Source organism: Thalassoglobus neptunius (genome assembly GCF_007859735.1).
In the GTDB taxonomy this organism is placed as follows: Bacteria; Planctomycetota; Planctomycetia; order Planctomycetales; family Planctomycetaceae; genus Thalassoglobus; species Thalassoglobus neptunius.
Window position 1 is genome coordinate 2366920 of sequence record NZ_SIHI01000001.1, and the last position, 57671, is coordinate 2424590.

The 57671-nt window shown below is 53.0% G+C and carries 37 protein-coding genes and 1 tRNA gene (2 of these 38 only partly in view); 12 read left to right on the forward strand and 26 right to left on the reverse strand.

The window, feature by feature from the left end; translation table 11 throughout:
* Both KOR42_RS09355 and KOR42_RS09360 read left to right on the forward strand, forming a co-directional pair.
* A protein-coding gene (locus KOR42_RS09355; RefSeq protein ID WP_146509081.1) for a sugar phosphate isomerase/epimerase family protein crosses the window boundary here: on the forward strand, positions 1-383 show its final stretch. 520 nt of this gene lie to the left of the window's left edge; only the last 383 of its 903 coding nucleotides appear in the window; the start codon falls outside the window, past its left edge; the stop codon is at positions 381-383.
* A gap of 121 nt (positions 384-504) precedes the next feature.
* On the forward strand, positions 505-1593 hold the full coding sequence (locus KOR42_RS09360) for a Gfo/Idh/MocA family protein (RefSeq protein WP_146509083.1): 1089 nt from the start codon (positions 505-507) through the stop codon (positions 1591-1593).
* Between the two features lie 89 nt (positions 1594-1682).
* Here the strand turns inward: KOR42_RS09360 and KOR42_RS09365 are convergent, their stop codons facing one another.
* Positions 1683-2174 carry a hypothetical protein gene (locus KOR42_RS09365; RefSeq protein WP_146509085.1) on the reverse strand — a complete coding sequence of 164 codons (492 nt, stop codon included), beginning with the start codon at positions 2172-2174 and terminating at the stop codon, positions 1683-1685.
* Positions 2175-2462: 288 nt separating this feature from the next.
* On the opposite strand from KOR42_RS09365, the gene KOR42_RS09370 reads away from it, so the two are divergent.
* The 3 genes from KOR42_RS09370 (at position 2463) to KOR42_RS09380 (ending at position 5836) form a co-directional block, all read left to right on the forward strand.
* Positions 2463-3533: a DUF1559 domain-containing protein gene (locus tag KOR42_RS09370; RefSeq protein ID WP_146509087.1), complete on the forward strand. Its 1071-nt coding sequence runs from the start codon at positions 2463-2465 to the stop codon at positions 3531-3533.
* A gap of 341 nt (positions 3534-3874) precedes the next feature.
* Positions 3875-4315, forward strand: a complete 441-nt coding sequence (locus KOR42_RS09375; protein ID WP_146509089.1) for a carboxypeptidase-like regulatory domain-containing protein — start codon at positions 3875-3877, stop codon at positions 4313-4315.
* Positions 4316-4771: 456 nt separating this feature from the next.
* Entirely contained in the window at positions 4772-5836 is a 1065-nt protein-coding gene (locus tag KOR42_RS09380) for a DUF1559 domain-containing protein (protein WP_146509091.1), read from the forward strand.
* Here KOR42_RS09380 and KOR42_RS09385 read toward each other — a convergent pair.
* On the reverse strand, positions 5833-6588 hold the full coding sequence (locus KOR42_RS09385) for a YqjF family protein (protein ID WP_197441009.1): 756 nt from the start codon (positions 6586-6588) through the stop codon (positions 5833-5835). The genes KOR42_RS09380 and KOR42_RS09385 overlap by 4 nt on opposite strands.
* 450 nt (positions 6589-7038) lie before the next feature.
* Between KOR42_RS09385 and KOR42_RS09390 the strand changes: the two genes are divergently transcribed.
* On the forward strand, positions 7039-9225 hold the full coding sequence (locus tag KOR42_RS09390; protein ID WP_146509095.1) for an alpha-amylase/4-alpha-glucanotransferase domain-containing protein: 2187 nt from the start codon (positions 7039-7041) through the stop codon (positions 9223-9225).
* Positions 9226-9262: 37 nt separating this feature from the next.
* Here the strand turns inward: KOR42_RS09390 and KOR42_RS09395 are convergent, their stop codons facing one another.
* The 12 genes from KOR42_RS09395 to KOR42_RS09450 form a co-directional block, all read right to left on the reverse strand.
* Entirely contained in the window at positions 9263-14617 is a 5355-nt protein-coding gene (locus KOR42_RS09395; protein ID WP_146509097.1) for a protein kinase domain-containing protein, read from the reverse strand.
* A 91-nt stretch (positions 14618-14708) separates the two neighbouring features.
* A complete protein-coding gene (locus tag KOR42_RS09400; protein WP_146509099.1) occupies positions 14709-20009 on the reverse strand; it encodes a beta strand repeat-containing protein in 5301 nt (1766 codons plus the stop codon).
* 808 nt (positions 20010-20817) lie between these two features.
* Positions 20818-21705, reverse strand: coding sequence for a hypothetical protein (locus KOR42_RS09405; RefSeq protein WP_146509101.1), 888 nt, complete (start codon positions 21703-21705; stop codon positions 20818-20820).
* Positions 21706-21830: 125 nt separating this feature from the next.
* The gene (rbfA, locus tag KOR42_RS09410) at positions 21831-22280 is read right to left on the reverse strand and encodes a 30S ribosome-binding factor RbfA (protein ID WP_146509103.1); all 450 of its coding nucleotides are present in this window, start codon (positions 22278-22280) and stop codon (positions 21831-21833) included.
* 51 nt (positions 22281-22331) lie between these two features.
* Positions 22332-25307, reverse strand: coding sequence for a translation initiation factor IF-2 (gene infB / locus KOR42_RS09415; RefSeq protein WP_146509105.1), 2976 nt, complete (start codon positions 25305-25307; stop codon positions 22332-22334).
* Positions 25308-25433: 126 nt separating this feature from the next.
* A complete protein-coding gene (nusA, locus tag KOR42_RS09420) occupies positions 25434-26951 on the reverse strand; it encodes a transcription termination factor NusA (protein ID WP_146509107.1) in 1518 nt (505 codons plus the stop codon).
* Positions 26952-27335: 384 nt separating this feature from the next.
* Positions 27336-28691: a YbaY family lipoprotein gene (locus tag KOR42_RS09425; RefSeq protein WP_197441010.1), complete on the reverse strand. Its 1356-nt coding sequence runs from the start codon at positions 28689-28691 to the stop codon at positions 27336-27338.
* A 240-nt stretch (positions 28692-28931) separates the two neighbouring features.
* Positions 28932-29993: a PstS family phosphate ABC transporter substrate-binding protein gene (locus tag KOR42_RS09430; RefSeq protein WP_146509111.1), complete on the reverse strand. Its 1062-nt coding sequence runs from the start codon at positions 29991-29993 to the stop codon at positions 28932-28934.
* Positions 29994-30127: 134 nt separating this feature from the next.
* Positions 30128-30898 carry a class I SAM-dependent methyltransferase gene (locus KOR42_RS09435; protein WP_146509112.1) on the reverse strand — a complete coding sequence of 257 codons (771 nt, stop codon included), beginning with the start codon at positions 30896-30898 and terminating at the stop codon, positions 30128-30130.
* Between the two features lie 46 nt (positions 30899-30944).
* Positions 30945-32141, reverse strand: coding sequence for a DUF3419 family protein (locus KOR42_RS09440; protein ID WP_146509115.1), 1197 nt, complete (start codon positions 32139-32141; stop codon positions 30945-30947).
* A gap of 374 nt (positions 32142-32515) precedes the next feature.
* Positions 32516-33940 carry a sigma 54-interacting transcriptional regulator gene (locus KOR42_RS09445; protein ID WP_146509117.1) on the reverse strand — a complete coding sequence of 475 codons (1425 nt, stop codon included), beginning with the start codon at positions 33938-33940 and terminating at the stop codon, positions 32516-32518.
* A 262-nt stretch (positions 33941-34202) separates the two neighbouring features.
* Positions 34203-36986 carry a PSD1 and planctomycete cytochrome C domain-containing protein gene (locus tag KOR42_RS09450; RefSeq protein WP_146509119.1) on the reverse strand — a complete coding sequence of 928 codons (2784 nt, stop codon included), beginning with the start codon at positions 36984-36986 and terminating at the stop codon, positions 34203-34205.
* A 291-nt stretch (positions 36987-37277) separates the two neighbouring features.
* Here KOR42_RS09450 and KOR42_RS09455 point away from each other — a divergent pair, with 291 nt between their 5' ends.
* Positions 37278-38525 (forward strand): threonine synthase, encoded by a 1248-nt coding sequence (locus KOR42_RS09455; protein WP_197441013.1) that lies wholly within the window; start codon positions 37278-37280, stop codon positions 38523-38525.
* A 53-nt stretch (positions 38526-38578) separates the two neighbouring features.
* Here the strand turns inward: KOR42_RS09455 and KOR42_RS09460 are convergent, their stop codons facing one another.
* The 9 genes from KOR42_RS09460 to KOR42_RS27830 form a co-directional block, all read right to left on the reverse strand.
* A complete protein-coding gene (locus KOR42_RS09460) occupies positions 38579-39514 on the reverse strand; it encodes a beta-propeller domain-containing protein (protein WP_146509123.1) in 936 nt (311 codons plus the stop codon).
* 170 nt (positions 39515-39684) lie between these two features.
* Positions 39685-41067, reverse strand: a complete 1383-nt coding sequence (locus KOR42_RS09465; RefSeq protein ID WP_146510054.1) for a sulfatase family protein — start codon at positions 41065-41067, stop codon at positions 39685-39687.
* Positions 41068-41135: 68 nt separating this feature from the next.
* Positions 41136-42617 carry a sulfatase family protein gene (locus KOR42_RS09470; protein WP_146509125.1) on the reverse strand — a complete coding sequence of 494 codons (1482 nt, stop codon included), beginning with the start codon at positions 42615-42617 and terminating at the stop codon, positions 41136-41138.
* 119 nt (positions 42618-42736) lie between these two features.
* Positions 42737-43993: an outer membrane protein assembly factor BamB family protein gene (locus tag KOR42_RS09475; RefSeq protein WP_146509126.1), complete on the reverse strand. Its 1257-nt coding sequence runs from the start codon at positions 43991-43993 to the stop codon at positions 42737-42739.
* Positions 43994-44058: 65 nt separating this feature from the next.
* Positions 44059-46212, reverse strand: coding sequence for a sulfatase family protein (locus tag KOR42_RS09480; RefSeq protein ID WP_146509128.1), 2154 nt, complete (start codon positions 46210-46212; stop codon positions 44059-44061).
* Positions 46213-46345: 133 nt separating this feature from the next.
* On the reverse strand, positions 46346-47755 hold the full coding sequence (locus KOR42_RS09485) for a sulfatase family protein (RefSeq protein WP_146509130.1): 1410 nt from the start codon (positions 47753-47755) through the stop codon (positions 46346-46348).
* A gap of 79 nt (positions 47756-47834) precedes the next feature.
* Positions 47835-48863 (reverse strand): aldo/keto reductase, encoded by a 1029-nt coding sequence (locus KOR42_RS09490; RefSeq protein WP_146509132.1) that lies wholly within the window; start codon positions 48861-48863, stop codon positions 47835-47837.
* 632 nt (positions 48864-49495) lie between these two features.
* Positions 49496-49572, reverse strand: a tRNA-Arg gene (locus tag KOR42_RS26525).
* A 446-nt stretch (positions 49573-50018) separates the two neighbouring features.
* The gene (locus tag KOR42_RS27830) at positions 50019-50267 is read right to left on the reverse strand and encodes a prepilin-type N-terminal cleavage/methylation domain-containing protein (protein ID WP_390620848.1); all 249 of its coding nucleotides are present in this window, start codon (positions 50265-50267) and stop codon (positions 50019-50021) included.
* A gap of 595 nt (positions 50268-50862) precedes the next feature.
* Between KOR42_RS27830 and KOR42_RS09500 the strand changes: the two genes are divergently transcribed.
* Positions 50863-52290, forward strand: a complete 1428-nt coding sequence (locus tag KOR42_RS09500; RefSeq protein WP_146509133.1) for a DUF1501 domain-containing protein — start codon at positions 50863-50865, stop codon at positions 52288-52290.
* A gap of 75 nt (positions 52291-52365) precedes the next feature.
* Here KOR42_RS09500 and KOR42_RS09505 read toward each other — a convergent pair whose 3' ends face one another.
* Positions 52366-53094 carry a hypothetical protein gene (locus KOR42_RS09505; RefSeq protein WP_146509135.1) on the reverse strand — a complete coding sequence of 243 codons (729 nt, stop codon included), beginning with the start codon at positions 53092-53094 and terminating at the stop codon, positions 52366-52368.
* 397 nt (positions 53095-53491) lie between these two features.
* Here KOR42_RS09505 and lpdA point away from each other — a divergent pair, with 397 nt between their 5' ends.
* Entirely contained in the window at positions 53492-54877 is a 1386-nt protein-coding gene (gene lpdA, locus KOR42_RS09510; RefSeq protein WP_146509137.1) for a dihydrolipoyl dehydrogenase, read from the forward strand.
* A gap of 259 nt (positions 54878-55136) precedes the next feature.
* Here lpdA and KOR42_RS09515 read toward each other — a convergent pair whose 3' ends face one another.
* A complete protein-coding gene (locus KOR42_RS09515) occupies positions 55137-55553 on the reverse strand; it encodes an ATP-binding protein (RefSeq protein WP_146509140.1) in 417 nt (138 codons plus the stop codon).
* 72 nt (positions 55554-55625) lie between these two features.
* Positions 55626-55982, reverse strand: coding sequence for an STAS domain-containing protein (locus KOR42_RS09520; RefSeq protein WP_146509142.1), 357 nt, complete (start codon positions 55980-55982; stop codon positions 55626-55628).
* Between the two features lie 252 nt (positions 55983-56234).
* Between KOR42_RS09520 and KOR42_RS09525 the strand changes: the two genes are divergently transcribed.
* The 3 genes from KOR42_RS09525 to KOR42_RS09535 form a co-directional block, all read left to right on the forward strand.
* Positions 56235-56597, forward strand: a complete 363-nt coding sequence (locus KOR42_RS09525; RefSeq protein ID WP_146509144.1) for a hypothetical protein — start codon at positions 56235-56237, stop codon at positions 56595-56597.
* A gap of 68 nt (positions 56598-56665) precedes the next feature.
* Positions 56666-57415: a hypothetical protein gene (locus tag KOR42_RS09530; RefSeq protein WP_146509145.1), complete on the forward strand. Its 750-nt coding sequence runs from the start codon at positions 56666-56668 to the stop codon at positions 57413-57415.
* A 78-nt stretch (positions 57416-57493) separates the two neighbouring features.
* A protein-coding gene (locus tag KOR42_RS09535) for a CDGSH iron-sulfur domain-containing protein (RefSeq protein ID WP_146509147.1) crosses the window boundary here: on the forward strand, positions 57494-57671 show its 5' portion. 95 nt of this gene lie beyond the right edge of the window; 178 of the gene's 273 nt are visible here — the first part of the coding sequence; the start codon lies at positions 57494-57496; its stop codon lies beyond the right edge, outside the window.

The following is a 57671-nucleotide window of genomic DNA, read 5'->3' on the forward strand; positions in this document are numbered from 1 at the left end:
TGAACGCAATCCCGGAAACCGAATTCTTTGGAGTGCAATACGATCCTTCCAACGCAATCGTCGCTGGCGATGATCCCATCGAATTGCTTCGGGCCGTCGCGCCGCGAGTCGTCAGCATGCACGCCAGCGACCGGTATCTTGAAGAAGGAGCATCACTCGAAAGCCTCAAGCAGTCGGACGGAACGCTTGGGTATTCGTCGTCTCTCAAACATGGAGTGACCGGCAAGGGACTCAACGACTACGACGCCATCTTCTCAATTCTGGCCAGCCACAACTACACCGGCTGGATCAGCATTGAAGATGGAATGAATGGCATGGACGAGATGCGCGAGTCGCTCGAATTTCTGCATTCGATGGTCGACAAGTATTTCCCCCAGGCATAACGCTTTCCGAAGCAGACCCGGCCCTCTGCTTCTTTCTGCATTGTCCAGCCACCGCACTCATCTTTGAAGACAAGCTTGGGCGAGTCCACAGAAACGACACATTCCAAATCGGTTCAGATTCATGACACAACTACGCACAGCGATCGTCGGATGCGGCAAGGTTGGACAACTTCACGCCAACGCCTTGGCTTCGCTGCCTCAATCAGAACTGGTCGCCGTCTGCGACAACCAACTCTCGCGGGCAGAATCTTTCGGCTCAGAGTATGGGGCTCTCGCTTTCGCATCCGTGGACGAAATGATCAACAAGGCGAAGCCCGACGCATTGATGATCTGTACTCCTCATCCGCTGCACGAAGAACCGACTGTCGCAGCATTGAAGCGAGGAGTTCATGTCCTCGTGGAAAAACCCCTTGCGTCAACACTGGACGCTTGTGACCGCATGATTCATGCTGCCGATAAAGGAAACTCGAAACTGGGCGTCGTCAGTCAACGACGACTGTTTGAACCTGTCCAACGCATGAAAGCGGCCATCGACGCCGGGAAAATCGGCAGTCCTGTGCTGGGGACGTTTTCCATGTTCAGCTGGAGGGATGAGGCGTATTACAAGTCTGATCCCTGGCGCGGACAATGGAAAACAGAAGGAGGAGGTGTCCTCGTCAATCAGTCCCCGCATCAACTCGATTTACTGCAATGGATGATGGGAGACATCGCCGAAGTTTCGGGCTACTGGGGGAACCTCAATCATCCGTATATCGAAGTCGAAGACACCGCCGTGGCAGTCATTCGATTCCAATCCGGCGGGCTCGGAAACATTGTCACGAGCCTGTCACAAAACCCGGGAATCTACACGAAGGTTCATGTTCACGGGTCCAACGGAGCATCTGTCGGAGTCCAGACAGACACCGGCGCGTCGTTCGTCGCTGGGATGTCGAAGATCGCGGACCCACCACTCAATGATGTCTGGACGATCCCCGGCGAAGAACATCTCCTCGAGCAGTTCATCGCAGAAGACCGTGCACGATTCGGCAGCCTCGATGCGACACAACATTATCACACGCTGCAGATTGCCGACTTCCTCGACGCGGTCATTCAGGATCGCGCCCCTATGGTGACCGGTCGCGAAGGCCGGACCGTTGTCGAGATTTTCACCGCAATCTATCGGTCGAACGAAACAAGACGCCCGGTCGAGTTTCCGATCGCAGCTGACTGATCAAACAGCGAACTGATCAAGCAACCGACTGCCACCCCAAGACACGAAGCAGCGCAGTCGAGCAACCGCAGAGCGATTTCGCAGACAGACTATTCGGCATCCTGAGCGCCGGTTTCGATCGCCACGTTCTTTGGCTCCGGAATGTCCAGGTGTCCGGTCTCAATCTCCTGGACTCTGTGAAATTCATCTTCCTGATCGTAGATCATATGAATCGATCCGTACGTCATCAGAAGACCATCCCAGCGATACGTCACGACCTGAGATTTACCCAATTCGAGAGCGTTGTAGCTGATCTCGGGAGCCCCATAGATGAGGTTGCTCTCGTGAAGATCGTAGATGTTGAATCTCTGTTTGTTGTCGGCAGGAAGCTTCTCGATTTCGTTCTTCAGACCGGAATATGTGAGCAGATAGCTTCCGTAGGTGATGCCTTCCCACACGACTCCGGCAGCGACCAGACAGATGACCAAAAGCATCAATACTCGAACAACCGGGTTCATTCCCCGCTTCGCTTCAACGGCATCATTTTCACCCGGTGCCTGAGCGTTCTCATCGACACCCGGCCCACTTTCCGAACTTCCCATCGCAAATCTCCCCGGTTCAAGACATCGTTAGTAATTCCGGAATAAAACCCCTGACAACAAAACTCAACATAACTGCTAACTCACAGCACGCATAATAGGGGGCCAATACGTTTTCCGGCGCATATATTGCGATTTTTGAGATCAAATCCTGTTGACGCATTCTTGAAGTTCACGTTTATGTTGTCTAGCATAGACGAATCAACACATCTATTCATGTCATGTCGCGCGGTTTCGTTTTACCAATTTCTCTCACAAGATTCATTTGTACTCAACGAAAGGCCCCCCAAGATGCCCACACACGGTTCACCACTCTCTTCTAACAGGGCTGGCTCAAAGCGTGGCTTCACGCTGATCGAGTTGCTGGTCGTGATCGCAATTATCGCGATTCTGATCGCACTCCTGCTTCCAGCTGTGCAGCAGGCTCGCGAAGCCGCACGGCGAACACAGTGCAAAAACAACCTGAAGCAATTCGGGCTGGCGATGCACAACTACCACGACGTCTACAACATGTTCCCAATTGGTCATCAATACCGGGGATGGTTCAACGGCGATCCAAACGTCAACCCAAAACAGGGTGGCTCAGCTTACGGATGGGGATGGGCACTGTTGCCTTACATGGATCAGGCTCCCCTGTTCAATCTCTTCTGGGCAGAACAACAAGTTGCCTGGGCGAATCCCGGACCAAACCAGACTGCGGAACAGACAAACGTTCTCCTTGCTCAAACCGTACTGCCGATGATCAGTTGTCCGTCTGACACCAAACCGACCAACCAGAATGATGGAGCGATCCCGAACTCCGCGACTTCCAGCTACCAGGGTGCCTCCAGTGCTTACAACGGCTATCAGGGGAACAACGTCACTGCGAACGCCAACACTCGCCGGTTCAATGGCGTCTTCCGCCGCACAAACAGTGGCCCACCAACCCGTATTCGTGACATCACCGATGGAACAAGTAACACCATCGCCGTCGCAGAAACTCGCTGGGGAATGCAGACCAACGGTCTGAATCGGTCACGTTTCTACGGAGCACAAGACGGCAACGGCATGAATGGAGCTCAGGGAGCAACCAACGCATTGCTCGTCCAAGGCGAATGGGCAATGAACTGGCTTCAGATCGAAGGGAACACTCAACCTCACCGAACAGCAGGAAGCCTGCACATCGGTGGAGCTCAGTTCCTGTTCTGTGACGGGACCGTCCGTTTCCTAAGTGAGAACATTGAGCATACTGCAACACCGTGGATCAATTTGAACAGTGCTTTCCGAACTGTCGACATCGCGAGCAATCCAAACGCTCCATTCTTTGGAACGTACCAGAAGCTGTTCGCCCGTAACGACGGAGCTGTCCTTGGCGAATTCTAATCGTTCGCCTGTGTATTGCGGATTGCTCGTTCCGCGAATGTTCACTTCGGTAGGATGAGCAACTGATCGAGAATATGGCACGGGCAGATGAAACTGCCCGTGCTTTTTTCTTTTCCGAAACGCAGAAGTCTCCATTCGGAGACGTGCAGATCGAACAGAATCCAGATATGTTCATTTGAGAACATGTTTGTGCAAAACTGCCCAACACATAAACGTCTTCAGAGTGACTGGCGAGTTTGGTCGCCTCCGTTTTTGGCAGTGCCAGAACAAAATTCGCCAGTTTAAATTCAAATCGCCCCGCCTGAATGCAGGGTCATCAATCGGTGGAAGGAATTCGAGTCATGAGAAATCTGATTTCACTTTGCGGAATTGTCGCGATCAGCGCGATGGGATGTGGTCCCAGTGGTCCCGATATTGAAGGAGTTCACGGGAAAGTGACGATGAACGGACAGCCATTAAGAAACGCGTCGATCGTTTTTATGCCCGTCGAAAGCGGTCGTCCAGCTGGGGCCCGAACTGACGAAGAAGGCATGTACGTCCTTAACTTCTCAGGCGGACGACAAGGTGCTCAAGCCGGCGAGTATAAAGTGCGCATCAGCACAGCCAGCGACCCAATGGCTCAGGAAGATGGAAGCACAACTCCTGGATCACCGGAAACGGTCCCTCTGAAATACGGTGCACAGACGACTCTAACAGCAACTGTCGTCGAAGGTGGTGATAACGAATTCAACTTCGATATCACTTCCGAAGGTCCTGTTGCACAAGCGGAAGACGGATATTAACAGACTTGGTTCGTTTGATACTGCGTCAGCTCCATCGACACTCGTACGAGTCAACGACTCATGATCAGATGATTGCTGACGACAGTTTCATCCGAAGACGATCTCAAGCCCTCCGAACGCTCATTGTGTCGGAGGGCTTTTTTGTGCGCCGATCTCGTGAAGGCATTTCACTCTGAAGCTCTCATCTCTTGACACGAGAACTTGACCAAAGCGATCACTTGTCGTTTTCACTCAGATCACCGCACCTCTCCTAGAGTGCCTCTCAACCTCAATACCTCGTCTCAAAATTGCAGTTTTTGATATGAATCTCGACGAAGTCATGATAATCGCAAGTTTTACCTTGCGATCCAGAAATCTTTCTGTAGGATAAACGCATCAAATCCGACTTACACGTCTTCCGAATTCATCACGAATTCTTTTTATTCAGTTTCCTCTCTCTTCATTGGAGGATGTCACATGCCCGCAACAACTCGACTCAAACTTCTTTCCAGGAATCAGCGTGGATTTACGCTGATCGAACTGCTGGTGGTGATTGCGATCATCGCAATTCTTATCGCCCTGCTGCTCCCGGCAGTTCAGCAAGCACGTGAAGCAGCTCGACGGACACAGTGCAAAAACAACCTGAAGCAATTCGGGCTGGCAATGCACAACTACCACGACGTCTACAAGTCTTTCCCAATCGGACACCAATATCGTGGTTGGTTCAACGGAGATCCGGAAACCAATCCGAAACGAGGCGGTTCCGCCTACGGTTGGGGCTGGGCGCTTTTGCCATATATGGATCAAGGTCCATTGTTCAACCTGTTCTGGGCTGAACAACAGGCTGCTTGGGATCAACCAGGACCAAATCAACAAGTCGGTCAAGAGAACGTCACTTTGTGCCAAACTGTCTTGCCGCTCTTCAGTTGTCCTTCTGATACCAAGCCCTCCAATCAGAATGATGCAGCCATTCCAAACTCCGCAACAAGTAGCTATCAGGGTGCTTCCAGTGCCTATAACGGTTACAATGGCAATAACGTGACAGCCAACAATATCCCACGCCGTCGGAACGGAATCTTTCGAAGAACCAACTCAGGACCACCTGCGAAGATCCGAGACATCACCGACGGAACAAGTAACACGATTGCTGTCGCTGAAACACGCTGGGGGATGCAGACCAACGGTCTGAACCGATCTCGTTTCTACGGAGCTCAGGACAACAACGGTCTGACGGGTGCTCAAGGCGCATCTAACGCCCTTCTCGTTCAAGGTGAATGGGCTATGAACTGGCTTCAGATCGAAGGAAATCCGCAACCGCACCGTACTGCAGGAAGCCTGCACGTGGGCGGTGCTCAGTTCCTGTTCTGTGATGGAACCGTTCGCTTCCTCAGCGAAAACATTGAGCACACCTCCACACCGTGGATCAATCTCAACAGTGCGTTCCGAACTGAAGACGTTGCGAGCAACCCAAACGCTCCGTTTTTCGGAACCTATCAGAAGCTCTTTGCACGAAACGATGGAGCTGTGATCGGAGAGTTCTAAGAGGACTTCAATCCAAAAACCTCGACATCAACACCCTCGGAGTACACCATGTGCTCCGGGGGTGTTTGCATTGATGGGAACCCATCCAACTCCACCGGGAGGCTGCTGAACGCGTTCACTTTCACCGGTTGAACACGGTAAGGAGGATGATGCACCTGCCCGGTCGCAATTTCACCGGGTCGTGTTTCGCTGAACAGGATGTATCGCTCCACAAGAAAGAAGTCGAGTGTACCCGGCTCGCTGGGACTCGCCGTTTCCTGCGGTTGATACTCGAATTCCATCGTCCTTCGTTGTTCGTCTCGAAACTGACTCGTTCGATAATGAACCGCCCCAGCGTCATCGACGGACGCAAACATCTTTCCCCAAACGTACGGAAGCCCGAACAGCTTTCGAGCGAGCATCACCGCCAGCCAGCGATTCGCTGTGAGCGAGAAAAACCAAACCCCGGGCGTGCCGTCTTCATTGAAGGCATACGTACGGACGTTCAGCTCCAGAAAGTTGGAGATGTACGGCACCTGCGACGACCACGACGGCCGGATCTTCCGCATCAAAAACGGGACGACACCAATCCAGGCCGCCCCATCGAATGTGTCCACCGTCAACCCGCGCGGAAGTCGTCGCTGGATCAGTTCGGGATCGATCTTCCAATGCAGAAAGAGCAGTTTTCTCCACGACTGAAACATGACAGGGCGATCATCAGGACGGGTTTGTAATGCCTGACGTTGCTGCAGAGTCGGCTGAATTGTGTCCATCGTTTTGCTCTTCTCGTGATTGTTTGAGCATTTCTTGATTCGGTTTAAACGCACTCGCACGAGCAAACGCAGTCTTTTATCTGATGAATCAGCGCAAGCGAGTGCACCGGAAAGAGCAACTTGCTCTCGACCGATCGTCCTGACCAGTTCATTTTGACGAATCACCTTCCGCTCGCAATCCCCGTTCATCGATCCGTTGAACTCCCCATTCCAATGGAGCGCACGTCGTTGCAGTTTGAGCTTCCTGAGATCGCGATCGTCCGGTTCAACAGCGCGAACGGGAGGCGACTTTTCGAATCGAAATCCTCCGATAAATGGAAAACTTTTCCGGCGAAACTGATCGGGCTTTCCTGAAATCAGGGCACTGTTTGAGTCCACTATTCAATGTGGGTTCAAAAACTGTTATCACAATCGAGCACGGAGTACGTTTCCCGAACTGGATCTGCGGCCATGACCCCCTCGCTTCGACTCGTTTTCGCTGTCCACAACCACCAGCCGGTCGGCAATTTCGACGGGGTGTTCGAACAGGCCTGTGAAGAGGCTTATCTTCCCTTCATGGATGTCGTGGACGACTTCCCGGATCTTCCCGTGACCATGCACATTTCGGGCAGCCTGCTGGAGTGGCTCGAACAGCATCGAACCGATTACCTCGACCGAATCAAAGCCTCGGTCGCTGCCGGTCACATGGAAATCCTCGGCGGGCCGTATTTCGAATCAATTCTGGCATCAATCCCGGGACGTGACCGGATCGGCCAAATTCAGCTTTACGTGAAGCATCTCGAAGAACTCTTCGAAACGCGCGTCCGTGGAATGTGGGTCCCCGAACGTGTCTGGGAACCAGCCTTCACAAGTGACCTCGTTGATGCGGGCATCGAATACACAATCCTCGACGACTCCCACTTCCGGTGGGCAGGGTTTTCTGATGACAAGCTGCATGGGCATTACCTGACCGAAAACGAGGGACGGCTGCTGTCTGTCTTCCCCGATGATGAAACGCTGCGATACACGATTCCCTGGTCCGAACCGGATGAGACAATCGCCTATCTCAGACAACTCGCTGAGAAGTTTCCCGGAACGGTTGTCTCTTTTGGTGATGACGGAGAAAAATTCGGATCATGGCCGGGAACCTTCAACCATGTGTACGGTGACAAACAGTGGTTGCGACGGTTCTTTCAGGCGATTCGTGAACAATCGGAATGGCTGCGCGTCGTAACGATGGCTCAGGCGGTCGATTCCGTTGCTCCGAGCGGAAAGGTCTATCTGCCGAATGCCAGCTACCGGGAAATGACGGAATGGGCATTGCCGACCGATCAACAGATCGTTTACCAGCAGACGCGGCAGCACCTTGAAAAACTCGACGACTGGAAAACGGTTCAGCCGTTCTTCCGGGCTGGGATGTGGCGCAACTTTCTCGTGAAGTATCCCGAAAGCAACGACATGTATTGTCGGTCGCTGGAAATCAGCCGTCGACTGGCAGCGATGGAAGACGACCCGCATCATCCTCTCAGCGAGTCTGTTCGCGATTCGATTCGCCTCGAACTTTATCGCGGTCAATGCAACTGCCCGTACTGGCACGGAGCTTTCGGGGGCCTCTATCTTCCTCACTTGCGAAACGCCATCTATCGCCATCTCATCGCTGCCGACACGCTTCTTGAGAAAGCCAGCGGGCGCTCCGGTCGCTGGGTCGACATCAGCGCGGAAGATTTCAACCTCGACGCTCGACAGGAAATCCGAATCGCTTCGGATCGGTTGATTGCGTACCTGAGTCCGGCTCGTGGCGGGCATCTTTACGAACTCGACGTGAGAAGCATCGAGACGAATCTGCTCTCAACGCTCAACCGTCGTCCGGAACCGTACCATCAGATGATTCTCGACATCGGAGGAAAGAGCGAAAGCGTCGACGACATCGACTTCAACAAGCATGAAGGGGCTCGGTTCAAACAGGACAATCTCGATCAGCAAATCGCCTACGATCGCTGGCCTCGCAAGAGTCTGGTCGACCACTTCCTGCGACCCGGAACAACCGCTGAAGACTTCGCTGCCGGCAACGGAGAGATTGGTGATTTTCTACTGGGAGTCCACGAGTCAAAAACGCGGAAGTCATCCAGTCGCGTCGAAGCCATTCTCTCTCGCGAGGGACGACTCGGGGAACACTGGATTCAAATGACGAAACAGATTTCGCTCGACGCGGCTCGCACAGGTCAACTTGAGTTTGACTACCGCCTCAATCAACTTCCGGTCGGAGAAGAAATTCAGTTCGCTGTGGAGTTCAACTTCTCAAGCATGCCAGCGTCGCAACCAGATCGGTACTTCTACGACGAATCCGGACGCCGCGTCGGTCAGTTGGAAACCGTATTGAACCTTTCCGATCAGCAACGCATCGGACTTGTTGACGAGTGGCTGGGCGTCGACACAACGCTTGAAGCTTCGGTTCCGTGCAATGTTTGGACATTTCCGATTCAGACCGTCAGCCAAAGCGAAGGCGGATACGAACTGGTCCATCAAAGCAGTGTCGTTACGTTGGTCTGGAACTTCGTTGTGGATGAGTCACGGAGTTTCCATGTCCAGATTCAACAATGCGTGGACACCTCCGCGGCTCACGCACGCCAGCTCGCAGCATTCTCCTCAGAAAGCTGAATCCGTTGGGAACTGTCGATCTCGCGAAAAGTGACAATCACTGATTCTGCGGTTGCGCCATCTCAATGTGATTGACTTGAGTCTGATCGGCTTCAATGTGTTCGCCTCCGTTCTTCCAGTCGCTTGTCAGCCAAATCGTGGCGACTCCATTGCGACCGGAGGTGACGACGTTTCGACCATCCGGAGAGACAGCGAGTGATGTCAGTTCACCTCGCTGTTGCGCGAGCGTAAAGATTTCTGTTCCCCCATGTCCGGGAGTCGCGTCCCAGACTTTGGCGGAGGCATCCGCGCTGGCAGTAAATAATCGGGCACTGTCTTGAGAAAAGGCCACGCTGGTGACAGCAGAAGTGTGCCCTTCGCAAGTGGTGATCAAATCCCCGGTGGCAGCATCCCAGATTTTCGCGGTGTTATCTTCTCCTGCGGTGACGATCAGCTTTCCGTCCGGAGAAAACGCTCCTGCCAGCACAGCCCATTCATGTCCACTGAGAACTCGCTGTTGTTCTCCCGTCTTCCGATCCCAAAGTCGAGCTGTTCGGTCGTTCGAAACCGTGAGGATCTGATTTCCATCAGGCGAAAAGATTGCCAGCCGAACCCGACCGGTGTGACCAATGAAGGAGACCTCGACTGATTTCGTTTCCAGGCTCCAGAGTTTCGCCGTTTGATCGTCCGAAGATGTTAACACCTGCAAGCCATCCGGAGAGAACCGGACACTGTTGACGTAAGAATCGTGGCCTCCTTCAAGCTTCTCCACAACCTGACCGGTTGTCGCATTCCAGATCTTGACGGAGTTGTCCCAGCTTCCCGTCGCGACAAGTGTTCCGTCCGGTGAAAAACTCGCTGACGCCACTGCTCCATGCGGGCGAAATGCCATGACTTCGCGACGAGTTGCCGCATCCCACAATCGGGCATCGGTTCCGCCAACAGTCAGAATCGACTTTCCGGCCGGATCAAACTTCGCGGACCAGACGAGACCGCCAACGACTTCGAAATCGAGAACCGGCTGACTCAACGTGTTGTCCGAAGACGTCGATGTCAGATCGAGAACTCTCACCGTATTGTCATTGCAAACGCATAGCACCCGTTCGCCGTCGGGAGAGAATGCCACGTCATTCACACTGAATGATTCAACGTCGACAGAAAATTGTTCCTGCCCGGTGAGCCGATCCCACATGACAATTCTTGATCCCGGATTCAGCAGGTCATTTTCAAGAAGACTGACAGAGATGACCGAACGACCATCCGGAGAAACAGCTACGCTCGAGACTGCCGTCGAGTGGCCGAGAACCTGTTCCACAATCTCTTCACCCGTTTCAGCATCAACGGTGCCCACGGTGTGATCATGGCACGCTGTCAGAATTTGCTGACCGTCGGGAGAGAAAACGACCTGCGAGATCAGCCGGTTGTGATGACGAACCTCCCAGAGCACTTGAGCCGTTTCCGCGTCCCAGAGAATCATCCTCCCGTTGGAATCACACGTCACCAGCCGATTCGTGTTCGGAGAAAAACAGACGGAAGTCACGCGCCCATGATGCCCTTCAAGTCGGACCGGTTTGATTGGAAGATCTTCCACCGAATCGATTGATTCAATGGCTGCCTGTCTCAACATTTCATCCAGTCGCCACAACTGAGTTGACTGGTCATTGCTTCCCGTGACAAGCCACTTTCCATCGAAAGAAATGCCGATGACTGCTGACTGTCCGGTCTTGGGAATTTCCAGAATTTGAGCCCCTGTCCCAACATCCCAAAGGCGGACTGTATCGTCCGCTGCTGCTGTCGCAAGAATGCGTCCGTCAGGAAGGAACACCGCGTTGGACGTCAGAAATTGATGGCCTTCGGCGAGTGTCAATTCCAGCTCGCCGGTATGCGCATTCCAAATTCTTCCGGTACGGTCTCGACTCGCAGTGACGATTCTTCCTCCCTGCGGATCGTACGCAACATTCAGAATTGCGTCGCTGTGCCCGGAGAGTCTTCGCCCATTCAGAACACGGATTTCTTCATATTGATCAATGTTCCATGCGACAGCCCGACTGTCCTTGGCCCCGGAAAAGATCGTCCGGCCATCGGAGGAAATGTCGACAGCTCGAATTTCCCCGAAGTGGCCGCGGAACGTTTTGATGGTCGAAGTATTCGTGGTATCCCAGACCTTGATGGAATTGTCACGTCCACCCGAAATGAGCAGTTCACCGTCTTTCGAGAAACAGAGTGCATGGACTGACGAGGAATGCCCTTCCAGAGAATCGAACTCAGGTTCGGGAACTTCGTCGTTCAAAATCTGACCGAGATCGAATGCCGGAAGCTCGGAAGGATTCCACAAGAGAATCCGGGAGTCATAACCACCTGTCGCGACATACTGCCCATTGGGTGAATAAGCGACAGAATAAATCGGTCCTTCATGCATCATGAAGACGGCATCCTGTCGCGCTCGCACTCTCGTTTCTCGATCAGGCGTTTCCTGAGCGACAAATCGCACAGCCATTGCATCGGCTTCCGGAACCGTTGCATCAATGGACCAGACGATGGCTTTTCCGTCCTGACTGACGGTGACAAGTTGTCGAGGAGACGATGCCGAATCCAAGTTGAAGTCGGGCGCAAACGCAGCATCCCAAACCCACCACGAATGTCCGTCAAGGACGACAAGCTCGCGAGGCTGCCGAATGTCCGAAACATCCCAAAGACGTGCGGTCTCATCATACGAACAGCTGATGAGCTGTTGGCCGTCAGGTGAAAACTCGACATGCAAGACCGCATCGCTGTGACCGTTGAACGTCGCGACCTGTTCTCCCGTGGACGCATCAAATATCCGAATGAGACCTTCCGGACCACTGCCCCCCAGTGCGACATACTTTTGATCCGGAGACCAGCAGGCGGAATGAACATAGAGACCTGCTTGCGGAAACTCGCGGACGACTTCCTTCGAATTGAGATCCCAGATTCTCGCGGAATGGTCCCAACTCGCTGTGAGAAGAAACTGATTGTCGGGAGAAATTGCGACGTCGTCGACCGGTCCGGATGTATTGAACTCGGTTGAAATCTGTTCGCAAAGGTGCATCAAGCGCCCCCACTCCCAGTCACGCAAACGGGGCGGACATTGATTCAACAAAGAGACCGCAACGTCAAAAGCATTCTCTTCAATTTTTGCGGAGGCCAAGCCGATGCGAGCGATGTACGCTTTGTATTCCTCTGCCTCTTTCGCAACTTCGGCTTTCCGCTGATTGGCCTCGGCAAGAATTCGCTGGTCGTCTGCGATCTCTCGCTGACGTTGGGCCTCATCCCGTTCCGTTTCTGCGATTTCTCGCTGATTGTCGACTTCCGTCAAGGCAACCTGCAGATTCGAACGAGCCTTTTCGGCGATCTGTTTCTGTTCTGTCGCCAGGTCCCGCTGCTCTTCAGCGATTCCTTGCTGAATCGTCGCACGATCGCGCTCACTCACGGCGATTTTTTGCTGCTCGACCGCAAAGTTCCGTTCCGACCGAATCCAGAAAAAGGCCCCGGTGACGAGAATCAGAATCCCGGCCACCATGGCTGCCATCGTCCGCTTGGCAACTTCCAGTCGGCGACGACGCGCATCGCGTTCGGTCCGGTCGAACTCAATCTCTCCTCGCATCTCCTGATGTTCAGGGAGCTTCGGAGAAAGGAGCGACAACGCGAGATCGTAGTCCCCATTCGATCGCGCATGTTTGGCATAAGCGAAATTCGCCTGATCGATTCCCGATCGAGCTTCTTCGTTTCCTTCCCACAGTTCGTGGGCTTGCTCAAATCCGAAAACAGCCTTGGAATAATCTCGATAATCCCCCGAAGACTGTGCCCGTTCCAGATCCTGACGAGCTCGCTTCGTCAGAGCCAAACTCTCTGAGTGATCGAGATACGATCGCAGTTCCTTTTGAAACTCAGAGACCGACTGGTGACGCTGTGCCGGTGCCGTCGACATCGCCTTCCGCGCGATCTCGATCAGTTCGCCTTGTTGATCGGTCTCGCGAATTGTGTTTCGCATCGCTGCGAGAAGCGCGTCTTTGACACTCTTGCCCGGATGCGGAGGCACTCCCGTGACAATCTCCCACAACATCGCCCCAAGAAGATAGACGTCACTGGTTTCCGCGATCCGATTGATCGGCCCGGTCGCCATTTCCGGAGCCATATACGCCGGAGTCCCTCCCATTGCTGGGGGGATGTTGACGCTTCCAGCCTTTTCAAAGTGCTTTGTCGGGAGAGCGAGGCCCCAATCCATCACGAGGACTTCACCGAAGTCTCCGAGCATAATGTTCTCAGGCTTCAAATCCCGATGGATGACTCCTCGAGCATGCGCGAAAGCAATTGCATCTGCGGTGCGCAGCAGAATTTCCAGATTTTCATGCAATGACTTCTGGTTGATCACCTTCGACCACGGCGTCCCCTGCACTTGCTTCATTGCATAGAAAAGGGCGCCCTGAGAGTCGTTCCCCAGATCGTAAATCGGAACGATATTCGGATGATCCAGATCACTGGTGACAATCGCCTCAGCGAGGAATTTGTCTCGCTGATTCTGTTTCTGATCTTTGGTCCCCTTGATCATCTTGATCGCGACATCACGATCGACCGATGTCTGGCGTGCCGACCAGACAATTCCCATTCCCCCTTCACCGAGAACTTTCCGAAGTTCGTACTCCGGAGCAGTGACGAGCGTCATCGTATCGGTTGCGGTCGAGACGGACCGGTTGGGGATGGACCGCAAACTGGTAGAACGAGACTCAGTCACCTGCTGCGGAACGCTGTCGCCTCCGCCAAACCGAGTCGCTTTGATTGTCGCCCCCGGCGCAGACTCGTCTTCCGCATCCCAGTTCAGGTTGAGTGTTTTCAGTTCGTTGCTGCTTGGCCCGGTAGGATGGACATCGGGAATGGTTCGTTGAGCCTGTTCATTTTCCCGTCGCTGAATGTCAATGGTGCCATCGCCGATCGTCGGGTTCTGGTCGCCCTGATCGTTTTCGCCGTCGATGGAGTCCATCACGAAAGTTTGATCGGCCTCCTGGCTGACAACGTCCGACAACCCACCGTCGATTGTCCTGTCTGCGTCCCCCACGTCCTGAACGAAAGTCGCATCGGCCGTTTCGGAAGGGTCCTCATCCTCTGGCTCGTTTGGCAGCATAAACGTTTGATCCGCCAACGTGTTGCCATCGTCTTCGACTTCAAACGACTCCACCACGAGTTCAGAGATTGATTCGGGTTCGTCGATGGCGTTGAGATCAAGCGTTCCTTCGAGGGCCCCATCCTGATCGAACTGTTCAGGAAGTTCGTCTTCCATAAACGTTTCACTGGAGTGACTCTCGTCGTCCGCCTGCTTCAACGGATGCTGACACTTTGGACACACAACCAGATCGTCGGACGAGAGGTTCGCACCACATTCAGGACAAGTTGTCATCGCTGGACCTTCCGGAAATTTGTGTGCGTAAATACTCGCATGGACTCGGACTCAGATCGCATCTGTGGAAATCGAAATTCTTTGTGGTTGATCAGACAGAACGAAAAGTGTTCACCACTCTTCGAACAAACTTTCGCAGTCCAGACCAATGAGTTGTCGCGCCGGATTGAGTCGCGACGAGAACGGCAGCTGCTGCCCCGACGCCCCCGAGTCCAGAACTCGAGACTTCCCTAACTTCCCGATCCGAACGTTGATCCTCTGACAGCGACTGATCCCGAACATTCGCCTCGGGTTGAAGAGCCTGCCGAAGTGCCCCAGAGTCCGATGGCTCAAGCGAAGTGCTCGAATTGTCGAGAGCATCACCTTCGGTTTTCTGATCACCTTCACTGGTCGGCGGCCGATCCATGGTTCCGGCGTCATTACTCGAAGCAGGTCGTCCGTCACGCAGCTCCACATCTTCGACAAGTTGCAGCTGCGCATCCTGACCTTCTTTCATGAAGATCTTCCAATGCCCGTCGCGAAGCTTTTCAAACAAACCGGGGAGATTACTGAGGACTGCTTCAGCGTCTTTACCATACAGTGACCGCTGAATCGGACGACCAAAGCGGTCCACTTCGACGTCTCCTTGCGAATCAATTTTCTGAATCACAACAATCCGCTCGTTCTGAACGGTGTCGATATCCGTGACCGTTTCAAACTCAAGCTCTTCCTGTGACTCAGCGACAACTTCGACATCGGAATCACGACTCTCAGTGATCTCTGTTCGTGGGGGCTCCGGTTGAGGAACTTCGATTGACAGATCGAACGGAATGCTTCCGAACAATCCTTCCCCCGGAACCGGCGCCAGCGAAGTCACACTGACTTTGCCAAGCTCTTCACCGCCCGATGTAAACAAAATGTTCGGGTCATCGTAGAGAGTGATCTGAATCGGAATCGGCGATGAGGGACTCTCTTCGTTCGGGTTCTCGAGGTACTGATGATCAAACAGGAATTCTCCCGGACCGATTCCAGGAGCGGGACCAACGAACTCCTGTCGCTGCGCGCTGTAAACAGGATCACCACTCGTGTAAACATCTTCGACGGGACCGTCCGGGTCCCAGAGAATTTCGAAGACGAAGGTGTTGTCATTCACGCGACCAAAGTCACCCAGAATCTTCGCGATCCCAGAAGTCAGAACCTGTGGAGTGGAGACGTTTTCAAGAAGAGGAACCGGATTCGTAATCGAGCCAGTTCCGCTCTTGACGATCACATCGGCCGCAAAAGTCACATCACCGACCGCTTCCCCGGTGATGGAACTCCCCAGAATATCAAACATTTCGCCGGTGTCTTCGATCGACAGTGAGCCATCCGTTTCGAGGAACACGTCGGCAGAAGAACCGCCGATTGCAATGATCGGAGCAGCCACACGCAAATCCGCATCGGCTCGACTAAGAGCTTTGAGTGTGATGTCGCCTCCCGATGTATTCATGACGACCGCATCGACATTCATCGCTCCTTCATTAGTGACCAGAATCTCGCGACTCGAAATCCCACCAAGAGTGATTCCGGTCAACAGACCCCACTCCGCATCAAACATTGGATCACCAAATGTTCCAATGGTCAGCAGATCCTGTCCGACGTTCGAAATTTGCACGTTCCCGGAAGTCGAGTTGCGTGCAGAGAGTTCGGCAACAGAAGTCTGAATTGCGTTGAGATTTCCGATTCCGATCGCTGCATCGAGGCCGAGGCGCGATGCTTCGATATCGACTCCGCCTGCATCGCCCGCATCACGGATTTCTCCGAAGAGCGACGTGAGACGAACATCCCCATTTGAAACGATTCGACCGACTTGAACTTCTCCCGATCCCGCAAGATCGATCCGCGCGTTAAGTGCCCGGACTTCTGAACCGTCCTCCATGAACACTTCTCCCAGCGATGCTCCGGGAGATTGAGTCGCGTCTCCTCCAGCGAGCAGAACACGGTCGCCCCCAGTCTCCACAAAGCTGGTCGAAGGCATTATCAGATCAGCGGAGGTCTCGATGAAAATTTCCCCGACCGATGAGCGAATACCCGTCAAACTTCCGACCGTCCCAATCTCAAGATCACCGACATTCCGAAACAGTAAGTCGTCAGTGATCTCAGCAGCGAGACGCTCCACAGAATTCAACTCGCCCAGATCAAAGGTTCCCGTCCCCTGCAACTGAAGATCGCTCGCCGCGATCGAAGAGCCGCTCGCTTCCACAACTCCAGCATCAGCGAAGATGCGAACAGTGGCTCCCACGGCAGAAACCATCTCTCCATTGCCTTGACCGATTGTGATCAAACCACCTGATCGAAGTTCGATATCGTCGTCGACTGTCGAAACTCCTTCGACAGTTTCCAGACTCCCGATCGTGAAGCCGTTTACGTCGTTAAACACGATCGGCCCATCGACATTGATCATGATGACGGAAAGATCGTTATCATTCTGAAGCTGAACCGGACCTTCTCCTTGAAGCTTCAACTCTTCGGCAATGATGACAGAATCAATTGCTTCCACGACGCCGCCGGTCGAGTATCCGCGGACAATTCCCCCGACAGCATGGATTCCTTCTCCTGCTCCGCTACCAATGACAACCTGACCACTCGAAGCGAAGGAGACATCGCCGTCGTTCGTCGTCAGGCCAGAAATTCCGTTGACTGTTCCGAAAGTCATTCCTCCCTGATCGAACAGGTAAATCCCGCTGTTCGCACGAGTTGTGACCGCTGCGACGGTTCCAAAGTCGTTCAGATTTTGAAGAAAGGAAATCGGCCCTCCGGACGAGAACGAGACCCGCTCGGCATCAACGGTTCCCCCGTTCTGAGTCATTTGACCGACTTGAAGATCCGCTGCTCCATCAACGTTTGCGACGAACCGTACCTCATTCACAGCCCCGCCTCGATTGGTCACTTGCCCATCATTCTGAATGATGTCATCGCCTGCCTGAAACAGAATGAATCCATTTCCGGTGAGATGCTGAATATCCGCATTGATGGTCAGCGTGTCCCCCATCGAGGAAGAGTCGCCCGCCACAAGCTCGAAGTCTCCCCCCACTTCAAGGTTGGTGTCGATCGTCAGTGCTCCACCGGAAGTGATTCGCCCTCCCTCGGTGGCTGTCGATTGAGACACACTGTTGAGAGCACTCAGCATGAGCGAACCCTGATTCTCGATATTCACAACTCCCTTCGGAACATGAAACGCCAGCTGACTCACGTTCGTCTCGAACGGGACAATGGTCCCCACTCCAGCCGACACCACATTCGGGCTCTCCCCGACCATGAAGACCGCTCCGAACGCCGACACCGCAGCTTGCGAGTCACCGGTGCTGACATCGACGATTTCGCCCCCCGTCTCCACACTCACCACTCCGCCGGTCATACCAGCACGAAGGTCAGAAATCTTCGCAAAGCCTTCCCCCTGAACGTCGATCTCAATGGCCGTCGAAGATTCGCTTCCGGTCGTGATCATCGCACTCCCGAATTGTTCAAAGCTCTCCGCCCCGATCTCATTTCGATTGACAACAATGGAAACAGACTCCGAACCGGCATCCAGAACCGATCCATCCAGCATCAGCATTTCGTCAGTCGTGACAATTGACGCACCGCTCGATTCGATGACTGCACTCTGCCCGACTAAAATCGAATCGGTCCCGATGGAAAGCAGACCATTCGTCGAGACCACCGCCCCAGCCACGAACTCTGTTCGTCCCATCCCGTTCTGCTGAGTGAATGCTCCATCAATCGAGAGCGAATTCACCGTGACATCACTCGCACTGAAGATCTCCAAGTTTCGAATGAAGCTTCCGAAGTGATCATCAAATTCTCCCAGTGAAACGTTTCCACCAGCGACTGATTGAGGATCGAAACGAACGTCCACCGGAGTGGAAGTCGTTGATGTCGAAACCGTCGCTCCACTGATGTCGATGGCCCCTCCAAATGTTTGAACAATCACCGAACTACGAACATCCCAGTCACCTGTGACAGTCCAGTCTCCGCCTCGCGTCGAAAACTGCCCTTCAGTGATCAACGAATTCGTTTCATAACGTTGATCGCCTGACTGTCCGCCGGCCGCGAACGTGCGGACATCATTCAGTGCAATCATGCTGCCTGCGACAACTTCAAGACCGCCTAATTCCGCTCCCCCAGCTTGTCCAGCACTTCCGAGAATCTCAACGCGTCCAGAACCGGTCGATCCGTCACCGGCACTGACCAGTTCCAAAGTTGAAAACATGAGCGATTCGCTCACAACGTTCGATTCAAATCGAATCTGCTCGACAGCTGAGATGATCACATCGGACTTCAATGTCACTTGATCGCCGAACACGACTGACTCAAGGACGTCGAATGAATTCCCGGAGATTTGGGTTTGCCCCAAATTGTCAATGACCAGTGAATTGAGCCCATCAACGTCGCCCGAAAAATGAGTCAATCCGGATGTATTGACGTTCAGAATCGATCCATTGGCAGAGAGGTTCCCAATCTCGATATCTCCGCCCGCGGTGCTTTCCAGAATCGTGTCATTTGTCAGTGACAAGTCACCGTCATAAAGCTGATCACCATACGTGAACGCATCTCCACTCAGCCGAATCTCCGAAGCTGAGATCGTGACGTCTCCGAGCGGGCCGATCGGAGAACCGAGATTTCCGTCAATGACAACGTCGTTTTGCCCAGTATCGATCGACAAGTCGAAATGTTTTCCACCGACTGAAAGCACATCTCCAGTCACGCTCACAATTCCATCGGTGGCAATCGACTGATCGTGCCTGAGAATTAAGTCCGCCTCGATGGTGAGATTGACCGTTCCTGCCTGAAAGCTGACATCCGCAAACTCAACCTCACTCGCATCAATCGTGACATCAACATTCCGCGCCGGAGGAGCGATTCCGTTATCGACAAGCGTGACCAGATCGTCACCGCCGGAAACTTCGACCGCCAGAGCTTCAGAACTGCTCATCTCGAATGAGGCGCCCGTCGGAATTTGCAGTTCGAGTTGATCTTCACCCACTCCCAAATCAACATGAATTCGTCCCGGCGACATCGTGACAGGGTCGTACAGCGAAGAAGTGGGCAATGGATCGAATGTCAGCCCGGAATCCGTCGAAATCGGGATCACGTTCCCGTTTTGATCGAAGATCTGCAGCCCTTCCTCAGAACCGCCTCCATCTTCTCCGGCGTTCGTCAGCGTCACCTCAACCGCATCATTGACACCATCATCACCGATGATTGAGAGGACTCCACCAGAAAGCGATGCCGTCACACTCAAGACACGTCGATCTTCCAATCGATCGATGAACAGCGGCGCAAATTCATCCTCACACGCTGATGAGGGTCGACTCCTTCCCCAAAAGTCCCCCAGAACTGAACGGACTCGATCACTTAGAGAAGATCTGCTCATTCCATTCTCTGCGTTTCCTCACGTTCGACGAACGTGGCGTCTTTGGGTTCACACAGTCGCCCCGAATTCCGCTGTCAAAATGCGACAGAATCCGGAAATGGTGTTTTGATTGATCGAAACCTGCGTCGACGCTTCGGCAATCTCGTCAAGCGACACCAGTTCGCAACTGGCACTCTATTCTAGGGTCCCGCCTGGCAGAAATCACGGACTAATTGGTGATTGGAGATGCCTCACCTGCGCAAGGTGCTCATCCCCTCCCTTTCATCGCTGAGACCATTTTCATGGTTTCTCTGCGATCATCTCGGCACCTGAGTCTTGTGAACGTTGCGTTTGCTCGAGCGAAGTACAGCAAACCAATCGTGAAGATGCCTTCAGTGATGATTGAAGAGATTTGAAATCGGTCGAAACGGCACAGGATTTTCATCGACAGGCCACATCGGGTTCTCGACGCGATTTGCTCCGATCCGCCCGCCAGACCGCCTGCCGGCACTTCTGAGAGTTGAAATCCAAACGTCTTCGACATTCGGAGCGACACGACGAAATCATCGAAACCCGATAAGCGTTGCCAACATCAGTTTCGCTCCGTCTAAGAGACCAAACTCCGAGCAATTGGTCCTGTGACGTGCAGTGAGCTGCAATGAGATTTTCTCTCGCTTGGCCCAAATTGGAGGACGAACCGATCGTTCATCCTCACTTGTGAATCGCAGCGATTCACACGAGCTGAGACAGTATCTGACGGACAAATGTGTCCATGCAGAGGACAGATTACAGAGAACCGCAGAAAATGGCCCGATCTCAACTCGAACGTTTAATTCCCGGCGGATCGCTTGGACTTTTTGGCGGTTTTCGTCGGTTTTTTTACTTTTTTTGCTGTGGTCTTCGACTTCGTCGCGGCTTTCTTGGCAGTTTTGCGAGTCGATGTCTTCGCCTCAGGCTTCTTTCGACTGACCTTTTTCGTCGCCGACTTCGCACGTTTCGGCTTCACAGGATTCTTATAGAGATCTGCCAGCCTGGACGCACAAGCGAATGGATCCGTTTCCGGATCGAGATCCTGATATTGCTCCAGTCCCGGCTGCAATACCGGGTCCACTGAGACGGACTTCATCAGAAAACAGAACTGCGGCCCCTCTGACTTTTTGATGCCAGCTTTGATGGCATCAGCAGCCTGATCGCTCGTGGCTGAGGCTTCCACAAGTCCCAACCATTTCAGCAGTTGTGTCATTTTATCATCGACAGGCAACACGTGCGCCCCGAGCGCGTGCTGAACCGTGAAGTCCCGCATAAACGGGGAGATGTGCGGAATCTCCGAGAGTTCTTTGTTGGCGACTTCTTGAGTCTTCCGCTTCAGGATTTCGAGATCAAACGCAAAGTTCTTCTCGAAAACATCCTGAAGAGTTTCACGAACGCGGAGTGCTTTCCAATCGGCTTCATGAACGTCACCGAGGGCCTCAACGATTTCCGCGACTGAGCTGACGCGTACCTCATTGAGATCGAAAAACGTGTCAAGCAAATTGGAATATGCCTGATCTGCAGCTTCGTAGCTGACATTCTCAAGGCACGCTGAATAGAGAACAGTTTCCAGCACGGTATGATTGTGCTTGGGAACCGATCCCTTGACGTGCTTCTTCATCTCGGTCACGAGCTTTTTGAGAATCTTTTGTTTGTCTGCAGCTTTCAGCGATTTGCTGGCAGGCATCGACGCCTCCCGAATAAGGAGTAATTGATCGTGATGTTTTCCCAGTCCGTGGATTTGCCGCGAACTGGACCATGTCTTCGTTGTTTGAGCCAATTCCCTCGATACTGGCTCAAACCTGCGGCTTCTTATATTTCCGGAGTTTGATCATTCTCGTCAGTTTGGGAGGAATGAGCTTCGTCATCAAGTTCCTCTGGATCATCAGTGGACTCGAACGAGGAAGCTTCGTCTTCGTCAGAGAATCCCAGTTCATGCAGGCGGCGAGAGACTTCGATGCTTTTCTTCACACCACCGTCCACGAGGAACGTGAGAACCGGAGTGAGTCGAAGCTGAAGTTGGTCCGCAATCCGGGATTGCAACCAGCCTCGCGCTGCATTCAGCCCTTTTAGAGACAGCAATTCCGTCTTCTCGTCACCCAGAATGCTCACATAGACCTTCGCAGTGCGGAGGTCTCCTGCGACATCCACGTTGAGAACCGTGACATTCTTGACACGTGGATCGCGCAATTCAATCAGAATTGCAGAACTGACCACCTGACGAATCGCTTCAGCTACCTTGGCGGTCCGGCGACTTTTCATTCCACTCACTTCTCACATTAGAACTCGATCCACTCCGGCAGTTCACCAGAGTTATTCATCCAACGATCGCTTCCGTTCTTCGATGCGATAAGCTTCCAGCAAGTCGCCTTCCTTGACATCGTTGAACCCATCCAGACGAATTCCGCACTCGAATCCCTCTCGAACCTCTTTCGCGTCATCCTTCTCACGTTTCAAGGAGGCGATGGAGTAATTGTTGAGAATGGTTTGATCACGAATCACGTGGACACGGTTAGATCGATCGATGGTGCCATTCAGAACACGACAACCCGCCACGGTTCCGACTTTACTGATCGAAAACGTACGAAGTACGAGAGCCCGGCCTGTGGGCACTTCGACTCGTTCGGGCTTCAGAAGACCTTCCATTGCCTGCCGAATGTCATCCGTCACATTGTAGATGATTTTATAGCGGCGAATCTGAATGCCTTCCTGAGCAGCCAGCGCTTCCGCACGATCTTCCGCGATCACATGGAATGCGATGACAATCGCTCCAGAAGATGCTGCGAGGTAAACATCACTTTCGTTCACCCCTCCCACACCTTCATGAAGAATTTTCAGCTTCACTTCATCGTGCGTAAACTTACCCAACTCACTCCGAATGGCTTCAATCGAACCGGGGGTATCCGCTTTGATGATCAACGGAAGATCCTGAATCATTCCGTCGCGATGTTTGAAGAAGTCTTCCAGAGATACCGGTCCGCCTCGCTGAGCGAGCACAGCACTTCGACCGCGTGCTTCACGCAGTTCAGCGACTTCACGGGCCTGTTCGATATCATCCATCACAAGGAAGCGGCTCCCGGCACTTGGAACCTGATCCAGACCGGCAATCTTGACGGGTGTCGAAGGTCCCGCTTCCTGAATTTCTCGACCTGCGTCGTCGTACATCGCTCGAACACGTCCGAATGATGTTCCACAACAGATGTTGTCACCGATTCGCAGTGTTCCTCGTCGGACGAGTGCCCAGGCCAACGGTCCGCGACCTTCGTCCATGAATCCTTCCAGACAGACACCGTCCGCAGGAATGGAATCGACGGTCCGAAACTCTTGCAGCTCCGCAGTCAACAACAATGTCTCAAGCAGGTCGTCGATTCCCGTCCCTTGAAGAGCAGAAACTCGAACGACTTCGACATCGCCGCCCCATTCAGAAGGCAGAATGCCGTGCTGGGACAACTCGGTCAAAATACGTTGTTCGTTGATATCGGGCAGGTCGCACTTGTTCATGGCGACGACAATCGGAACTCCGGCTGCCTTCGCATGACTGATACATTCGACCGTCTGCGGCATGACACCATCGTCGGCGGCAACCACCAAGACGACCATATCAGTCACGTTGGCACCGCGTGCTCGCATCTCACCAAACGCGGCGTGACCCGGTGTATCGACAAACGTCACTTTCTGACCGTTGTGACCGACCTGGTAAGCAGCGATGTGCTGAGTAATCCCGCCAGCTTCTCCGTCGACAACGTTCGACGACCGAATCCGGTCGACCAGAGTCGTCTTTCCGTGATCAACATGGCCGAGCACAGTCACGATTGGAGGACGTGCGACGAGATCGATTCCGAAATCGGCATCCGAGCGTTCGAGAATCTCTGTGATCGCGTCTTCGAAATCTTCTTCCGGTTCGATGGTCAGGTCGACGCCGAGTTCCATGGCGATTTCGAGCGCCATTTCATCATCGAGAGCGTCGTTAATCGTGACCATTTCACCATGTTTAAACATGATGGTAATCAGGTCGCGAGCAGGACGCCCCATGGCCTCAGCCAAGCTGCGAACCGTCATTGGCGACGTCACAGTCGCTTCAGACTTGCGTTCAATCGGCCCGGATTTTCTGTGCCGCTTGACCGTTTTGACGATGACATTCTCATCATCTTCACCGGTCCGACGTTGACGCTTGCTGCGTCGTGACTTTCGCGCCTCTTCGAGGTTCATCGTCCGTGAGCCGGAGCGACCTTTCTTGCTATCATCCTCTTCCTCTGACTTCCGTCGGGAGTCGTCGCGGTTCTTCTTGAGGATGTCGGCGAGCTTGTTCTTCTTGAGAACATCACCAGTCAGCGCCAAATCTGGCTTCTGGACGGGGCCTTCTTCAGCCTTCTTCGCGACCGGAGGCTTGTAATTGGGAGTCGAAGCAAGCGCCGGTAGACTTGGTCCGCGTTTTTTGTCTTTTCGCGGTTGACGATGTCGCATCGAACCCTGCGGACGCATCTCGCGAATGGCTCCACCACTGCTCCGTCCCCCAGTCGGGTCGATGTAATCATCTCGACTGATGGGGCTGTCCTGAGACACAGGAGCATCGGAGGACGAGTCGCCTTCAGCGGTCTCTGCCGATGCGGCCTCTTGCGGTTTCGACTCACTCTCTTGAGCAGATGGGGCCTCTGTTGTTTCCGCTTTGGATTCAACAGGAGGTTCTAGAACTTGTTGGCTTGGCACAGACTGTTCAGAGTCCTTTGACAGATTTTCGGACGGGGATGCTTCTTCAGCAGCAACGGCTTGCTCTTCAGATGAGGAAACCTCAGTTGCGCTTTCGTCTTCAGCAGAAGTTGGAAGAACGTCGCTCTCAGCGGATGACGCGGAGCGCTCTTCGGGACTTTCCACCTGAGTCACGTCGTTCGATTTGACGTCAACTTCAGCAGTTTCCACGGGCTGCTTCTCGACGGATGACTCTTCAGCCACTTCATCGACGGTGGTGAGATCGGGCTCACCTTCTTTAGCTTTTTCCTTGCGGGGAGCACGGCGTTGAACCTGCTTCGCGGCCGGTCCACCTTTGATCTCCCGGATCTCGCGAGTTGCCCCTCGTTCGCGGACAGGGGCTGCAGCGACTGCTTCCGTAGCGACAGGCGCAGATCCAGATTCGAGTGACTTGAGATAATTCAATACGAGATCACGCTCATCGGGCGAAATACTTGCCAGCGCAGAACTTTTGACGTTCAACCCCGCGTCATTGCAGTGTTGAATCAGGTCCTTGCTATCGAGTCCCAATTCCTTCGCCAGTGCGAAGATTCGGATCTTCAAACGTCACCCCCTAAAATCTCTCGTCTTTTTCTTGTTGCCAACCTCAGCCCACTCATTCGGTTCTTCAGATTGAACGAGTCAGAATACTCAATCTGACAATCTAATTCACCGATTCTCGCTGACAGACTATGAACCAGCTTCTGTCTGCTCCTCAGCTTTCGTGGCGGAGCTTTCTTCGCTCGCAGTATCCGGGACATCTTGCCCGGCACTTTGAACAACGCTCTTTTCAGAACCACCGTCTTCTTCAACACTTTTTGAAGTGTCTTCCTCAACAGCATCCGGCGTCTGGTTCTCGGATGATTCATCGGAACTGTCTGAGGTCGTTGCTTCCTCTTCAGCCTGAGGCTTTGAGGTTGCTTGAGCCGGGGTCTCGTCTGACGCCTTCTCACCTGGCAGCGACTTGCCTGTCATTGCATCAAGTTGCGCTGCTTCCTTTTCGACGCGACGTGCTTCTCGCTCTAATGCTTTTCGACGATCTGCCTCCTGCTCTTCACGTTCCGCTTCATTTTCTGCATGTTCAACGATTTTTTCACACTCTTCAGCACTGAAACCACTCAGTTCCTGGAGATGATCAGGCTCAATGACTGAGAGATCATCAAAGCTGAAGAAACCTTGTGAAACCAGGGATTCCGCGAGGTCTTCAGTAATTCCAGGGATTTGGCAAAACGCAGCTACTGATCGTTCGAGCTGTTCATCAAGCTCTTCCTGGGTCATCACTTCGATGTCCCAGCCAACCAATTTCGATGCCAGGCGGACATTCTGCCCTTTTTTCCCGATCGCGAGTGAAAGTTGATCATCTCTCACGAGCACAATGACCCGGCCAAGCATTGGGCAGAGAATCACGTCCTCGACTTCTGCTGGCTGCATCGCATTGGGAATCAGAACCTGCAGTGAATCGTTCCAGCGAACGATATCAATGCGTTCGCCGTCGAGTTCGTCGACAATGGTTTTGATTCGCGAGCCACGGACGCCGACACACGCTCCGACGCTGTCAATATTATTATCGTAACAGGAAACAGCCACTTTGGAGCGGTAACCTGCTTCCCGTGAAAGTGATCTCACCTCGATGATGCGATCAGAAACCTCAGGAATCTCCACCTCAAAGAGTCGCCGAACGAATTCCGGATGAATTCGCGAAAGAACAACTTTCACACGACTTCCGGCTTTTCGCACGTCAAGAACGACTGCTCGCACGCGATCGCTGACTCGATGTGATTCCCCGGGGATCTGTTCACTCTTCGGAAGGATCGCTTCGATCTTTCCGAGGTTGATTGAGACAACACCATGGTCGGTTCGCGTCACAACGCCACTGACCAGATGAGACTTCAACTCCATATACTCATCGTACACAGAGTCTCGTTCTGCCTCACGGATCTTTTGAATCATCACCTGCTTGGCAGTTTGTGCAGCGATTCGTCCGAGAAGGTCACCGAGTTCTTCAGAATCCAGAGGAGTCTCGTCGAGACTCGCTGACACAGCTCCAGTCATCCTGTCGATTTCAACGACAATCTCGCTGTCTTCTCCGTAGTGCTTTCGCGCCGCCGAAAGAATCGCCGCCTCAATCCCGCTAAAGACGATCTCTTTCTCGATCCCCTTATCACGGTGGATGGCGTCGACGATGCGTAAAACCTCACTACCATTCATGCTCGGTAACTGCCATCAGGATGAAAAAAAAGAGCGGGACCGAATCCCACTCGTTGCAAATCACCAGAGATATCGTGCCCTCACACTTGCAACAACACACTGTTGTCACTTGCGGACGCCGAGCACCGGTCGCTAACACGCCAATGCCTACATGGGCAGCCTCTCTAATACTCCAGAACCACAGTTCAGTTCGCTGTTGTCCTGAAAGGGATTGGTCATTCCAACGAAAATCTCGCTAAAGTGAAGACTGAACAATACGTTTCGACGACGAGTCTGTCAATAACCGGCGATTCAAAGATCGTTACAATCCGTCTTTTCAAGCAAAACGCGGAAAAGCGACCGGTCACTTTTCCGCGTTCGAAGTTCAGAAATGGAAATCAGGGATCAGCGAATGCCGACGGCGTCCTGAAATTCGCTCGCAATATCTCTGCGAATTCCGCCAAGTGCGTCGTATCGGCCGATCCAATACTCCAATTGATCGGAGTTCGGCTGCTGCCCGACGAGGAGTTCGTGGACGCGGCGAACATAAACTTCTTTGTCTCGATCACACCGATTGAAGAACTGATTGTGGCCGAGCAATTCCAGCTGAACCTGCTTCAGGGTGTATCCACGATCAAGCGCGGAGAGCCAGACGCTCAGTTCTCTGTCTGAAGGTGGACGACCGAGGTACTCGTTGAACCAACGGACGATTGTTGCAACTCGTGCTGACTCATCAATATGCGCCGGAGTGTCGTCATAGGTCGGACGAACCGGATCCAATCGCATCGCGAGAGGACGACCGCTTCCGTTTCCTTGATTGTTGACCGTGTAGGATTGAATCGTCTTGTGAGACGCGCGTCCGTTTCGGATCAAATTCGCAACAAGGACATATTCTCCGAGTGAAGAGACCTGAGCTGGGTCGTACTGCAACTCGAAGTTGACCGGATACTGCCGAGGATTGGAGATTTCCTTGCGGGCAATCGTCAGCGGGGCAGCACCCTGTCGAACGATTTCCTGCAATTCAACAGTGACAATTGCGTTTCGGTCGAGATCTCCCGAATTGCTGCCGTTGAGTGTCAGCGAACCACGAATTGTTGAGAATCGTGAATCAAGCTGAACGGAGAGATTCATCAGCGAACGTGTTCGATGGTCCTGAACGAGCATCGAGACGTTTCCGTTCTGATCTGCATGTCGCTCGAATTCCTTCGACAATTCGTAGATCACGCCGTTCACAATCCCGACCTGATATCCCTGCACAGCGACGATGAGATCTTCGACTTCCAGACCGGCACGCTGCGCGGCCGAACCGTTAACAATCTCATAAATCTTGACGCCATGCTCAGTGTCGCGGGAAAGAATTCCCAGTCTCCATCGACTGCTGGTCGGATCGTTGGTTCCTCCCGGAGGAATATATTGCTGCGTTGGCCCCTGAATACGAATTCGATTTTCTGGAGAATTCGTTCCGGGATAGGACTGCGGATTGGGAACCGCCAGGTTCTGACCGCCTGACGGTGTGCCCGAAGGGTTCACTCCGGGCAATGTTGGGAATGGGTTGTAGATTCCCGATGGAAGAAAGGGATCGGGCGAAACCCCAAGACTCCCTAATCCATCCTGACCCGGCAGTTTCGTCGGGTCGAATTTGTTGGCTGGAGCAGGCTGGGCTGGTGTACCGCCGGTCCTGGATCGATCGATCGCTTGCGTATCAATCGCGTAGAGACTCGTGAGACAGCAAATAATTGCTGCGAAAGAAATCCGTTTCATGGAAAGCATCCTTCCAATGCCTGATGAGCTGATATCTGTCCCGTGGAATTGTCATCGCACTGATGTCACGGCAACCACAATCAAAACAGTTTTGCCGCTTGGAGAGGTTTGAGAGCCCGCTGCGGCAAACGGCGGCTTGGACCGTGCCTCAAGCAAGTTGCTCTTCCCTGTTGCACTCGCTTGACGATCGGACACAGTTCGATGTTGTGCTGTTTCGCCCAGGCCAGTGAACACAAAATTCTAGTTCAATGTACTTTCACCAACTGCCTGAAGGGCGATGTTTGCAGCCCCGGCCGGGACAGGCAGAAATCCGCTGATCACAACATCCTGTTGGCCACGTTGGCTGAAGACATATTTAATGAATTCACGCTCAAGAGGATTGAGTGGGCGATCCGGGCGGCTGTTGACAACCAGCTGTAATCGACGGACGAGGGGATAGTTGGATTGATCGATCCCAACAGCTTCCTCGCCATTCTTCCATGAGAGCGGGACGATTTTCAGTTCTGGAGTTCCGAATGTTGATCCCGCAAACCCGATTCCGGTTTTGCTTTTCTCGAGAGCACTCACGAGCTCCAAATTTGTACCATGAGGAATCATCTCTTTGCGAAATTCTCCGCCGCCCATGATTGCTGACTGAAAGAAGACCTGCGAGCCGGTGAGTTCCCGGCGTCCATGGATTTCGATAGGTTGGCTGGCCCACTGTCCGGTCACGCCAACATCTCCCCAGGTCATCGCAACTTTGGATTCTCCACGCTTCAACGTCGTGGAATAAATGGCATCAAGCTGAGCCAGGCTGAGACTTTCAATCGGGTTGTCTTTGTGAACGTAGATTGCGAGCGGTTCCAGCGCCGGTGTGAGAATTGTCGGAACGTATCCGAATTTCTCGTAAAACGCCTTCACTTCATTTTCGTTGATTGATCGACTCAACAGGCCGAAATTCGCCTCTCCGTCGATGACGGAAGTGACGGCATTGGTTGCACCCTGAACTTTGATGTCGATCGTGACATCAGGGTACAGTCGTTGAAAGTGCGCTCCCCAAGTCGCCCCGATCTGCGACATTGTATTCGAACCGATGAGCGTCAGCGTCCCTTTGAGATCCTCAGACCGGGTATACACCGGAAGAGTGGGGTCCACAGTTTCCGCACCGCTGGCAGAAACAACACACAACACCATGGCAGCAACTTCGAGAGAGCGCCTGACTCCTAACAGCTTCATACCGATTCCCTCCTGGGTCAAAAAATCCATAATTCTTCGGCCGATCTCCGCAGTGAGTGATCGCGTCAAGAGAGTGACACCATTCACACTCGGGATTCCTGGCAAAGTGGCCGAATCTGCCGGAGTATAGCGCGGTGAATCGAATCACCTCAAGACGAAGTTCTGAAACACAGCTTCAGAAGGCGTCAAGACCGGCTTGGGAGAGAGAAATCGAGGAATAATTACGCTTCGTCAGTGGTATCGCTGCTGGTGGGCTTTTTGCCGATGAACAGATAGTGAGGGGCGCGGACGAATGGAAGATACGGAATCTTTCCACGCCGTTCGGACAAACTCACGGTTTCGAATTTGTTTTTCAGATACGGCAGATGATCCGGGCTGAGGAAAACATTGTCGCTGGCGAACCAGGGCTGCCAGAATGTCCGCGTTCCCCATCCATGCTTGGAGAAGTTTTCCTCGGGATGCTTTCGACTCACATAAAAATCAACAACGCCAATCACTCCACCGGGGCGAAGAAGGTTCCAGGCATGATCAATGGCGCGGAACCAGTCGGGAATCATCGTCAGTGAGTAGGAAAATGTCACCACATCGGCGGCCCCTTCTTCGGGGACGAATTGTGTCGCGTCGTAACAAACAGGCGTGACGTTCGTCCAGCCGTTGGCATCGACCCGGCGTTGAGCCTGCTCAAGAAGCGACTCGGAAAGATCGATCAGATACATCTTCGACAGCTGGGAAATCGGTTCCCCGATATGTTCCGCGTTCTCACCGGTCCCAGCCCCGAGATCAACCCACACTCCCCCTTCCGGGACAGGAATGGATTGGATCATCTCCTGCCGACTGTGAAGCATTCTTCGGCGAAAGTCATCGTAATCTCCGGCTTGCCCGGAATAGAAGTTCTCAAGTCTCTCAGCGTGAGTCTTGCCTTTGGCGCGCCGAACGGCCAGATGCCACAGGGTCTTCGCGTCGCTAGCGACTGTTTTCAACGGGTTACTCATGGATCTCGACGACTGGTTCAATGACGACGGGAGAAGCGAATTGTGATCACTTCACCAGATCTGCGATGTAAAAACTTCCGTAGGTGTTCACTCGATCGATTGGATGCAGTCGCTCAGCGAGCGGGCGATCGTATTTCAAAAGATCTCCCAACGTGCAAGTCGTTCCATTGACTTCGACTTCGATCGGGTCAACGAAATCGACATTCAGGCTGGCACTTCTCCAAATCACCTTGGCACCTTCGCCCGCACGATTGACGATCGCCTGCCATTCTTCTGCGAGGATGTCTTTTCGGTTGTGATAGAGCCAGTCCATGTGATCCAGAAGAATGAATTTTGTGACGGGTTTGGAGTGGCCGTCCAGGAATCCGAGCAATGAGTCGGTATGCGTTGAAACATTCTCGACAACGCCCTGTTTGAGCGACTCGAAGTTTTCCTTCTTCAGATACTCCGGACAACAGTCTCGTGTGTATTCGCCCGTCAAGTAGACGCGCCAGAAGTAGTTGTCCTGCAGTGGCAGCTTAGCGAAAACAGTTTCGATTCGATCGACAATAAACTGTGCGATTCCGCCTGGGTATTCCTGATCGAGCTGTTGTCGCTGGCTTCGAGGAACGCCGAGCATCGCCATCGTTGTATCTCGTCCCAACAGCCAGCGAATCATGGGGCGGAACAGCGTCTCTTTCAGATTGTCCTCGTAGAAAATTTCCTGTTGCTCTTCGAGCGTCTTCGCAGCCATCAGCTTATTGACTGCATCGCGCAACTTCGCATTTCGACCGACATAGCCTTTCACGATCCATGCGAACAGACCGGACGTTCCGCGAAAATAGAAACTTGGACGTCGCCGCGATCCGGTGAAGAAGTTTCCGTGCCGATCCCAAAACTTTTGTGACTGTTCAGGAAGTTCGTCGCGAAGCTGCTTCCGGTAAACCTCGTCCCAGTCGGCGAGTCGGCCGTGACCGAAGAGGTCGAAGAACTGCTCGAACTCAAGTTTCTTGATTGCCGCCTGCTTGAGTTGCAACAACGCATTCTGTCGGAAATTCATGTCAACAGCATAGACATGATTGACTCCCGCGAGAGCATAATCGAGCGCATTGCATCCGGCTGAGGTGATCACAACGACTTCGTCGTCTGCATTGAATTGCAATGCTTCACGATCCAGTCGAGGATCTTCCCAGCACTGATTGTAAACCAGATTCCTGCCATGAATCAGGTTAAAGGCAGTCCGGCTAATTCGTTCCAACGGCATGCGGCGTACTCTCAGATCTGCTGATTCATGCAGTTGCAAAACCGATCCCATCACCGATTTCTGGATTCGGCGACCTCTGGTCTTGCGATCATTGTTGACAGGTCATCTCAAGATCGCAACTCAAAATCTACCAAGAGGTTAAGGAAGGTTGCGACCGGCCTCAACGGGTTGAAAACGCATGTCATCCCGATGAGGCGCAAGATCGTACATAAATCGCGCACAGATCAACAGCGACCGTCACAGACATCCGCGAAGGATAATCAGGCTCCTGAAATCGCGTTCGCACTCTCGTTGCAAGACACACAAATTCCCAAGATGACGCGGACCTCAGCGCGTCGTCTTGCAGATTCGGCGAACTCGAATTGGTGGAGTTTTCAGTCTCCGTAGACGAACTGCCCGAAATTGAGACGCCGATTCAAGCGATTGTGAGCATAGAGCCCATCAAGGATCAGTTCTGCGACAGCTGCTTCAACCTGGGAATTCATCTCCTCAGAAGGGACTTCCGGAGCGAGTTCTCGGGTGATCTGACGGACCTGATCGTGAAATCCTCGAACCTGACCGAGTTCGTTCAAAAACTGTTCAGCATCGAGGTCCGGGTCGAGTTTGACCTGATTTCCCGAATTGAAGAACTCAACGACATTGGAAAACCGCTTTGGAGACAGAGACTGATCGAAGACGTTTTTCACAGCTTCTTCGATTAGACGGAGAATGAGGATGTCTTCGTCCCCAGTATCTTCTGAAAGCCCGAGTTCGATCTTTCCTCGGGAACTGGCAGCCATCCAGTAGAGATCGCTGACTCGAGCGACGGCGAAAGAGTCTCCGTTTCTGAGTGCACGCTGTTCAGCATGGGAGACGATGGTCTCGAAGTTCGAAATCGACATTCGCACACTGACTCCCGATGCCTGATTGACATGTGGACTCGTCCGCGCGAGACGACTTGTTTCTTCCACAATTTCCTTGATGAAATGAGGAACGAAAACAGGGTGACCGTCTCGCTGGGTCCAGGCTTCCTCTTCCAGAATCTGAATTCCGAGTTCCCGCTCGAGCGGATAATGAGTTCGAACGACCGTTCCGATCCGATCCTTGAGTGGAGTCACGATGCGGCCCCGGTTCGTGTAGTCCTCCGGATTTGCTGAGAACACCATACAGATGTCCAGAGGCAATCGAACCGTGAACCCACGAATCTGGATGTCTCGTTCTTCAAGTACATTGAACAGCCCGACCTGAATTTTCGGCGACAGGTCGGGAAGTTCGTTCATACAAAAAATTCCGCGATGGGCTCGCGGAATCAGACCGAAGTGCATCACATCTTCACTCGAAAGATGGCGTCCTTCCGCATGTTTGATGAGGTCCACTTCTCCGATCAAATCGGCAATGGTGACATCAGGAGTCGCCAGTTTCTCGAGGTATCGATCTTCACGACCAACCCACACAACTGGCGTCTCATCGCCCCGCTCGTTGACCAGATCCCGAGAGTATTTCGAAAGTGGCGACATCGGATCATCGTGAATCTCCGAGCCTTCCACGACCGGAATTGCCTCGTCCAGAAACTGGTTCAGCATTCGTAACATCCGTGTTTTCCCCTGACCTCTGAGACCAAGGAAAAGCATGTCGTGCTTGGCGAGAATCCCGTTGACGACCTGAGGGATCACGGTTTCGTCGTAACCGAGAATTCCCGGAAAGAGTTCCTCACGATCTTTCAGTCGATGAATCAGATTTCGCCTCATCTCTGTTTTCACTGAAACAGGCTGATATCCGGATTCTTTCAGCTCTCCGAGGGTACTGGGACGATGCGACATAAAAAGATCCATTCCAGAAGGTTTGCAGGCCGTTCCTGCACGACAACACAGCATTGACTGAAGTTCGCAAGCGATCCGATTCTACGCAGCAGCCATCAGATGCCAATCTGTTCAGATTACGAATCGTCAGAATTGACGAATTCTTGACGCAATTCGTTGACCTAACGAACTGCCCGAACCTGCAACCTGACAAGCGTTTTGACGCATTCCCGGCCGCGCTGACAAACGATACTCGAAGGCATTCGCAACTTGCTGTCGATTTTCAGTCAACGAAAAAGAACTCATTCGACATGAGAAGCGCCTGCGAGAGAACCTCGAGAGAGTTGTCCTGAACGAATGAGTCCATCAGCGCCACTTCATCGTCGCTGGCCGATCGTGAAAGAGTGATCTCGACGAGTCTCCGGATCTGATCGCTCGGATTGTCGAACTCTTCGCGAACGCGGTTGGCCAATGAAGACGACATTTCCCGGACAAAGGTGGAATTCATACTGAACAATGACTGCTGCGGGACCGTCGTTTCCGTCCGACCGGGACTCGACGAGTTCGGGGTGGGGAAATCGAAAGTTCTCAGCAATCCGGAAGGGTTATTTCGATCAATGAGGCCATAGACCGTTCGACGATTCGTGAACGGTTCTGTCTCAAGATTAACGGGCCTCCCGCCCATCGTGCGATCGAGACGACCTGCAACTGCGAGCATCGAATCACGCATCGCTTCGAAATCGAGACGCTGCCGATTCTGCCGCCAGTAGAATGTGTTTTCCGGATCGATTTGACGCGCATCCGGACGATCAATGCTCTGCTGTTTCCACGCTTCACTTGAAAGGATCTCGCGGTGCAACCCTTTCAGCGACCAATCGTGCTGATTCACCAAACTCCAGGCAAGGTAATCGAGCAACTCTCTTTGAAGCGGCTCTTCCGTCTGTAATCCGAAGTCTGAAGTCGATGCCACAAGCGGCGTTCCGAAATGAGCCATCCAGAGACGATTCACAAGGACCCGCGCCGTCAACGGGTTGTCGGGAGAGACAATTAAATCGGCGAGTTCCCGGCGTCCACTTGAGTTTTGATAAACGCTCTCCGGATCGGAATTGAGCAGATGCGGCGGACGGCGCGGAACTTTGTCACCTCGCCGCCCCGGATTTCCACGCACAAACACAACGGGCTCGACTAGGCTCTCCTTATCGAAAAGGACCATCGATCGGGCGGGCGCGTTCGGGGATGTCACGTGCCAGTCTTCAACTTCTTTTCGCAGCGCAGTCAGACGAGTTCGCTGATCCCGTTCAAACAACGGAGAATTTTCACTCGGCGCAAGATCGGTTAACGAATCCGGTCCGTAAAGAATCCGTCGAACCTGTTCCCGTCCGTCATCAGGCAAACGACCAACTTCCGGATTCTCTGCCTGAAGCTGTTTCCACTCATCACGAACTGATGAAAAGACCCGAGTGTAAGCGTTCACGATTCCCATGAGTGAATGGGCCGAATCGGTCTTGAGTTCATCGAGAACGACCTTGGGAATTTCTGGATTCTGCGCAAGCTCTTCCGCGACCTTTTGAAACTCTTCCGGACTGGCATTCTGTTTGACCAGTTCCAGCATCCGGGCTCCGGGAATGAAGACGGGATTGTTCTCCTTCAGCTTCCTGTCAAGCAGTAATTGCCAGCGTGCGACAAGTTTCGCTCGAGGAGTACCATGCTCGGGCGACAGTTCATGAGCTTCCGGGATGAGGCCCAACTTCTTCAATGCTTCCGGAAAGTAATCTTCGACCTGATCGCACAGCTGAGCCAGAAGAGCAGCATGTGTTTCGTGAGCGTAGTCGACAACAGCCTGTTCGCGTTTTTTCAGTTCCTCGGCAAATTCCTGATAGCCCGGAGCAGCTGTATCGAGTTCTCCTCGAAGCGGGGGAATCTCCGGCTCGTAACAACTTGCGAAGACACCGTACAACGAATAGTAATCCGCAGCGGGAAGCGGATCGAATTTGTGATCGTGACACCGGGCACATCCGAGTGTCATTCCCATCAATCCACGCGTCACAACATCGATGCGATCATCGATGATGTCGGGCTCGCGATTCAGAAATCGTGGACCGATTGTCAAGAAACCAAGTGCTGCCAACCGGGGATCGTTCTCTTCATACCCGAGTTGATCGGCAGCGAGTTGCTCACGAATGAAGTCGTCGTACGGAACGTCTTGCTGAAGCGCGTTGATCACATAATCGCGATAGGTGTACGAATACGGATAGAACCGATTCTGCGTGAAAACATAGCCTTTGGTATCTGCATAGCGGGCCAGATCGAGCCAGTGCCGCCCCCAGCGTTCTCCGTAAGCGGGATCTTCAAGGAAGCGTGAAATCAGTTTTTCGTACGCATCCGAAGACTGATCGTTCTCGAACTGACGGACCTCTTCGATTGTGGGAGGAAGCCCGCGAAGATCGAAGGAGAGCCGCCGAATAAGTTTCGATCGACTCGCCTGCGGACTGAATGCGAGCCCCTTCTCTGACATCTTGTCGAGAAGAATCTGATCGATCGGCGTTTTCTGACCTGCATCGACTGCCTTCAACACTTCTGACATCTCGACCGGCTGGTAAGCCCAATGCGATTCTCGAATCCGCTGGTAATCGATATCTCCACTTTCGGTGAAGAACAGCTTCCCTTTTGATTCCGCGTGTTCCGCTGGAGCATCTTCTGGCCAGTAGGCTCCTGAATCGATCCACCGCTTCAAAATCTCAAGCTGTTCGCTCTTCAGTGGGCCTTTCGGCGGCATCTGAATGTCGAACTCATCGTATTGCAGAACCTGCCACAATCGGCTTTCGCTCACGTTCTCCGGAACAACAATTTTCCCAGCTGAACCATCTTCGAAAACGAATTCACGTCGATCCAGCCGCAGACCACCTTGCTGCTTCTTGTCGTTATGACATTCGAAGCAATGCTCCGCCAGAAGCGGGCGAACCTTCGATTCGAAGAAAACTTCCTGCTCTTCCGACGCCAGCACTGGTGAAATGCCAATACCGAAAAGGAGAGCCAGAGAAGGTATAAGTCGAGCTGAAAACACCATGGAGACACGTGAGGTAGGGACATTGGGGTAGGAACTGGAATTATAGCACGTTCCCCCGAACAAAGTTCAAGGTCACCACAACGAATTCACCGAGGCGACGACTCCGTTACCGACAACTCTTCCGGTTAACCTGTTCGACACATCGAAACGGAGGGCTGATGTGCCAAGTCAGTTGTTTCGATGCCATTCAATCGAGACACTGGTCCGCCCAGAGATCGTACATTCACTCAGCATTTACTCGATCGATGAATCGGACGAGCCCGCAATTCAATCCCAAAGCGAATCAGCCTCATGCACCTAGACCTCAAGTGCTCACTGACCGGTGAAAGTTATCCTGTGGATCAGCTCCAGAACTTGAGCGCACAGGGCAAGCCGCTTCTTGCAGAGTATGACCTCGATGCGATCAAAGAAACGATGACTCCGCAGGCAGTGCGAGCCCGGAACATTCGATCGATGTGGAAATTCTGGGAACTCATGCCCGTCGATTCTCCGGAAGAAGCGGTCTCACTCGGCGAAGGCTGCACCCCATTGCTTCAAGCGAATCGTGTCGGTCCATTTGAACCGTTCGAAAATCTCTTTGTGAAAGACGAATCGTTCAATCCGACAGGAAGCTTTAAAGCGAGAGGAATGTCAGCAGCGGTGACTCGCGCAAAAGCGCTGGGAGTGAAAGCAATCGCCCTCCCCTCTGCCGGGAACGCGGCGGGTGCTGCAACGTATTATGCGGCCCGGGCAGGTCTCGAATGCCATCTCTTTGTTCCGGAAGACACTCCGCCTGCGAACATCGTCGAATCAAAACTCGGCGGGGCTAACATCTATCTGGTGAATGGATTGATCAGCGATTGCGGTCGCCTCTGCCGCGAGGCTTGCGATCAGTTCGGATGGTTCGATCTTTCGACACTGAAGGAACCGTTTCGTGTCGAAGGGAAAAAGACCATGGGTTACGAACTCGCTTTCGATCTTGCCGATCACTTCGGCACTGAAACCCTCCAGTTGCCTGATGTCATCTTCTATCCAACCGGAGGAGGAACCGGGTTGATCGGAATATGGAAAGCCTTCGACGAAGTGGAAGCTCTCGGCTGGATCGGAAGTGCCCGTCCCAAAATGGTCGCCGTTCAAGCCGACGGATGCTCTCCGATCGTGAAAGCTTACCTCGAGGGAGCAGACTCCGCCCCACTGTTTCCGAACGCAGCCACGTGTGCATCCGGACTTCGAGTCCCCGTCGCTGTTGGCGATTTTCTGATGTTGGACGCCATCCGAAAGTCCTCCGGAACGGCCATTTCGGTTTCGGATCAGAAACTGATGCAGGGAACAGAAGAGATTTGCCGCTGGCAAGGAATCTCAGCATGCCCCGAAGGAGGAGCAGTCTGGAAAGCTGCCGAACAACTGATGTCTGATGGCTGGCTCTCCCCGGAAGAGACGATCGTCTTATTCAACACCGGAACCGGATTGAAGTACAACCATCTTTTCAAAAGCGATGACATTCCCCGCATCGACCACGAAGGCGAAAACTGGATGAAGATCCTCGAACAACAATCATAGTTGAGTTCGACGATCATTCCCGTTCTTGCAAACGTTCCGGCGCGTCTCCTTCTCTACTTCTGTGGAGGTTGCGTCAAACGCTGGCCGTTGGACGTCAGAATTTGAAAGTGATGAATTCCAACTTTCTGTCCATCTGAATATGTCCAAACAACGTCTTTTGCGGGAGTCACTTCGAACATCTTTGGTGCTTGCGGATCAACACGTCCGCCGGCATAGCTCGTAATGACGATATTGCCATTGGGAAGAACTTGAGAGCCGCAAGGATCCTGAAGCCAGTCACCGGGAAGATCTTCGTTTGTTAATGTCCACACAACCTTCCCAGCTGCGTCAAAATCAATCACACGGTTTCCGTGAGTGCAACAAACGAGCGTGTTGCCATCACCATGACGAATCGCTGTGAACGGCCAAGTGTGAATCTCATGCTCAGAATCGCCCGGAACAGTGGTATCGAAAGTCGACAAAACTTTTCCGTCGCTGTCGTAGTGGAAAACAGCAAAGTTCAGCAGATGAGGTGCGAGATATGTCCCGTCGGGAAGCTTGCGCGCCATTCGGGTCTGCATGTGATGATTTTTCTTCTGACAGGCCAGCGGGAATTCCACGAGCACTTCACCTTCAGCATCGACCTCAAGTAAACGCGGGCTGATTCCTGCTTCTGTGATAACAAACGTCCCGTTGGATGTCGGTTGAGCGCTATTCACTTCACTCTGCGTCCCCTTCCAAACGAGAGTTTCTTTCCCGTCAGAAGAGATGCGAACAACGGCCCCGCCTCCGTATCGTTTTGACTTATTCAATGTCAAAATGATCGTTCCATCCTCGAGCACATACCCATCTCGCGTCGCAGAAGGGTAAGTCCAACTCATCTTCCCCTGATCATCCATGATGTACGTCTTCTGACCGCACGCGAGAAAACTATGGGTGACATCCTCAGCACTCAGAGTGTTCCAACTCAGGGAGAAAACCAAGGTCGTGAGAAGCAGTGAATATTTCATGAGTTCACAATCTGTTGTTTCGGCTCTTAAGCAAGCTGTTCAATTCTGTGCGCTCACTCGAACCATCGGATGATTCGTTAATATATGTGTGTATATACAGGTGTCATCAAGACGCAGCGAAACATGAGTCGACGCTCAAGTCCTCCTGCCGATTCGAGAAACTGCTCTGTTCATCTCTCCTGTGGATCGACAAGTTTGATTTCCTTTTGATCATGACCAGTCACCCGCACGTCCCCGAGTTCCGCGCGAATTAAGTCAGCCTGTTTCTGCAAACGGGCGACCATTTCGGGATACTGACTGGCGACGTTTTCCTTTTCGCCGAGATCGTTTTCGAGATCAAACAGTTGCAGTTCATCAAGTGCCACGAACCCTTTATATTTACCTGGCTTCTTCGACCAGAATGGCTGATCATTCGCCGAACGCGGCAAGTGCAGCTTCCACTTCCCTTCCCGCACCGCCTGTAAGTTCGTCCCGTTATAATAATAAAGAAACTGATGCTGCGATTCGGATTGCTCCCCTTTGAGAATCGAGAGAATGTGTTTCCCATCAATCTTTCGATCAGAAGGAAGAGCGACTCCTGCCAGCGTGCAGAACTGCGGCAGCAGATCCATACTGGTGAGTGTGACATCCGAGACTTGATGAGGCGGAACCGTCCCCGGCCAATAGAAAATCCCGGGAACGCGGTGCCCCCCTTCCATTGTGCAATACTTCCCGCCGTTCAATCCTCCTGTCGAACCCACTCTCGTCGGACCGTTGTCCGAAGTAAACACGACAAAGGTTTTCTCTGAAAGCCCCGCGTCCTGGACCGCATCGATAATGCGACCGGTGCTGTGATCTAACTCTCGAATGAAGTCACCATACTTCCCCTTCCCGGACGTTCCAACGAACTCCTTACTTGGAAGCAACGGGGAATGAACAATATGGTGCGACACATAAATCAGGAATGGATCGTCTTGATTCCGATGAATAAAATCGACCACTTCGTTCGTGTAGATGTTTGTTAACTCTTCGCACGGAATCTTCTTCCGCTCGACCTGCTTTCCCCGGTAAAGCGTATCGAAGTTCGGCCCGCGAGACTTTCCATAATTGCTCGGAATCCCCAGATGCTCATCGAATCCAGCATCGATAGGATGAGAGCCTTCGACTTCCATTCCCAAATGCCACTTCCCCACCATGAGGGACCGATACCCCGCAGGTTTGAGCAGTTCGGGAATCGTAATCTCATCGGAAGCGAGACCATAATCCTGATATTTCGATCCCGTTCTCTCGAAGCGTGCCACTGGAATTCCGCAACGCATTGGATAGCGACCTGTGAGCAAAGCTGCACGTGACGGGCTGCAAACATTCGCAGGAACGAAGAAATCTGTGCTGCGAAATCCGCCGTCTGCAAGTGCATCGATCCGAGGTGTCTCGATGCCATCGGGGTCATAACAGCTGAGATCGCCGTAACCGAGGTCGTCTGCAAAGATGACGATGAAGTTGGGCTTTTCGTCGGCGATAATTACCGAGACCATTCCCAAACACGCCAACATCGCCACGAATCGAAACATCATGGCGGCCTGATTACTAATTAAATGCAACATAAACTAATCCAATCAGAATCTCGACATTCTGGACGACATCACGACGCCGGCTTTTTCGCTTTCGGCTTCGATGTATTTCGGGCTCGCGATTTCGGAACCGGAGGGGTTGACGGCCGCTCTTCGAGTGTATCAAAGAATCGCATGTTCTTTCCGACACGATCAAAGTCGCCAAGGTCTTCCCGCATCTCTTGCGCGAGTGTGAGCAAGCGTTCAACGACTTGCGGACTCATCTCAGATACATCTGTCGTTTCGCCCGGATCATTCTCTAGATCGACGAGGAATGGTTTCTCGAATCCGACTCGATCAGCGGGTCCAATGTGATTATTGCGACTGAATGGAGCGACACCAACGGGTTCTTTCTCACGGGGTAAATGAAGCTTCCACTTCCCTTGCCGAACTGCCTGGAGATGAACCCGCAGATAATAAAAGAATGCTTTGTCCGGATCAGCTTTGTCGAAGTCCCCGTGAAAAAGATGACGAATGTCCTCGCCATCGATCACACGATCAGCTGGAACTTCCGCCTGCGCCAAGGCTGCAAAGGTTGGAAAGATGTCCATCGTCGTTGCGATCGCATCGCATGTCGTGTCCGGTGGAACCCGTCCAGGTCCCCAGAGAATCGCAGGAACCAGCACTCCCCCTTCGAATGACGAGACTTTTCCACTCCGCAGGATGCCTGCCGATCCACCATGGTCACGAGGAAGCCGACCGTCAGCGAAGTTCTTATTCTTACTTAACCACGGACCATTATCACTCGTGAACAGCACATAAGTCGTGCCAGCCAATTTCAGTTCTTCGATCGTGTCGAGAATTCTGCCGACGTTGAAATCAATCTCTTCGATGACGTCCCCATACAGGCCGCGTTCACTTTTTCCGCGAAACTCGGCGGAGGCTTCGAGTCGTGTATGCGGCATCGTGTGAGGGAGATAAACGAAAAACGGACGGTTTTGATTTTCCTCGATAAATGTAATCGCTTCATCTGTATAACGTCGGGTCAACGTCGCCATGTTCGTTTCGGGCTCAATCAATTCTTCGTTGCGATAGAGATTGGCCACGCGATCGTTGCTGGTCGGAGTTCCGAAGAACAGATCAAAGCCCTGCCGAGTCGGAAGCAGATCGACAAAGAACCCCGACTGAGCATGTTTCGCCAAGTCCCATTTCCCGAAACAGGCGGTCGCATAGCCTTGAGCCTTGAGGACTTCAGCAATCGTAATTTCATCCTCATGCAAGATTGGATGAACCTGTTTGACATTTCCCCGCTCGGCCACTCGCATTGGATAGCATCCGGTCATCAAGGCTGCTCGCGAAGGACCGCAAATGGGCTGCGCGTAAAAGTTCGTAAACTTCATGCCCTGCCTGGCCATTGCATCGAGTCGCGGAGTTTTGAAACCCGTTGCTCCAAAACAGCCCACGTCTTCATAACCCTGATCGTCCGTAAAGATGACCACGAAATTCGGTCTGTCCGATGAAGAAGCCCATGTCCCGCTCAGACACAGCAAAACTAACAGAGCGCGTAAAACCATGACCGCTTCCCTCCGTCGCATCTCGACAAATGATTCAATCCAGAATAATGTATTTTTTGTATCGTCACTCGAACTGAGATGGCAACGCCGCCATCTTGAGCTCTCCAGATGGCGGCAATTTACTTCTCTCCAATGCAATACAAAACCTGATTGCTTCTTAAATAAATCCTTCCGTCCGCAACGGCGGGAGATGCGTTAAAGTCTGTCTTGTCACTGGAAATGACATTTCGGGCGATCGGTTCGAATTCAGGACCGGGAGGATAAACAACCGTCCCGCCGGTACGGCTCACCACATAGATATACTTGCCGATGAGTACCGGCGAGGCGTAAACTGGTCGGCCTCCACCAAGATCACCAACACGCTCCCGATAGATCAGACTTCCATCCTTGGCGGACGTGCAGTAAGCGATTCCCTGATCGTCGATCCAGTAGAGTCGGCCATCATAGAGCAGTGGCGTCGCAACATATGAGCTGTATCGACTCTCCCAGCGAGAGTGCGATTGAGTGACGTCGCCCTTCCCGCCTGCGTTGAGCGAAACACTCCCCGAGGATCGGTATCCTCCGAAAGTGTAAATCTCCCCGCCGTCTACGATGATCGAGGGACAAACATTCCCCGTCATTGGCGATTGTGCGAACCACTTCAGCTTGCCGGTCGACGGATTCAATGCCCAGACTTCTTCCGGAACGCTAATCACCAACTCAGCTTCTCCGCTTGCGATGGTCACCAGACGAGGAGTTCCGTAGGCAAGTTCCAACATGCCAGCTTCTTGTCTCCATAGCTCACTCCCGTCCGATTTATTCAGTGCAAGGATTGCTTTAGACTCTTCAGCAGCATTCACGATGAGGCTGTCTTCGAACAGCAGGAGACTCGCACCGGAACCCCACTGGCGGTTGCTGGACTCTTTGCCGACATCAACGCTCCAGACTTTCTCCCCGTCCAGTGTGATCGCGTGCACGCCACCTTTGCCAAGAAAAACGAACACGTGCTCCCCGTCAGAGACTGGTGTATTGCTAGCGTAACCGTGTTCGATGATGTATCCCTGATACGGGTCTTCCGAATAGTCAATCGGAAAATCAACGGACCAGAACTTCGCCCCAGTGTTCTTGTCGAAGCACAAAACTTCGCGTCGGGCTTCTCCGTCTCCTGCAACGTAGCACGTCACAATCACGCGATCCCCGACGATGATCGGGCTTGAAGAACCCGTTCCAGGCAAGTCCACATTCCAAATCAGGTTCGAAGACTCGCTCCATTCGACAGGAACAACATCAGAGCTGCGAGCCGTCCCGCCGTGACCGAGAAACTCTAGCCAGTCGCCTGCCAGCAACGGCGTCGATGCGCACAAAACCACAAGAGTCAGCAGCAGAGCACGATACATATTAAACTTCCTTACACGTCGGAACGAATGAGTATTAAATCAACTGCTGTCTTGAAGCACTTTTATTACGGCGCTATCAAGTGCTGCGGGTATTCGGGCAACACATTCGCATCGAACTGAAAGTCGTCGACGGTCAGATGCCCCCATCCGGTCGTCGAGTGATCGACGATTCTAATGTACATCTTTTGCCCGAGATAAGGTGTCAAATCCCATTCAGCACCCTGCATCACCTGACTATTGATTCCTCGGGCAATCAACACTTCTTCGTCCCCGTCAGCCTTGCACAGTGCTGCGTATGTTTCGTCGCCTCGTCCTCCGCCAATCCGGAACGTCATCTTCTTCCCCGTCGGAATGAAGAGAGGGGAGACGATGACTCCTGTTTGTGAGTCAGAACCTTTCACAGCTTCCGGGGAGTGCTCAAGGGTTGTCAGGTAATACTGTCCCTGCTTGTTGTACTCCTGCCCGTTGTGAAAGAACGTCTCGCGTTGACCAACAACATTCCCGAAGCTGCCTTCGATTACTTTCCACGGGGCGAGCTCTCCCGATTCAAAATCGAAAGTTGCACTGCGTCCACTCGGACTTGCCGGAGTTTTCGGAGCAGCGTGGCTTGCTGCTTTCTTGCTGTTCTGCTTCGAAGCCTTCTCGTCTTGTGCGGGTGCATAACGACTCAGAAGGACTCGCAGCTCTTCGACGAGTTCGGGATGCTCGTTGATGACGTTTTGCGTCTGACTTCGATCGTCCTCCAGATTATACAGCTGCGCCGGTGGAGCATCTTTTCGAATCTTTCCATCTTCGATGTCGCTGTTTACGGAGCCAACAAAGTGAACTGCGGGCGGTCCGCCGAACGTGTGATCCCCTGGCTTCTTTCCGTTGAATCCGCCGCTTCCCTGATTCGGAATGTAGATCCACTTGCCTTTGCGGACTGAAAGGTGAGTCCCTTTGTGCGGAGCAAGAATCAAATGATCTCGGAGCGTCTCTTCCGTTTCCCCGAGCAATGCAGGAAGCATATTGACGCTGTCGGCCTGTTGTTTTGAATCGAGTTGCTGATCAGTCAACGCAGCGAATGTCGCGAGCATGTCCACGTTTCCGAACAGTTGGTCAGACACAGTGCCTGACTTCACCTTTCCCGGCCATCGAACGATGAACGGAACACGATGGCCACCTTCCCAGACACCAAACTTGAACCCCAACAGATCCCCGTTTTGTCGATGCCCAGCTTCGAATGCAGCCTGTCCTCCATGATTGAACATACCTCCATTATCGCTTGTGAAGACCACAAGCGTATCGTCTGTTAAACCGTTCTCGTCGAGGCATGTCAGTATTTCGCCCACGATCCAATCGAGCTCATGTATATAATCCCCGTAGAGCCCGCATTGACTCGTTCCTTGAAATTGCTTCGCGGGAGTAAAAGGATGATGGATATTGGTCGTCGCGAGATAAAGAAAGAACGGCTTGTCTTGATGCGAGCCAATCCACTCGACTGACTTATTGGCAAGAGTCGTTCCGACCTCATAGTCGTTGTAGCGCCGGTGAGCTTCAACGGCTCCGCCAAACTGATTCGGGCTGCGCTGTGCGGCCTCGGGAGGGATTTCGGTGATCGCTGTCACCTCATCTTTTTTGTTTCGACCGAGATGAACAAGCGGATCGTCGGGATCTCCACCGACGATGCGTTCATTCTCAACGAAGACATAAGGTGGAGCACTGTTAACAACCGGAACTCCGAAATAGCTGTCAAACCCGAGATCCTGCGGTCCGGGACTTAATGGTTCCTGCCAGTCGTTGGACCCCGTCTTAAATCCCAAATGCCACTTCCCAAATGCGGCGGCCGCATATCCGCAGTTTTTAAAGAGATCTGCAATCGTGGTTTTGTCCGGATCAACAAGGAGAGGAGACGTTACTGGTGCCGGTCCCCAGATGCCCTTTCCGCCGTTCCCTCGAACAGGGTACTCACCCGTAAGCAGCGCGTAGCGAGACGGAGTACAAACCGCCGAAACCGAATGAGCATCCGTAAACCGTCGTCCCTCAGCAGCGAGTTTGTCGATGTTAGGAGTTTGAACTTTCGTCGCCCCATAACACCCGAGGTCTCCGTACCCGAGATCATCGGCGAAGATGAGCACGACATTCGGTGTTCGTTCTGCACTCCATGCTTCACTCGCTCCAGCTCCTGCCAGAGAGAGAAATATGAGGAGCGAAAGAGTGCGATTAAATCGAGACGTCATCAGTGGCCTCCTCAAGCATTTTCGATATTGATCTTCGCATTCGTCGACAGGATCAGTCACAGGCAACAGGTCTCTTGAATCCCCGCTTTGAGATTGAGTCACTGCGACACAATTCCCAGTGAAGGGAAACCAATTACTTCTCAACCCGGGGTGCATTTAACCATTCGTTGAGTTCGGCAACCATAGACTCGACGACTTCGGGATGGTCGCCGAGGACGTTTTGTTGCTCATTGGGATCGGCTCTGATATCGAACAGTTCAACAGGTTCGCCGTTCCGTGCCAGCAGTTTCCAATCTCCTCGAATGGCAACTTCGGTTGCGAATGGCTTCGGTTTGGGTTCATGTCGCTGCATGTGTCTGTAAAGGTCCAGCTGCCAGAAGACAGTTCCCCGTTCATTCACATCCGGCGATGCAGCCCCCTTCATGACAGGCAAAAGACTGAGACCATCGACGGGAACGTCAGTCGGGATCGCGACATCGGCTGCTTCGCAGAACGTGGGGAGAAGATCGTTGGTGTGCCCGAACTCTTTCGAGACTTGTCCGCTGGAAATCTCGGCCGGCCAGCGGACAATCATTGGGACTCGCAGGCCACCGTCGTGAAGATCGGTTTTCCCTCCCTTTAGGTCGCCAATATATCCCTCGAAAGCAGCTCCATTATCGCTGGTGAACAACACAACTGTGTTCTCGGCGATTCCCAGGCTATCGAGTTTGTTCAGAATCTGACCGACCTTTCCATCCATATGCTGCATCATGGATCGAAAGCGGTGCTGATCATCGCTGATTCCGTCAGCAGCGGTTTCCGACCAGTAAGGTTCGGGAGCAGGTTCATAAGGCTTGTGCGGAACAAGCCACCACACGTTGAGGAAGAAGGGCTTCTCTTCCGCAGCAAACTTTTCAATCAGTTCGACTGCGAAATCACCGTTCGCGTCAGTGAAATGCTTGGAGTAATAGGGATCGTCCGACGAAATCCGTCGATCATTTCGAATCAGAACCGTTCCGCCATTTTGAAAGAGAGTCCGCTCACGGCCCATTTTGCTGCGTATAGGCTGTTGTTCAATCTGTGTTTGATAGATGTCAAAACCATGCTGACGCGGCCCCGGTTGATCCTCCAACCGCTGCCCCTGTTCATCCACATGCAAGCCGCCTAAATGCCACTTCCCCACATGTGCGGTGTGATACCCCGAGTTCTTCAGGAGTTCGGCAATTGTCGTCGCTGATTCCGGCAACCATCGATTGACATCGTTGAAGTGACGGGTGATGTTGAACCGTAGCGGATAGCGTCCCGTCAACACAGAAGCACGTGTCGGTGAACAGACCGCTGAACCAGCATAGAACCTCGTGAACTTCATTCCCTCAGCTGCGAGCCGGTCGAGATGCGGAGTCTTGACTGCGGGACTCCCGAAACAGGAGAGGTCGCCATAGCCGAGATCATCCGCCAATAACATAATAATATTAGGACGTTCGTCAGCTTTTAACTCACCTGTGTATCCAGCCGGTGAGAGACCAACACTGACGACAAACAGAAAAAGAAACGCGAACTTCATCAATTGATTCCAACCTCTTAAATCTACAGAAACAGATCCGCAATATACAGAAACGGAGCCACTCAACCTGCTCGGCCGACTACGCTTCGAGCTTCAGCTTCCCGACTTGGACCGCTGCTCCCATGTTGGCGATTCCCGGACCATAGTAATCTTTCCCGAACGGAAGAATCATCGGCTCTTCCCACGGACGACGGGGAACCATGTCTGCGATCTCATCGATTCGATTGAGGACATCCTCGGAGAGAGGACCTTTCTCGACAGCCTCGACACTGGCTTCTAAATGCTCGACCGTTTTGCATCCGATCGGGATCGTTGAGACAGCTGGATTCGAGACCGCGAATCGTAAACACAACTCGTAAGCGGGCAACTTTAATTCATCGAGAAGTTCGTAGTACGCCAACAACTGTTCGCGTCTCGATTCTGCGAGCCAGAATGGATTCCCTCTCACTTCCTCATCAGCACGTCGAGTGAGGAAGCCCTGCCCGAACACGGATCCCAACGCGACTCCCATGTTGTGATCCACAGCTGCGGGAATGACTGTCTCGGCAGCTTCTCGAAACAGGACGTTGTAGTTGAAGGCGGTTAAGACGACATCGAACCGATCGCTTTGAATGAGCGATGTCATTTCCGTTACGGTTGTCCCAGCGAGTCCGCTGAACCGAATCTTTCCCTCTGCTTTTAGATCATCCATGAGCTCAAGGACCGGCCCATCCAACGGGTCATAACTCGTCCACCAGGGGTATTGTTGTGGACGATCCGGTTCATGAATCATCAGAATGTCAACCTGCTCACGTCCGAGCAGACGCAGGCTTTCTTCGACGGATTCACGCAAAGCGACGATGTCTTGAGGATCGAAAGGCTGTGGGCGACCTCCGAGTTTCGTGGTGATAATCAGCGGGGCAGTATTGCTCGCAATCGCCTGTCCAACGGTGCGTTCACTGTCTGCGTATGCGGGAGCGGTATCGATCGCATTCACGCCCAGCTCAATCGCCCGGTTCATGATGCGTTCCGTCTCGGACACACCTCCCGCCAGAGACGATGTATAAAGACCGCCAATTGAGAGAAGACTCACTTCAATCCCGGTTCGACCGAGCTGTCTTGTTTCCATGAATGAGATCTTTCGAGAAATGGGACCTTCGCGGCTTCAATACGATTTCAAACAATGGTTGTCCGGCCAGATAATTTCACAGCCCGCATTTAGACAACGGAAATCCACTGTCATCTTTTTGCGTCACCACAACGCAACCAGAAACCATCGATCAGTGACCGAACAACGGATTCACTCACGATGATCATCCCGAGTTAGACCAGAACATATTGCGATTTGATGAAATTCGTGGAATTGCTGGCATTCAAGAATTGTCCGCTCAAATCAAAACATGTCGAGAATAGAATGCGACATTCAGCTAATGATTTGCGACACAAGGGCCCGCTGCTTCCTCCGGACGGACACGAGCCCACGATGCCAAATTCGACTGTATTGCCGAACTGATCAATCTGCCCGACCGACAGTCCAGTTGAGATCGCTGCCGTGTCGACTTCTGAAAGTTACCGACACCCGACGCGACGCAGATGATGTCACAGCCCAATCCCGCACCGGAGATTTCGAAGGCAATCTCTCGGAAGCAGTTCTCGCAACTCGTTTCGCCGCCTGAGGATACCTCGCGACCTAGAGCCAAAGCAATTTCCGTCCTGCGAGCAAATGGCGGAGTCGCTCCTCGTTCGAGAATGAGAGAGGAGTACGCCCGGAGGGATTCGAACCCCCGACCTGCGGATTAGAAGTCCGCTGCTGATTGGCTCAAATCCGCTGCTCACGTCGTTACAACCGGAACGGCACCTTGTCGAATTGTCACAAAACGACAGTTAACGAGTTCGGAAATTGACCACGCCGCCGGACGCCGCCGTCGCCGTCAAGAATTCGACCGTGCCCGGGCCTCAAGCCACTCGACGTCAGCGCAAAGAAAAAGCTCCGATGCTGCGGGAACAGCACCGGAGCGAATTGTCACATCCCTCTAGCAATGGAGTTGACATGGAAATCTTAGCATCAATGTGGGAGTGGTTCACGAACAATTTGCCAGTCTTTTGTTTCGTGATGAATACCTACTTTCAGTTTCTAGGTGCGTATCACCGACGGCGCGCAACCGACGAGGCGTCAGTGAGCACACTCAACAGTCATCCAACCGAGGCTAGAATGTGATGCGACATGCCCGGACTCCGTTCCGAGATGACAAAGGAACTTGTGTGACAACAATGCCTTACGTCATCACAACATTTCCATCAAGACGTCTTTTGATACAACACTAAAAAGGTTAACGGCGTTGGCTGCCTCCCTGGCCTGCTGAACAGCCGGCAGAAGGAGTGCGATCAGAATCGCAATAATGGCGATCACAACCAGCAACTCAATCAGGGTAAATCCACGACGTCTTCTAACACGACGTCTTCTAAGATGTGCAACAGCCACAATTTTTCCTCTGAATTTCAAGTGGAAAAGTGTTTCGGCCAGTTGCTTCAAAGAGCATGAACATCAGTCGAAGGCTTCCGCCGCTGAACCAGGAATCATTTTGAAGAACTCCGATCTCAGAGAGAACGTTACTTCGAACATGATCGCCAGTTTCCGATCGAGGCAGGAAGTTGCTACTTGCCCGCTTCATGAAGCATGAACGAGAGGAGCACCGTGCCTGATCACACAAACAGGAAGGAGACGATTGACAATCGCCATTTTGAGGAAGGACGCCTGACAGTTCGTTGCGCTGAAGCAACTGTGATCTTGCGTGGCTGGCTATCTCGATACAGACTCGCTGGCTTCGCTGACATTGAGACTCATTCTCACATTAGAAAGCTGCCCGTTCAAGCCTCTTTGCCAGGATTCAGCGAAACAGATGAAAATGAAACCGCTCCAGACCGGTTTTCCCATCAACACATCCACAGATCTCGAAACAACAAGCATGTGTCGAGTACAGAGAAACCGAAGGACTGGTCTATATTGGATTGGTCACCTTAGAATTGTGAGATACCGAATCCGCATCACCCCGCGCGTCTGAGAGCGATTTCGTCTCAGCCCTTCGAGCCTCCCCGAGTACGCACTTCATTCTTAAGGAATGCCCGACATGCATCCCAGCTTTTCGCAAACTCCCGATCCCTCCTTCAGTCGACGCGAAGCACTTCTCCGATCAGGTACGGGGTTTGGAGCACTTGCATTGGCGTCGATGTTGCCAACGTCATCGCTGTCTGCCGGTCCCGCCCTATCGTCTCACATCAAGCCGCGGGCAAAGAGCGTCATCTTCCTCTTCATGGAAGGCGGCCCCAGCCATCTCGATTTGTTCGACCCCAAGCCTCAACTGAACAAACTCGCCGGGTCTCAACTCCCGGTCGGATACAAGAAGGTCATCACCGCGATGGGAGAAGCGAACTCTCCATTGCTGGGTTCGAAGAGAAAATGGCAACAGCACGGCGAGTCCGGAATCTGGACATCCGACTGGATTCCTCACATTTCAACATGCGTGGACGACATCGCTGTCATTCGATCGTGCTGGACGAACGGCATCAACCATTCTGGTGGAGTCTGCCAGATGAATACCGGCACGCCGCTTCCGGGACGTCCTTCTCTGGGAGCCTGGGTCTCGTACGGACTCGGCACAGAAAACCAGAATCTTCCGGGCTTCGTCGTCATGACCGACAATCCAGCCCAGGTGACAAACGGACCGCGAAACTGGAGCGCAGGGTTTATGCCCGCCAGCTATCAGGGAACCAAGCTCGACTCTGGAACGGAACCGATCGCCAATCTCAACAACCCCAAGGGAATCAGTGATCGACGCCAACGAATGAAACTCGATCTACTAAACGAAATGAACACCCAGCATGCGTCTCGTCGGGAATTTCAGACCGAACTTGAAGCTCGAATCGAGAGCTATGAACTGGCGTTCCGAATGCAGGCACACGCTCCGGAAGCGATCGATCTCGAATCAGAAACTGAAGAGACTCAAAAGCTGTACGGGATCGACGAAAAGCAAACCGAAGCCTTCGGCCGCAACTGCTTACTTGCGCGACGACTGGTTGAGCGCGGAGTCCGTTTCATTCAGCTCTATCACGGTGCGGGCAGCAAGTGGGACGCACATTCCGCGATCGAAAACAATCACACCCGCATGTGCCGCCAGATGGACAAACCCGTTGCCGGGCTCATTCAGGACTTAAAGCGACGAGGACTCCTCGACGAAACACTCGTGCTTTGGGGTGGCGAGTTCGGCCGAACTCCGATGAGCGAAAAAGGGGACGGCCGAGACCACAACCCGACAGGCTTCACAATGTTCATGGCAGGCGGAGGAGTGGCAGGCGGTCAAACGATCGGAGCCACTGACGACCTCGGATTTCATGCGGTCGAAAATCGTCTTCACGTCCATGACCTTCACGCCACCATCTTGTACCTGATGGGGATTGACCACTTGGCGCTGACATACCTTCATAAAGGTCGACCGGAACGACCGACGCAGAATGAAGGAGATGCCTACCGGTTGATCACTGGTCGAGCTCAAGCGTGACTTTCGCTCTTGCTTCACTCGTCACACTGAGCCGATCCCGCGATCTAGAATCGCTAATCGCCGAACAACTTTGGGTCAGAATCCGACGCGAAAGAGCCACTGAGCCAATGCTTCGGATCTCTGATCCCGTGACGACGATGTCGACGGGGCGAAACCTTGCGGAACCATCAGAGGAGGCACACTTCTGATGTCTCGATCACCCTGACTTCCCACTCGTCGTCGCTTCACAAGATCGTCTTGCAGATGAGCGACCGTCGCTTCGACTCTGTCGAGATGCTCCAACGCCTTACGAACGTGAACAGCTCCGACGTGTTTCGTTTCCGGAGTGAAGTGATACCCCTTCCCCGCAGCGGTCGGTTGCCGTCGCCCCGGGCGATGTACGGCGTAGTCACAAGCTCCGAGATGCTCCTTCAGGACGTCAATCTTATTCCTTAGCCGCAGAGTCTCTTCTCGGATATCCTTGTCCGACTCTTCAGCCAGAATTGCTGCCTGAACTCGATGCACACCTTTCACGATGCGGTCCGCATCTTCGAGAAGATGGTCGTAGTCGCGCGACTCGACGAAGTCGTCATGAATCTCCCAACGCAATTCGCGTGCTTCCACGAACGCCGAAAAGGCGAGATCATCGAGATGACGGTAGCGCTCGTTGTGCCGACTCCCAGCCCGAAGATCTTTCGCTCCTGCTGACAGAATTCCACACAAAAGAATCGCCACGCACATCGTCCGAACTTGGAACACGTTCCCCGTTCGAAACAAACTGGTGATTGTTGGACTGACGAACAATGATTTCGTAGATGTATTCACGATAGCTCCCTTTCCTTCGCCTCCAGTGCGTTCTTGATGTCCTTCCCTTTTCAACGATTTGAATTGCGAAAAGCGAGCCGAGCATCGGCAATTCCCGCCGAATAATCACTAACCTCCTACGGGTTCGAAACTTAAGTGGACAAGAAATCCCCTCACCGAATCCGCACAAACGTCGTCACATTGACCCCCCCCAAGAATTCAACACGACGACACTCGAGGCCGATGGGCGTTATCAGAGAAGCAATTTGCCCAGCGATACCCGAGAGTTCCCCGCTGTTTCTTGAACGTCGAACACGATTGACTTACATATCGGGGCTGTAAGCATTGTCGAACGGAATGCAAACCGACTTATCGCCCGATCGCTCGCCCTTCGCCCAGAATTGAATGAACTGGACTCATGTCAAAATTTGATCTCGTCGTTATTGGAGCAGGCCCCGGAGGCTACGTCGCCGCAATCCGAGCCGCACAGTTGGGCAAATCGGTAGCGATCATCGAGAAAGAGCGTCAACTGGGAGGCACCTGCCTGCGCGTCGGCTGTATCCCCAGCAAAGCACTTCTTGAAAGTTCCCATCTTTTCGAACACGCCGGACATGGGTTCGCCTCACGCGGGATCAAAGTCTCGGGACTCGAGATCGACCTCGGCGCGATGATGGATCAGAAGCAGGGAGTTGTCGATACGCTGGCTGGCGGAATCGACGGCCTGATGAAGAAGAACAAGATCGAGAGATTCTTCGGACACGCGACTCTCGCGAATCCCACAACCGTCCAAATCACCTCCGAAGACAATACCGAAGAAGTCACCGGCGACACAATTCTTTTGGCGACCGGCAGCACCCCGGCATCACTTCCCGGAATCGATTTCGACGGCCAATTCGTCGGTTCCAGCACTGATGCAATCGCCTACGAAGAGGTCCCCGAACATCTTGTCGTGATTGGCGGAGGAGTGATTGGCCTCGAACTGGGGACAGTCTGGCGGCGACTCGGTTCTCAAGTCACCGTGCTTGAGTACCTCGATCGAATTCTTCCGGGAATGGACAACGAACTCGCCAAAGACGCCCTCCGCATCTTCAAAAAACAGGGCCTGAAGTTCCACCTGGGAGCACGAGTCACCGGGGTGACCAACGATGGAACAAAGGCAACCGTCACTGTCGACGGACAAGATTCGATCACCTGCGACAAAGTCCTGATGGCTGTGGGCCGAAGACCAAACACTGAGAATCTCGGCCTGGAAGCTGCCAAGGTTGAAGTCGACAAACGCGGGTTCGTCGTGGTGGACAACCACTACAAAACTTCAGCCGGTAACATTTACGCGATCGGCGATCTGATCGGCGGAGCCATGCTGGCACACAAAGCTGAAGAGGAAGGACTGGCCTGCGTCGAGCAACTTTACTCGGGATACGGGCACGTCAATTACAATGCGATCCCCGGGGTGGTTTACACAGATCCGGAAATCGCATCGGTCGGAAAGACGGAAGAAGAGCTGAAAGAAGCAGGGATCGCATACAACAAGGGAACATTCCCGTTCATTGCGAATGGACGCGCCAAAGCGAGCGGAACCGTTGACGGGAAAGTCAAACTTCTGGCTCACAAGGAAACGGACAGAATCCTCGGTGCCCACATCATCGGTCCTCACGCTGGCGAACTCATTGCCGAGTGCGTGGTGGCTATCGAGTTCGGAGCGAGTGCAGAGGACATCGCCCGCAGCTCACACGCTCATCCAACACTGAGCGAAGTGATCAAAGAAGCAGCCCTGGCGGTCGATGGCCGCACGATTCACATGTAAAAACACATGTCGAAAGTGAAGCGAACCGGCTCACGCCGAAATATACCTGTCGCAACTCCGTTAACCCCTGAGTCAGACTCGCCGGGAAACTGTTGATTCTCCGCAAAGTGGCGGCACATTGCTCCTGCGCAAATTGCGATTGCGACCGTCCAATGAAACGGGACGGCCAAGACCGGATGCGTGAGGCTCGCTGCGCACTTCAAGAGTAGAAAAGCAGCAAGAGTCGAAATTGAAGATCAGCAATCCACGCGGAGAATGCTCACTCCGCGCTGCGTTCTTTTTCGAGAATGACCCGATTGCCCTTGTCGTTGAATTCGACGCGAGTCATGAACGCTTTCATCAGCATGAGCCCTCGACCGCTCGGCTTTTGAAGGTTTTCATCGGCGGTTGGATCGGGGACATCTCCGGGATCGAAGCCCGGCCCCTCATCTTCAATTTCCACGATGACCCGTTCGCCATCGTAAGAGCAGTGAACGGAAACATTCTTATTCGGATCGAGCCCGTTTCCGTGTTTGATCGCGTTGACGATCCCTTCTTCCAGCGCGAGCTTCACTCCGAATAAATCATGCTCCGGAAACCCACCGTGCTGGAGCCGCTGCAGGATGTCCTCCTGGACTTCATGCCCCTTGGCGGTATCACTGGGAATCGTGACTTCGAATTCGAACGAGTCAGCCATGCGAGACTGGCCTGCTGTCGAGAAGGTTGCTCGGATAAGTTGAGTTCAGTTCAGGCTGAAACAACGGTTTTTTTAGAATCCCGCGAGTGCGGCTTCCTGATCATCGCGGATATCAAACAGCTTGTTCAAGCGTGTGATTGCGAACACTTCGTAGATGTCTGGACGGATCGAGCAGAGGCGAAGTTGACCGCCAACCGCTTTGACCTTTTTGTCCATCGTGATCAATTTCCCAAGTGCCGCACTGGAGAGATACTCCACAGTCGTGAAGTCGAGGACGATTTTCTTGCGACCGTCTTCTTCTACCAGCCCAAACAACTGATTGCCGATCAATTGTATGTTGTTCTCATCGAGAATCTTCTTGTCGACGAATTTCGCGACAGTAACATCCCCAATTTCTTCAATATCGATACGGCGTTGTCCGGCAGACATGAATAACTTCCTGATAAATCCTGGCGACAGACCTAGCGAAGCGTTCACCGAAAGAACGGTAACGAGACAGAAGTACTTTGACCATCACTTCTCAAGGCACTCAATTTTGATCATCATGCTTGTCAATCGCAATGTCAAGAGCATCAGGTTCACTGTCGATTTTCAATCTCTCCAAACTTCGCTATCAGCGCGTCTGGACCGATTATGCGTATCAGAGCATGAGCCCTTGCCTGCAAACATGGACAACCACCAATGGACACTTCAAATTCCGAACAAAGCCGGCCGAATTACGAGGTCCCCGACAAGAACATTCTGCGTCTGGTCGCATTCGCCGCGATGACAATCACCATCGCGACCGCCGTCATCTTCGGAATTGTTGCGGCCTGCTTGCTGTTTTTTCGTCCTGATCTGGGTGACCAACCGGTGATCGCTCCGCTTATGGGGGCAGTTCTGGTCGCGGGAACAATGGTGGCGATGATCGGTCTCTTCGCGGGTGTTGTTGATCTTTCGTCGTCGCGAGACTCCAAATCCATGACGCTGGTTTCTATCCTCGTGAATGGAACTTTCGCACTGTTGGTGTGCACTGTTGTCCTCACAGGATTCCTCAGATCCTGAAAAGTGATCGACGGAGAATGTGCGAACTCCCTGAAAAAATCGTTTTCTGATATTCGGAGAATGTGTTGATGTCATCCCTGCTCAATCGATTTCAAATCCTCGGAGCGACCGTGCTCTCGACATGCTTCGCGACGACAACCTTCGCCGAAGCGCCGGTTCCGATCGAATCAATCTCCCCCGTTTCTGAAATTGAAATTGAAGTCCAGTCTCAACTCGAGACTTTGCAAAAAGCACTCGACGATCAGGACGGATACGAAGATGCGCGAGAAGGGCAGATTCGTCAGTCGTTCGGACTGCTCGCCTGCTTGGGTCAGGCACTTGCCGAGCACGACGAAGCTTCCGTGACGAAAATTCAGGGACCGGCTCTCCGCGATGCGGCTCTCCAGTTTCAACGAAAGAGCACTCTGGAAGAAGCCAAAGCTGCACTTGAACAAGTCAAACTCTCAGTCAACGGGGAAGCAACGGGAGAGCACAGCGTTGATCACCCGTGGAACAAGCTGATCAACATGCACCCGATGATGGAAGAAATGAACTCCCGCAACAGTGCGTTGCTGAAAGTGCTCCGACGTCCTCGTGGCAAACCGGAAGAACCCGTTCACGCCACAACCTGGGCGATTTTGGCACTCGCCATGCAGGCAGACACTCACGAAGTCAAAGACGAAGCCATGCTTCCGGAATGGAACAAATTCAGCAATGAATTCCGTGAAGCGTCCCTGAAACTTGCCGAGTCCATTCGCAAGAAGGATGGCAAAGAAGGCCGAAAGTGGTTCGACGCTGCGAATCAAAGCTGTGACTCCTGCCACGAAGTCTTTCAGTAAACGTGATTGGCGAATCGAATCGCCAACCAAGAATCTCATTCCAGTCTGTCCTGCGTACTCCAAGGATGAATCAACTGCATGACTGATCAATTCGAACAATCCGAGCTTCCAAAACCCGCTGGTCGGGCTCCGGCCAAAGTCAGCCTCGAAGCAGGGAAGAACTACGCATACTGCACGTGTGGACTCTCCGCGAATCAACCATTTTGCGATGGAGCCCACAAAGGAACCGGATTCGCCCCGCACAAATTCACCGCAG

Excerpts from the sequence above, each read along its gene's own strand:
- KOR42_RS09475 (WP_146509126.1), bottom strand. The coding sequence starts at position 43,993 with ATGTATCGTGCTCTGCTGCTGACTCTTGTGGTTTTGTGCGCATCGACG.
- KOR42_RS09520 (WP_146509142.1), bottom strand. The coding sequence starts at position 55,982 with ATGTCTGCCGGACAACGCCGTATCGATATTGAAGAAATTGGGGATGTT.
- KOR42_RS09395 (WP_146509097.1), bottom strand. The coding sequence starts at position 14,617 with ATGACAACTTGTCCTGAATGTGGTGCGAACCTCTCGTCCGACGATCTG.
- KOR42_RS09490 (WP_146509132.1), bottom strand. The coding sequence starts at position 48,863 with ATGGAAACAAGACAGCTCGGTCGAACCGGGATTGAAGTGAGTCTTCTC.
- KOR42_RS09375 (WP_146509089.1), top strand. The coding sequence starts at position 3,875 with ATGAGAAATCTGATTTCACTTTGCGGAATTGTCGCGATCAGCGCGATG.
- rbfA (WP_146509103.1), bottom strand. The coding sequence starts at position 22,280 with ATGAAAAGTCGCCGGACCGCCAAGGTAGCTGAAGCGATTCGTCAGGTG.
- KOR42_RS09465 (WP_146510054.1), bottom strand. The coding sequence starts at position 41,067 with ATGATGTTTCGATTCGTGGCGATGTTGGCGTGTTTGGGAATGGTCTCG.
- KOR42_RS09400 (WP_146509099.1), bottom strand. The coding sequence starts at position 20,009 with ATGAGCAGATCTTCTCTAAGTGATCGAGTCCGTTCAGTTCTGGGGGAC.
- KOR42_RS09380 (WP_146509091.1), top strand. The coding sequence starts at position 4,772 with ATGCCCGCAACAACTCGACTCAAACTTCTTTCCAGGAATCAGCGTGGA.
- KOR42_RS09470 (WP_146509125.1), bottom strand. The coding sequence starts at position 42,617 with ATGGTTTTACGCGCTCTGTTAGTTTTGCTGTGTCTGAGCGGGACATGG.
- lpdA (WP_146509137.1), top strand. The coding sequence starts at position 53,492 with ATGTCAAAATTTGATCTCGTCGTTATTGGAGCAGGCCCCGGAGGCTAC.
- KOR42_RS09525 (WP_146509144.1), top strand. The coding sequence starts at position 56,235 with ATGGACACTTCAAATTCCGAACAAAGCCGGCCGAATTACGAGGTCCCC.
- KOR42_RS09365 (WP_146509085.1), bottom strand. The coding sequence starts at position 2,174 with ATGGGAAGTTCGGAAAGTGGGCCGGGTGTCGATGAGAACGCTCAGGCA.
- KOR42_RS09405 (WP_146509101.1), bottom strand. The coding sequence starts at position 21,705 with ATGCCTGCCAGCAAATCGCTGAAAGCTGCAGACAAACAAAAGATTCTC.
- KOR42_RS09460 (WP_146509123.1), bottom strand. The coding sequence starts at position 39,514 with ATGAAATATTCACTGCTTCTCACGACCTTGGTTTTCTCCCTGAGTTGG.
- KOR42_RS09530 (WP_146509145.1), top strand. The coding sequence starts at position 56,666 with ATGTCATCCCTGCTCAATCGATTTCAAATCCTCGGAGCGACCGTGCTC.
- KOR42_RS09385 (WP_197441009.1), bottom strand. The coding sequence starts at position 6,588 with ATGGACACAATTCAGCCGACTCTGCAGCAACGTCAGGCATTACAAACC.
- KOR42_RS09390 (WP_146509095.1), top strand. The coding sequence starts at position 7,039 with ATGACCCCCTCGCTTCGACTCGTTTTCGCTGTCCACAACCACCAGCCG.
- KOR42_RS09360 (WP_146509083.1), top strand. The coding sequence starts at position 505 with ATGACACAACTACGCACAGCGATCGTCGGATGCGGCAAGGTTGGACAA.
- KOR42_RS09370 (WP_146509087.1), top strand. The coding sequence starts at position 2,463 with ATGCCCACACACGGTTCACCACTCTCTTCTAACAGGGCTGGCTCAAAG.
- KOR42_RS09500 (WP_146509133.1), top strand. The coding sequence starts at position 50,863 with ATGCATCCCAGCTTTTCGCAAACTCCCGATCCCTCCTTCAGTCGACGC.
- KOR42_RS09450 (WP_146509119.1), bottom strand. The coding sequence starts at position 36,986 with ATGGTGTTTTCAGCTCGACTTATACCTTCTCTGGCTCTCCTTTTCGGT.
- nusA (WP_146509107.1), bottom strand. The coding sequence starts at position 26,951 with ATGAATGGTAGTGAGGTTTTACGCATCGTCGACGCCATCCACCGTGAT.
- KOR42_RS09480 (WP_146509128.1), bottom strand. The coding sequence starts at position 46,212 with ATGACGTCTCGATTTAATCGCACTCTTTCGCTCCTCATATTTCTCTCT.
- KOR42_RS09435 (WP_146509112.1), bottom strand. The coding sequence starts at position 30,898 with ATGAGTAACCCGTTGAAAACAGTCGCTAGCGACGCGAAGACCCTGTGG.
- KOR42_RS09485 (WP_146509130.1), bottom strand. The coding sequence starts at position 47,755 with ATGAAGTTCGCGTTTCTTTTTCTGTTTGTCGTCAGTGTTGGTCTCTCA.
- KOR42_RS09445 (WP_146509117.1), bottom strand. The coding sequence starts at position 33,940 with ATGTCGCATCGTCCCAGTACCCTCGGAGAGCTGAAAGAATCCGGATAT.
- KOR42_RS09440 (WP_146509115.1), bottom strand. The coding sequence starts at position 32,141 with ATGCCGTTGGAACGAATTAGCCGGACTGCCTTTAACCTGATTCATGGC.
- KOR42_RS09455 (WP_197441013.1), top strand. The coding sequence starts at position 37,278 with ATGCACCTAGACCTCAAGTGCTCACTGACCGGTGAAAGTTATCCTGTG.
- KOR42_RS09515 (WP_146509140.1), bottom strand. The coding sequence starts at position 55,553 with ATGGCTGACTCGTTCGAATTCGAAGTCACGATTCCCAGTGATACCGCC.
- KOR42_RS09425 (WP_197441010.1), bottom strand. The coding sequence starts at position 28,691 with ATGAAACGGATTTCTTTCGCAGCAATTATTTGCTGTCTCACGAGTCTC.